The sequence below is a fragment of the Ectopseudomonas guguanensis genome (assembly GCF_900104265.1).
In the GTDB taxonomy this organism is placed as follows: domain Bacteria; phylum Pseudomonadota; class Gammaproteobacteria; order Pseudomonadales; family Pseudomonadaceae; genus Aquipseudomonas; species Aquipseudomonas guguanensis.
In genome coordinates this window covers 112,594-167,591 of the sequence record NZ_FNJJ01000014.1, presented here as the reverse complement: position 1 = coordinate 167,591, position 54,998 = coordinate 112,594, and the positions used below count along the sequence as shown (strand labels likewise).

The following is a 54,998-nucleotide window of genomic DNA, read 5'->3' as shown; positions in this document are numbered from 1 at the left end:
GGGCGAAGGCATCGAAATGGGTGTTGATCGCCACCAGCTCGTCGCCGCCGCGAACCGGCAGATAGCTGACCAGCAACGCGCGCTTGAGCTGGAACTGGCGGCTCAGCAGATCGGCTTCCAGCATGGGCAGCTGCAGGCGCTCGGCGCGGGCGATCCGGAAGCGGCTGAGGGTGCCCAGCTTCATGCCGACGCTGCCGAGGATGCGCGGGTGCGGAACGAACGCGGCCTTCCAGTAGAAGGCCTGGCTGCTGCACGGATAGAGATCGGCCAGGCGCTCCTGCAACAGCGCCAACTGGTCCTGATAGTCAGTGGCCCTGGCGCCGTCGTGCAGCTCCTGCAGCAGTACCAGATCCGGCTGCTCGTCGCGCAGCACGCGCACCACCTCATCCAGGGTCATGGCCAGGTCGGCGCTGCTCGGACGCTCGTCCGGGCCGTCGCCGCCGGGCAGGTCGTACCAGAACACATGGCGCTTGCCGGCCAGGTACTGCAGGTTCCAGGTCATCACCTTGAGCGCCTGCCCCGGTTGCAGCTGCGCCACCTGGCCCGTGCAGGTCACGGGCGCGTCTTCGCGCGGCTGTGGGCGCCAGGTCAGGCTGTAGATCAGCGTGATCGCCACGGCGGCAACAACCAGTGCAATGAGCAGTAACAGGCGAAGCGGACGCGGCAGGGACATGACGAAGCGGGCGGCTATGCTGGAAGGAGGCGAGGATACCCGACTGTGGCCCGTCGGCCCAGGCTGCGGGAACCTGCCGGGAGGTTGCGATGAACCAGCCGCTGATAGCCCAGCGCAGCTCCTTCGCGGTGGAGGTGGAGGCCGGGCGTGATTATTTCTGGTGCCGTTGCGGGCGCAGCGCCAGCCAGCCGTTCTGCGACGGCAGCCACAAGGACAGCGGGCTGACCCCGCTGCGTTATCATGCCGAGCGCACCGAACGGGTGTTTTTCTGTGGCTGCAAGCACACGGCCACACCGCCCTGTTGCGATGGCAGCCACAACAGGTTGTAGTGTCGGCAAGGCCAGGGCTGCGGGAGCAACGCATGTATCGCAAGGTGTTCGCCAACAAGGTGTTCGATCGCAAGGTGGTGCTGATCACGGGCGGTTGCGCCGGCATTGGCCGCGCGCTGGCCATGCGCCTGGCCCAGGCGGGCGCGCGCCTGGTGATTCTCGACCTGCAGCAGGCGGCGCTGGACAGCCTGGTGCAGCACCTGGCCGATCACCACAACGCCGAGGCCCTGGGGCTGGTCTGCGACGTCGCCGACGCCGAGGCGGTGCAGCGCGCCGTGGCCCTGGCGGTGGAGCGTTTCGGCGGTATCGACGTGCTGGTCAACAACGCCGGCATCACCCATCGCAGCACCTTCGCCGAAACCAGCCTGGAGGTGTTCCAGCGGGTCATGGCGGTCAACTATTTCGGTGCCCTGCACTGTACGCAGGCGGCGCTGCCCAGCCTGATCGCGCGGCGCGGCCAGGTCATAGTGCTCAGCTCGCTGTCGGGCATCGCCCCCTTGCTCTATCGCAGCGCCTACAACGCCAGCAAGCATGCCCTGCATGGTCTGTTCGAGACGCTGCGCTACGAGCTCAAGGGCTCGGGGGTGAACGTGATGCTGGTGTGCCCCGGCTTCACCGCCACCGACCTGCGCAAGAACGCCCTGGTCGGCGATGGCTCGGTGGCCGCCCAGCCGCCGCTGGCGATGGGCAAGGTGGCTTCGCCGCAGGATGTCGCCGAGGCCATCTACCGTGGTGCGCTCAAGCGTCGGCGGCTGCTGGTGCTGTCGAACGTCGACTGGCGCGCGCGGGTGCTGGCGCGCTTCTTCCCCAGGCTGTTCGAGCGCGTGCTGCTGCCGCGGCTGTCCGGCCTGCGGCCGCATGGTCCGGAGCGACGCTGATGCGCCTTTGGCTGCTTGCACTGCTGATGCTGACAACGCTGTGCCGCGCCGACGACGCCGAGCCCCTGCGGGTGATGACCGACCTCTGGCCACCCTTTCGCATGGAGGGCGAGAACGGCCGGTTGCAGGGGCTGGATATCGATCTGCTCGATGAGCTGTCGCGTCGTACCGGGCTGCGTTTCGAGGTGCAGCGGGCGCCCTGGGCGCGTGGCCTGGCGGCGCTGGAGCAGGGCAGTGCGGACCTGATGACCGGCCTGGCCAGGACGCCGGAGCGCGAACGCTACATTCGCTATCTGGACGCGCCGTACTACGCCTGCTCGCCGCGCTTCTACGCCAGCCCGGCCCTGGCCATGCGCCTGAACGACTACGCATCGCTGCGCGGGCTGCGCATCGGCTACGTGCTGGAGTCGGTGTACTTCCAGCCATTCGACGATGACCAGGCGCTGGACAAGGTCGGTGTGAGCAACGAGAGCCAGCTGCTGGAGATGCTCGTGCGTGGCCGTATCGACGCCCTGGTCGGTACCGATTGTCAGGTCGACTACGCCCTGCTCGCCCCCGACCTGGCCGGCCGCATCGTCAAGGCGGCGTTCCGCCCCGAGGCGCGCACCGCGCTGTATATCGGCTTCTCGCGCAAGCGTCTGGCGCGCATGCCGGCGCTGGCCGCTGCACTGGATCAGTTGTTGCGCGAAGGCTGGATCGCCAATGCCGCACTGCGCTATCAGCCGGTGGTGGCGCGCCAGTAGCCGGGCGGCACTTCAGCCGTGCGAGTGATGCGCCGCGCCGGCCAGCATCAGCTCCATGTCCCAGAAAGCGGCCTCGATCTTGTGGCCGTCGAGATCCCTGACGAAGCAGCCATAGTAGGGCTCGCCGTACTCCGGGCGCGGCCCGGGCCGGCCTTCGTCCTGGCCACCGGCGGCCAGCGCCGCCTCGTGAAAGGCATGCACAGATGCCTTGTCCGCGGCGACGAAGCCGAAGTGACTGCCGTTGCCGAGTGTCGCCGGCTGGCCATTGATCGGCGTTTGCACCCAGAACTCCGGGTACTCGCGACCGAAGGCCACGGCGCCGGGGTGGCGCATGATCTCCTTGCAGCCCAGGGTGGCCAGTACCTTGGCGTAGAAGGCACTGGCGGCGTCGAAATCGTTGGTGCCGATGGACACGTGGGACAGGATGCTGGGGTTGGTTTCGCTCATGGTGCTCTCCTTGCTCTGACCAAAGCTGCAAGCCTAGCAGGTAGTTTTCGACAGCCTGCTAATCACTGTTATCGCTATTTGCCGCCTGCTGTGGCTCGAGCAGCATGAACAGGCGGAACAGCACCACGATGGCGAACAGTTGCAGGAACCCATTGCCGGCCTGATGCAGCACCCACAGCAGGGTGTCGCTGTGGTTCGGCTGCGTCCACCAGTCGAGCAGCCACAGCGGCACCAGCACGTTGGCCAGGCAGGCGAACACCGGCCAGAAACGTCCCTCGGTCAGCGCGAAGCTGGCCTGCAGGGCGCGCAGCGGCGGCTCCTGGCGCAGCACCAGGATCAGTTCGGAGAAGGCCAGGCGCATCATGATCCAGATGCCCGGCACGATGAACAGCGACAGGCCGAGCATGATCGCCAGGGTGCTCAGCCCGGCCATCAGGGCGAAGCTCGGCCACAGCTGCAGGCCGGCGGCGAACAGCTGCGCATTGCCGGGCGTCTGGCCGATGCTGCGGGCATGCAGGAAGAGAATCAGCGGCGCGGCGTACAGCGGGTAGAAGAGAATGCCGAGCAGCACGCCATAGGCCGGATTGGCGTCTTCGCCGAGCTGGGCGGCGAGAAGCGTCTGCGCAATGGCCTCGAGCAGCAACAACGGCAGGGTTAGGCGGGCAATGGCGGCGAGGTTGTGGCTGGAGAAGAACCAGGCGTCGCGCAAAACGGAAAGTGGGCTCATCGACAGGTTACCAGGTGTCAGGCACCAGCACTGTGGCTGGTTGCCGGGATGGGATCAAGGGTACTCCAGCTGCACATTGGGCAGCGCGGCGAGCAGGCGCGGCAGTTCGGCGCCGGGCACTTCCAGGGTCAGCTGCGGCGGGCCGGGCGAATACAGCAGAAAGTCGCAGGCCAGCACTGCACGGTCGATGAGCAGGGTGATGGCGGCGTCGTGACCGAAGGGGCAGGCGCACATCGGCACGCAGCCGGTGTGCTCGATCAGCTCTTCATCGCTGGCGACGCGCGGGCGCTGGCCGAGCAGCGCTTTGAGCCCGGCCCAGTCGGCGCGAGCGCCTTCGAGGCTGACCAGCATGGCGTAGCGCTGCGCATCGACGCGCAGGAACAGGCTCTTGCTTTCCACGCCGCGCAGGCCGAAACGCTGGCGCACGGCGTGGGCGGTGGGGTAGTCGAGCACCGGTTCGTGCTCGACCAGGCGATGGCTGATGTGCAGGTGCTGGAGCAGGTCGAGGTTGCGCTGGCAGAGGCGTTCTAGAGGCGTCATGGCGGCTAGGATAGGGGCTGCGCCGCGCCCCGGCCAGCCCCGGACACGGGATGCCGGCTCTGGCATACTGGCGCCTTCGTCACCCCCGAGGACTCCCGGTGAAGAAGATCGCCGTATTCGCCGATGTGCAGAACCTCTACTACACGGTGCGCCAGGTGCATGGCTGCCATTTCGACTACAGCGTGCTGTGGGCCGAGGTCAGTCGCCGTGGCGTGATCGTCGAGGCCTACGCCTACGCCATCGACCGTGGTGACGCCAGGCAGCAGCAGTTCCAGCAGATCCTGCGCAAGCTGGGTTTCACCGTGAAGCTCAAACCCTATATCCAGCGTGCCGACGGTTCGGCCAAGGGCGACTGGGACGTGGGCATCACCATCGACGTGCTCGACGCCACCGAGCGCGTCGACGAGATCGTCCTGGCCTCGGGCGATGGTGATTTCGACCTGTTGCTCGAACGCGTGCGCAGTCGTGGCCTGGAGGCCATCGCCTTCGGTGTGCCTGGGCTCACCGCGCAGTCGCTGATCCGCGCCGCCAGCCTGTACGTGCCCATCGAGGGCGAGTTGTTGCTGAGAAATCACTGAGAACTTCGTATTGCGCTCGGCATCGCGCGCTTCGGCGCTGCTCTCATTCAATGCATTCCGCTTGCCGTAGGCAGGCTCAACGCGACCGGCCATCGCTCGCGACGACATCTTCAAGCTCCGAGGTTTTACGTGGAATCCATCGCTGTCATCGACTTCGAAACCACCGGCGTGTCGCCGACCAAGGCGCGTGCCACCGAGATCGGCGTGGCGATCATCGAGGACGGGCGCATCGTCGACCGCTACCAGAGTCTGATGAACAGTGGCGCCTGGGTGCCGCCGTTCATCGAGCAGCTGACCGGCATCAGCAACGCCATGCTGCGCAAGGCGCCGCCGTCGGAACAGGTGATGAACGAGGTGGCCGAATTCATCGGCGAGCGGCCGCTGCTGGCGCATAACGCGTCCTTCGACCAGAAGTTCTGGGACGCCGAGCTGGCGCGGGTGCGCCGGCGTCGCGTGCAGCCGTTCGCCTGTTCCCTGCTGCTGTCGCGGCGTTTGCTGCCGGAGGCGCCGAGCCACAAGCTGGGCAATCTCAACACCTGGGCCGGCCTGCCGGATACCGGCCGTGCCCACCGCGCCCTGGCCGATGCCGAGATGGCCGCGAACCTGACCCTGCATCTGTTCGGCCTGCTGCGCGAACGCCATGGCCGGCACCAGGCTGATCATGCCTTTCTCTGCCAGTTGCAGAATCTGTCGGCGGCCAAGGTGCGGGCGTTGCTGGCCACTGCCAGCTGAGATGGCCCCGTCCTTGTAGGAGCGGCTTCAGCCGCGAGTTTTAATCGCGGCTAAAGCCCCTCCCATGGTTTTTCTTGCGCGTCCGGGATCGCTACGGCTGAAGCTGCTGCGGGTTGGTAGCCCGGATGCAATCCGCGGAGAGTGGCGCATGTTCCCGGATTGCATCCGGGCTACAACGTCTTTCGTCTCTGTGGGAGGGGCTTTAGCGGCGAGCTTTTGTCGCGGTTAAAGCGCAATGCCGCCCAGTCGCTCCTACGGCGGTTTGCCGAGGATTTTCGCGGCTGAAGCCGCTCCTACCTATAGGGACAGGTTAAACTGCGCACCTGTTTCCTTTCCGATCCGGTTGCCCCATGACCTTCGCCTCCCTCGGTTTGATCGAGCCGCTGCTGCGCACTCTCGCCGAACTCGACTACCAGACCCCGACCCCGGTGCAGAGCCAGGCCATCCCCGCCGTGCTCAAGGGCCGCGACCTGATGGCCGCGGCGCAGACCGGCACCGGCAAGACCGCGGGTTTCGCCCTGCCGCTGCTGCAGCGCCTGACTCTGGAAGGCCCGCAGGTGGCCAGCAACTCGGTGCGTGCGCTGGTGCTGACGCCGACTCGCGAACTGGCCGAGCAGGTGCTTCAGAGCTTCCAGGCCTACGGCCAGCACCTGCCCCTGACCAGCTATGCGGTATACGGCGGGGTCAGCATCAACCCGCAGATGATGAAGCTGCGCAAGGGCGTCGACGTGCTGGTGGCCACGCCGGGCCGGCTGCTCGACCTGTATCGGCAGAACGCAGTGAAATTCGCCCAGTTGCAGACCCTGATCCTCGACGAAGCCGACCGCATGCTCGACCTGGGCTTCGCCCGCGAACTGGACGAGCTGTTCAGCGCACTGCCGAAGAAGCGCCAGACCTTGCTGTTCTCCGCCACCTTTTCCGATGCCATCCGGCAGATGGCCGGCGAGCTGCTGCGCGACCCGCTGTCGGTGCAAGTCAGCCCGCGCAACGCGGCGGCCAAGACCGTCAGGCAATGGCTGATTCCGGTGGACAAGAAGCGCAAGAGCGAGCTGTTCCTGCACCTGCTGCAGGAAAAACGCTGGGGCCAGGTGCTGGTGTTCGCCAAGACCCGCAAGGGTGTCGATCAGCTCGAACAGGAGCTGCTGGCCATGGGCGTCTCAGCGGATTCGATTCACGGCGACAAGCCACAGCCGAGCCGCCTGCGCGCGCTGGAGCGCTTCAAGGCCGGCGAGGTGCAGATCCTGGTGGCCACCGATGTGGCTGCGCGTGGCCTGGATATCGATGACCTGCCGCTGGTGGTCAACCTCGACCTGCCGATCAACGCCGAAGATTACGTGCATCGCATCGGCCGTACCGGCCGCGCCGGCAGTACGGGCGAGGCGATCTCCCTGGTCTGCGCCGACGAAGTGGATCAACTGGCAGCGATCGAGAACCTGACCCAGCAGTTGATCAGGCGTATCGACGAACCGGATTTCATTCCCGATCACCGCGTACCGCTGACGGCGGTCGGCGGCCAGGTGCTGAAGAAACCGAAGAAGCCCAAGCAGAAACTGATCCCCGGTGCGGGCAAGGCCGCTGGCAAAGGCAATATTCACCTCGGCCGCTGGTTCGAGGAAGAAGACGCCAAGCCCAAGGTCAAGGCGGTACGCAAGGTGCCGAGCTTCGGCAGCAAGCCCAAGGGCGGCAAGAAGTCGTAGGTTGCGCCGTGTGCACCGGACATGGACGCGGTCTCGGCGGGTTTCACCCGCCCTACGAGGCTGCGGTCGTATTGTAGGGCGGGGATACCCTGCCATTGCGGTCTCGGCGGGTTTCACCCGCCCTACGGGGCTGCGGTCGTATCGTAGGGCGGGGCACCCCGCCATGGATTTCACCCGTTTGCCTGCGCCGCCACGGCCGCCGCCGTCATGTCATAGATCACCAGGCACACGTGCTCAACCGGCTGGCCGGCCAGCGGCAGCAGGGTGACGTTCTGGTACATGAAGTCGGCCTGGCCGGTGATCGGTTGGTAGCTCTTGAAGCGCATCAGGTAGGGTCGCTGCTGCCACAGGCTGAAGGCGCGGGTGCCCAGTTGCACCACGCTTTCCACCTTGCGCTCCAGCCAGGGGCGGTCGATGTCCGGGAACAGCTCGAACAGCGAGCGACCCTGTACCTGGTCCGGCCCCAGCCCGGAGTGGTTCTCCATGAAGGCGTTCCACACCTCGACGCGGTACTGGCGGTCGAGCACCACCACACCGACGTCGATGCACTGCACGATGTCGAGTAGCCAGTGGACTTCCTTGATATCGATCTGCGCGGGCATGGCCTCACTCCATCAGGTAGCCGATCTTGGCGGTCAGGCGCTTGATCGAGTCTTCGGTGAACAACAGCAGCAGGTCGAAATGGATGGCGTGGCCCTCCAGGCTGTAGCTGATCTCCACCGCCAGGGTCTTGCGCCAGCGCTGGCGGTTGATCTGGATCAGCTGGTCGAGGCTGGCATGCTGGCCGAGCAGTTGCGGGTGCCCCTGGGAGAAGCGCAGGTCGAGCTGCTCGGCGATGCCGGCCAGGCAGGCACCGGTGAGGATGCTGGCCAGGTCCAGCAGCATCTCCGAGGTCTGCGCCTCGTCCTTGGGCTGCCAACCGAGCAGGCGCGCCATGTCGCTCACTTCCGAGTCGTGGAACAGCAGCAGCGCCTCGCCGGCGATGGCCTCGCCGATAAAGCCCTGGCAGATGGCGCTGAAGCGCTCGCCGCGCTGGGCATCGAGCAGGGTCATGTGCAGTTCGCTGACCTCGAAGATGTTCACCTGAGGCACCGGCAACTGCACGAACACCCCAAGCACCTTGGCCAGCAGCGCGGCGGCGCGGCCCATGGCGACGTTGCTCACCTCGCGCAGGGCATCGCGGAAGCTGACCTTGAGCTCCGACAATGCCGCGGCCTGGGCCTGCGCCGCCGGTGTGCCCTGAGGGTCGAACAGCTTCAGCTCGATCAGCGTCTGGCGCAGGATATCCGGGTCGGCGGGTTTCTTGATGAAGGCCAGGGCGCCCAGTTCGCGCACGCGGCGTACGGCTTCGTCCTGTACGTCGCCGGAAACCACGATCACCTGGGTGCTCAGCCCTTCGGCGCGCAGCGCAGCCAGGGTCTGGTAGCCGTCGAGCACCGGCATGGTCAGGTCGAGCAGCATGACCTGGCCAAGGCCCTGGCGAATCAGGGCCAGCGCCTCCTCGCCGTTGCTCGCCTGGCTGAGGGAAACCGGCCATTCAGCCGGCAAGGCGCGGATCAGTTGCTTGCGCGCCATATTGGAGTCGTCGCAGACCAGCAGAGGGATCACGGCGGGGGATTACCTGTGTGGGGGTGCGCTGAAACTGAGCATAGACGCAGCCCGTGCGGCGTCACAGTGGTTTCAGCGGTTTTTCAGGCGTAGGGTGGGTGAAACCCGCCAACCGGAGATGGCGGGTTGCACCCGCCCCACGGTCTTAACCAGTCCGTAGGGTGGGCTTCAGCCCACCGACAGCGGCCAGCCTTGGTGGGCTGAAACGGAGCGCCGCCCGGCCCACCCTACAACTACACGGCATGCAACCAGTCGAGTACGCCCTGCGCCGCGATCCGGCCACTGGCGAAACACGCAGTGAGCAGATAGCCGCCGGTGGGCGCTTCCCAATCGAGCATTTCGCCGGCGCAGAACACGCCGGGCAGGGCCTTGAGCATCAAGCCGTCGTCCAATGCCTCGAAGGGCACGCCGCCGGCGCTGCTGATGGCCTCATCCAGCGGGCGGGTGCGCAGCAGGGTGATGGGCAGTGCCTTGATCCACGGAGCAAGCGCGGCCGGATCAGTGAAGGCCTCGGCGGGGGCGAGCTCGCGCAGCAGGGCGGCTTTAACGCCGTCGAGGCCGGCCTGGCGATGCAGGTGCTTGGCCATGGAATGCTTGCCGCGCGGCTTGCCCAGCGCCTGCTGCAGTTTGGCCAGCGGCATCTGTGGCAGCAGGTCGAGGTGGGTCAGGGCCTGGCCATCGGCCTCGATGGCGCGGCGGATATCGGCGGAAAAGGCGTACACCAGGCTGCCTTCGATGCCGCCTGCGGTCAGCACGAATTCACCGATGCGAGGCACCTGGCCGGGCATGCTCAAGGCGACGTTCTTCAGTGGCGCCCCGGCGAATTTCTCCCTGAGATATTCACTCCAGCCAGCCACTTCGAAGCCGCAGTTGCTCGGCTTCAGCGCTGTCACCTCGATGCCGCGCGCCTGCAAAAGCGGCACCCAGGCGCCGTCGGAGCCCAGTCGTGCCCAGCTGCCGCCGCCCAATGCCAGCAGGCAGGCGTCGGCGGCCAGTGCGCGTTCACCGTCCGTGCCGGCGATACGCAGGCTGCCGTCATCGTTCCAGCCCAGCCAGCGAATGCGGGTATGGATGGTTACGCCCAGTTCGCGCAGGCGGCGCAGCCAGGCGCGCAGCAGCGGCGCAGCCTTCATGTCGCTGGGGAACACGCGGCCGGAGGTGCCGACGAAGGTGTCGATGCCCAGGCCATGAATCCAGGCGCGCAGGGCATCGGCATCGAACTCGCGCAGCAGCCTTGCGACCTCGGCCTGGCGTTCGCCATAACGGCCGATAAAGGCGTCCTTGGGCTCGGAATGGGTGATGTTCATGCCGCCAACGCCGGCCAGCAGGAACTTGCGCCCCACCGAGGGCATGGCGTCGAACAGCTCCACGCGCACGCCACCCTGCGCAAGCACCTCGGCAGCCATCAGCCCGGCCGGGCCGCCGCCGATGACGGCGACGTGATGAGCATTGGGTGAAGTGCTTGTGGTCATGGCGGCAGAACGGTCTGAGAAAGGCTGCGCATTCTACCCGAGTGTTCCCCGGCCTTGTCATTTGCCCGGGGTTGGGGCAGGTTCAGCTCGAACCTTTTCGGCTGGAGCCCGCTATGTCCCAGATCTGCCCCGACATCGATCCCGATGGCCTGCTCGAATATTCGGTGGTTTACACCGACCGCTCGCTGAACCATATGTCGCAGTCGTTCCAGGGCGTGATGCGCGATATTTCCGCCACCCTGAAGCAGGTCTACAACGCCCATGCCGTGGCGGTGGTGCCGGGCAGCGGCACCTATGGCATGGAGGCGGTGGCGCGGCAGTTGGCGACCGACCAGAAGTGCCTGGTGCTGCGCAACGGCTGGTTCAGCTACCGCTGGACGCAGATCTTCGACATGGGCCGCATTCCCGCCGAGGCCCAAGTGCTCAAGGCGCGCCCGGTCGCCGAAGGCCATCAGGCCGCCTTCGCGCCGGCGCCGCTGGACGAGGTGCTGGCCACCATCGCCGAGCAGAAGCCGCAGGTGGTATTCGCCCCGCACGTGGAAACCTCGTCGGGCATGATCCTGCCGGACGATTACCTGCGCACGGTGAGCGATGCGGTGCATGCGGTCGGCGGCCTGTTCGTGCTCGATTGCATCGCCTCCGGCACCCTCTGGGTGGACATGCAGGCCTGTGGCGTCGACGTGCTGATCAGCGCTCCGCAGAAGGGCTGGAGCGCCTCGCCCTGCTGCGCCCTGGTGATGCTCAGCGAAGCGGCGCAGGCGCGCGTCGAGGCGACCCAGAGCAGCAGCTTCGCCTGTGACCTGAAGAAGTGGCTGCAGATCATGCAGGCCTACGAGCAGGGCGGCCACGCCTACCACGCCACCATGCCCAGCGATGCCCTGGCGCGTTTTCGCGACGCCATGTTCGAGGCCAAGGCCATCGGCTTTGCCAAGGTGCGTGAGCAGCAGCAGGAACTCGGCGACCGGGTGCGTGCGCTGCTGGCGGCGCGCGGCTTCAGAAGCGTCGCCGCCAAGGGCTTCGAGGCGCCTGGCGTGGTCGTCTGCTACACCGACGATGCGCAGATCAAGACCGGCGCCAAGTTCGCCGCCGTCGGCCTGCAGATCGCTGCCGGCGTGCCGCTGCAGTGCGACGAGCCGGCGGACTTCCAGACCTTCCGCCTCGGGCTGTTCGGGCTGGACAAGCTGGGCAACGTCGAGCGCACGGTGAAGACGCTGGAGCAGGCGTTGGACAGGGTGCAGGCTGGCTGATCGTCAGGATCACGTAGGGCGGGTGCAACCCGCCACCGGCGAATTGGCGGGTTTCACCCGCCCTACGAGGGGCTAACCCAACCCACGCGCCGCCCACACCTTTGCGGCGCTGTGATGCAGGATGCCGTGGCGGCGGGCGAGGGCGGCGTGATCCTTCGAGTAACCGCCGCCGATCACCCCCAACACCGGTATGTCACGGCCCAGGCAGTGCTGCAGCACGGCTTCGTCGCGGGCGGCCAGGCCGGCGTCGGTGAGTTGCAGGTAGCCCAGGGCATCGTCCTTGTGCACGTCGACGCCGGCGTCGTAGAGCACCAGGTCCGGCTGGTAGAGCGGCAGCAGGTAGTTCAGCGTGTCGTCCACCACCTTCAGATAATCGGCGTCGCCCATGCCGCGTGGCAGGGGAATGTCCCAGTCGCTTTCGGCCTTGCGAGCCGGGAAGTTCTGCTCGCAGTGCAGCGACACGGTGACGGCGTCCGGTTCGTCTTCCAGCAGCCGCGCCGTGCCGTCGCCCTGGTGCACGTCGCAGTCGAAGATCAGCACGCGATGCACGCGGCCGGCTTCCAGCAGGTAGCGGGCGATCACCGCCAGGTCGTTGAAGATGCAGAAGCCGGAAGGGAAGTCGTAGTGCGCATGGTGCGTGCCGCCGGCCAGGTGGCAGGCCAGGCCGTGGCGCAGGGCCAGTTCGGCAGTCAGCAGCGAGCCGCCCACGGCACGCACCGTGCGCCGCGCCAGCGCTTCGCTCCAGGGCAGGCCGAGGCGGCGCTGGTCCTCGTATGACAGCTCGCCGGCCATGTAGCGGGCGATGTAGTCCGGGCAGTGAACCAGGGCGAGAATCTCCGCTGGACATAGCTCCGGGCGTTGCAGCTCGGCATCGCTGGTCAGGCCGCTATCGACCAGGTGATCGCGCAGCAGGCGGAATTTCTCCATGGGGAAGCGATGCCCGGCCGGGAAGGGCGGGCTGTAATCCTCGTGGTAGACCAGCGGTAGCGGCATACAATGACGACTCAAGCGAATTGACGGCTTATGGTCGCAGCCAATCGAGACAACTGCCATGCCCCTGATCGAAACCTCCACCGAACGCCTGCTGCTGCGCGCCTGGCGCGACAGCGATCTGCCGGCGCTGGTCGCGCTGAATGCCGATGCCGAGGTGATGCGCCATTTCCCCGCGCCGCTGGATGCCGAGCAGAGTGCACAGCTGCTGGCGCGCTTGCGTGCACATCATGAGCAACATGGTTTCACCTTCTGGGCACTGCAGCGGCGCGACAGCGGCGAGCTGATCGGTTTCACCGGCCTGGCGCAGGTCGGCTTCGAGGCGCCTTTCGTGCCGGCCGTGGAAATCGGCTGGCGTCTGGCGCGGGCGCACTGGCGCCAGGGCTATGCCGGCGAGGCAGCGCGCGCCGCGCTCGCCGTGGCCTTCGAGCAGCTTGGGCTGGACGAAGTGGTGAGCTTTACCGTGCCGGCCAATCTGCCGTCGCAGGCAGTGATGCGCAGCATTGGCATGCAGCGCGACGAGGCCGGCGATTTTCTCCACCCGCGACTGCCGGAAGGTCATCCGCTGCAACTGCATGTGCTCCATCGCATTCGTCGCGAGCAGTGGGAGGCCGGACGATGAAGGATGTGCTCGCCTATCACCAGCTCAGCAAGCACGCGCCGCAACGCTTCGCGCCGGGGCCGGGGCAGCTGGACTGGGCAACCCAGCCGGCGCCGTTTCGCCGCTACGCCGGGGCCCGCCTGATCGAGCTGGACCACCGCCCGCTGGAAGAGGGGCCGGGCTACGACACGGCATTCGCCGGGCCGCAGACGCCGTCTGCGCCCCTGAATCGCGCCAGTATCTCGCAACTGCTGTACGACAGCCTGGCCATTTCCGCCTGGAAGGAAGCCGGCGGCAATCGCTGGGCGCTGCGGGTCAACCCGTCATCCGGCAACCTGCACCCGACCGAGGCCTATCTGCTGTTGCCGCCGGGTGTCGTGGATGAGGTCGCTGTGCTGGCCCACTATGCCCCGGATGTGCACGGGCTGGAGGTACGCAGCGAACTGCCCGCGCCGCTTGGCTGGCAGCTGGCGAGCAGCCTGCCGCCCGGTGGTTTCCTCCTGGGGCTTAGCAGCATCGCCTGGCGCGAGGCCTGGAAGTACGGCGAGCGCGCCTACCGCTACTGCCAGCACGACCTGGGGCACGCCCTGGCGGCGTTGGCCATCGCCGCCAGCGTGCAGGGTTGGCAGGTGCGCATGCTGCACGGTGTGGCCGAAGCGCGTCTGGACGGCCTGCTGGGACTGGATGGAGACGACTTTCATGAGACCGAACACGGCGATTGCCTGCTGTGGATCGGCCCGGCGCAAGCGATGGAGTTCGCGCTGCCCGAAGCCCTGCTGAACGGGTTGGCGCAGCTAGAGCGGGTCGGGGCGCCCAATCGTCTGTCGCGCGAATATCGCCACTGGCCGGAGCTGCAGCGGGTGCATGGGCTGTGCAGCGCGCCGGCACGTCCTCGCGCCGTCTGGAACCTGGATGCGGCCGACGCACGGGCCGACAACCCCGGCCTGCCACTGCGGCCGATCCTGCATCGCCGCCGCAGTGCGCAGGCCATGGACGGCCGCAGCGGCATTCAGGCGTCACTGCTGCTGGCCTGGCTGCGCCGCCTGATGCCGCAGCAGTCGCCGGTGCCCTTCGCCGTGAGCTGTGAGCCGAGCGAGATCGACCTGCTGCTGTTCGTCCACCGCGTGCAGGGCCTGGCGCCGGGGCTGTACTGGCTGGATCGCACAGGCAGCGGCGTGCAGCCACTGCGCGAGGATTACCAATGGCTACGGGTCGATGACGAGCTGCCGCTATACCGTCTGCTCGAAGGCGACGCCCGTGGCCTGGCGGGCTTTCTCAGTTGCGGCCAGGACATCGCCGCCGATGGCTGCTTGGCCTTGGCCATGCTGGCGCGGGTGGAGCGCGCCCTGGCGGGTGGCGCCTGGCGCTATCCCAGGCTCTACTGGGAGTGTGGCCAGATCGGTCAGTTGCTCTATCTGGAAGCCGAAGCGGCGGGGCTTTCCGGTACGGGCATCGGTTGCTACTTCGACGACGCCTTGCGCGAGTTGCTCGGCGATGCCGACAGCGGGCTGCAAAGTCTTTACCATTTCACCCTTGGCCGCGCCGTTTGGGATGAACGCCTGACATCGCTGCCGGCCTACCCGCAACTGCGTATACCCCCGTGCAAGGAGACGATACCCCATGACTCAGGTTCTCGATGATCTGGTGGCGCTGCTCAGCCTGGAGCAGATCGAGGAAAACCTGTTCCGTGGCCGCAGCCAGGATCTCGGTTTTCGCCAGCTGTTCGGCGGCCAGGTGCTTGGCCAGTGCATCTCCGCCGCCAGCCAGACGGTCGAGGAGGCGCGTCACGTGCACTCCATGCACGGCTACTTCCTGCGCCCGGGCGATGCCAGCCTGCCGGTGGTCTATCAGGTCGAGCGCACCCGCGACGGCGGCAGCTTCAGCACCCGCCGCGTGGTGGCGGTGCAGAAGGGCAAGCCGATCTTCTTCTGCAGTGCCTCGTTCCAGTACGACGAGGAAGGCTTTCACCATCAGAGCGAGATGCCGGATGTCCCCGGCCCCGAGAACCTGAAATCGGAAACCGAGCTGGCGCGCATGGTGGCGCCGATGATTCCCGAGCGCATGCGCGAGCGTGCGATCAGCGACAAGCCCATCGAGATCCGCCCGGTCACCCTGATCAACCCCTTCGCCCCGCAACCCTGCGAGCCGGTCAAGTACGTGTGGTTTCGCGCCGCCGGCGAGCTGCCGGACGACCCGCAGCTGCACAAGTACCTGCTGGCCTACGCCAGCGACTTCAACCTGCTGACCACCTCGATGCAGCCGCACGGCGTGTCGGTGTTCCAGAAGTTCATGCAGGTGGCCAGCCTCGACCACTCGCTGTGGTTCCACCGCAACCTGCGCATGGACGACTGGCTGCTGTACGCCATGGACAGCCCCTGGGCCGGCAATGCCCGCGGTTTCTCCCGCGCCAGCATCTACAACCGCCAGGGCGAACTGGTGGCCTCCGCCGCCCAGGAGGGCCTGACCCGCGTGCGTGAGGACTGGAAGTGAGAGCACTGCGCGAGGCGCGCCACTGGGTGTTCGACATGGACGGCACCCTGACTCTGGCGGTGCATGATTTCCCTGCAATCAAGCGGGCGCTGGGCATTCCTGAAGAAGACGACATCCTCCATCACCTGGCGGCGCTGCCGGCAGAGGAGGCCGCGGCCAAGCATGCCTGGCTGCTGGAGCACGAGCGCGAACTGGCCGTGGCCTCACGCCCGGCGCCGGGCGCCATCGAACTGGTGCGCGCCCTGTGCGAGCGCGGCTGCCAGCTCGGCATCCTGACCCGCAATGCCCATCCTTTGGCCCTGCTGACCCTGCAGGCCATCGGCCTGGATGACTGCTTCGCCAGGGCGGACATCCTTGGCCGCGACGAGGCGCCGCCCAAGCCGCATCCGGGCGGGCTGCTGCACCTGGCCGAGCGCTGGGCGGTCAAGCCGCAGGAGCTGGTGATGGTCGGTGACTACCGCTTCGACCTGGAATGCGCCCAGGCTGCGGGCGCGCGCAGCGTGCTGGTCAACCTGCCGGACAACCCCTGGCCGGAGCTGACCGAGCTGCATGCGCAGGATTGCGCGCAACTGCTGGCTGCGTTGGGCTGAGTGGCGGCACGGCGCATTTAGGGCGAAATCGGGGCGAGCGGATCGCGAATGAATTCGCTCCTACAAAGAGGGCACTGCGCGCCAGCTCGCCTTCAACGTTCTCAGGAGGCCTCGGGTGCCTGCCACTGAAACAGGCGGCTTCAGGTTTCTGTAGGAGCGAATTCATTCGCGAAAGCGAACTTCAGGCTGCGTCCGAATCGCCGCCCTCCAGCTATCGCCAAGCCTCTGGGTCCCGGATTTTTCGGGCTACGGTGCGGCGTAGTCCATCAGAACTCGCACAAAAAAACGCCCCCGCAAAGACTGCGGGGGCGGCGCGTGGGGTAAGGTCGTCCTTGAAGCGGGTTACGCGCGGTCAACCTTATGGGGCGTTGCTCCCCGTATCGCTCCAGCCACCACCCAGGGCCTTGTACAGCTCCACTTCGCTGCTGAGCTGGGCCAGGCGGTCGGTGATCAGCTGCTGGCGCACGCTGAACAGCTGGCGCTGGGCATCGAGCAGGGTCAGGTAGCTGTCCACGCCGGTGCGGTAGCGGCGCTCGGCCAGGTCGTAGTAGGTCTCGGTGGTTTCCAGCAGGGCGCGCTGGGCGTCCAGTTGCTGACGGTAGGTGGTGCGCGCGGCGAGGCGGTCGGCGACTTCCTGGAACGCTACCTGGATGGCTTTCTCGTACTCGGCGACGCGGATATCGCTCTGCAGCTCGGCATAGTCGAGGTTGGCGCGCAGACGCCCGGCGTTGAAGATCGGCAGGCTGATCTGCGGCTGGAACAGCCAGGTGCCCGAGCCACTATCGAACAGGCCGGACAGCTGGCTGCTGGCGGTGCCGGCATTGGCGGTCAGGCTGATGCTGGGAAAGAACGCCGCACGCGCCGCGCCGATATTGGCGTTGGCCGCCTTGAGCTGGTACTCGGCCTGCAGCAGGTCGGGGCGACGCTGCAGCAGGTCGGCGGGCAGGCCGGCCGGAACCTGTTCCAGCAGCTCGGCATTGAGCTTCAGCCCTTGCGGCAGGTCGGCCGGTAGGCCGGTGCCGAGCAACTGGGTCAGGGCGTTGCGGTCCTGGGCGACCAGACGCTGATATTGCGCCAGGCTGACGCGTGCACTGTCCACCGAGCTGCGTGCCTGGCTCAGGGCCAGAGCGTCGGCGACGCCGACGTCGAAGCTGCGCTGGGTCAGCTGATAGCTTTCCTCGAAAGTCTTCAGGGTGTCCTGGGTCAGCTGTAGCAGCGCCAGGTCGGCCTGCCACTGCAGGTAGGCGTTGGCGACGCTGGCCACCAGGCTGATCTGCGTGCTGCGCTGTGCCTGTTCGGTGGCCAGGTACTGCTGCAGGGCCTGCTCGCTGAGGCTGCGCAGGCGACCGAAGAAGTCCAGCTCCCAGGCGTTGACGCCCAGGGTCGCGCTGTACTGGCCACTGGTGCGGGCTTCGCCGGTCTGGTTCAGATCGGCCGGCAGGCGCTGGCGGGTGCCGGCGCCATCGGCGGAAACCGAGGGCAGCAGGTCGGCGCGCTGGATGCGATACAGCGCGCGGTAGGCCTCGACATTCAGCGCGGCGACGCGCAGGTCACGGTTGTTCTCCAGTGCCACCTGCACCAGTTGCTGCAGCGCCTGGTCACGGAAGAACTCGCGCCATTGCAGGTCGGCGGCGGCGCGGCTGCCTTCGCTGGCGGCGCTGCCATAGGCCTCGCCCTGCGGCCAGTCGGCGGCCACCGGGGCGTCCGGGCGCTGATAGTCGGGAATCAGGCTGCAGCCGCTGAGCAGAGCGGCGGCCACGGCCAGGGACAACAGGGACTGCCTCATTGCAGTACCTCCTTCTCGTTTTCAACGGCCGGCTCGGTTCTCTTCTTCTCGAACAGCGAGCAGACCACCACGTAGAACAGCGGAATCCAGAAGATCGCCAGCACCAGGGCGCTGAGCATGCCGCCGATCACCCCGGTGCCGATGGCGTGCTTGCTGCCGGCGCCGGCACCACTGGCGATGGCCAGCGGCAGACAGCCGAGGATGAACGCCAGCGAGGTCATGACGATGGGGCGCAGACGCATGCGGCAGGCCTCGATGGCGGCTTCGGCCAGGCCCATGCCCTGTTCGTACTGCGCCTTGGCGAACTCGACGATAAGGATCGCGTTACGCGCCGATAGACCGATGGTGGTGAGCAGGCCGACCTTGAAGAACACGTCGTTGGACAGCCCGCGCAGTTCGGTGAACAGCAGTGCACCGATGATCCCCAGCGGTACCACCAGCATCACCGAGAACGGGATCGACCAGCTCTCGTACAGCGCTGCCAGGCAGAGGAACACCACGATGGCGGAGATCACGAACAGTGCGGTGGTCTGCGAACCGGCCAGGCGCTCCTCGTAGGACAGACCGGTCCAGGAGTAGCCGACGCCCTGCGGCAGCTGCGAGGCGATTTCCTCCACCGCGGCCATGGCATCACCGGTGCTGTAGCCGGGGGCTGGCGCACCGAGGATTTCCACCGCCGAGACGCCGTTGTAACGCGCCAGCTTGGGCGCGCCGTAGGTCCACTCGCCGCTGGCGAAGGCGCTGAACGGCACCATGCGGCCCTGGTCGTTGCGCACGTACCACTTGTTCAGGTCCTCCGGGCTCATGCGCGATTGCGCCGTGCCCTGCAGATACACCTTCTTCACCCGGCCGCGGTCGATGAAGTCGTTGACGTAGCTGGCGCCCCAGGCGATCGACAGGGTGCTGTTGATGTCCGCCAGCGACAGGCCGAGGGCGCGGGCGCGTTCGTCGTCGATCAGCAGCTGATACTGCGCTTCGTCGCGCAGGCCGTTGGCGCGCACGCTGTCGAGCACCGGATGCTGGTTGGCCAGCTGCAGGAACTTGTCGCGTGCCTCGTTCATCACCTGATGGCCGACGCCGGCCTGGTCCTGCAGGAAGAAGTTGAAGCCGGTGGCGTTACCCATCTCCATCACCGCCGGCGGAGCGAAGGCGAACACCATGGCATCGCGGAAGCTGAAGAAATGTCGCTGCGCACGTTGCGCCAGCGCCGCCACGCCATTCTCCTCACCCGGACGTTCGCCCCAGGGCTTGAGCATGATGAAGGCCATGCCGGAGCTCTGGCCGCGGCCGGCGAAGTTGAAGCCGGTGACGGTGAACACCGACTTGACCGTGCTCGCTTCTTCTTCCAGCAGGTACTGGCGCATCTCGTCGACCACCACCTGGGTACGCTCGGCACTGGAGCCGGACGGCGTCTGCACCTGGGCGAACAGCACGCCCTGGTCTTCCTCGGGGAGGAAGGCGGTGGGGATGCGGCTGAACATGAATGCCATGATCGCCACGATCACCAGGTACAGCAGCAGGTACGGCGCCTTGCGCTTGAGCATGCCGGCCACACCGCGCTGGTAGGCATTGCTGGTGCGGTCGAAGGAGCGGTTGAACCAGCCGAAGAAGCCGCGCTTGGCTTCGTGATGTTCGCCGTCGATGGGCTTGAGCAGGGTGGCGCACAGCGCCGGGGTGAAGATCAGCGCCACCAGCACCGACAGGGCCATGGCCGAGACGATGGTGATGGAGAACTGCCGGTAGATCACCCCTGTGGAGCCGCCGAAGAAGGCCATCGGCAGGAACACCGCCGACAGCACCAGGGCGATGCCGATCAGCGCGCCCTGGATCTGGCCCATGGACTTGCGCGTCGCTTCCTTGGGCGACAGGCCGTCCTCGCGCATCACCCGCTCGACGTTCTCCACCACCACGATGGCGTCGTCCACCAGCAGGCCGATGGCCAGAACCATGGCGAACATGGTCAGGGTATTGATGGAGAAGCCGAACGCGGCGAGCACGCCGAAGGTGCCGAGCAGCACCACCGGCACCGCCATGGTCGGGATGATGGTGGCGCGCAGGTTCTGCAGGAACAGGAACATCACCAGAAACACCAGCACGATGGCTTCGAACAGGGTGTGCACCACCCCTTCGATGGAGGCCGAGATCACCGGCGTGGTGTCGTAGGGGAAGACCACTTCCATACCCGCCGGGAAGAACGGCTCCAGGGTGGCGATGGTTTCGCGCACCGCCTTGGCGGTGTCCAGGGCGTTGGCGCCGGTGGCCAGGCGAATCGCCAGGCCCGAGGCGGGCAGGCCGTTGAACTGCGCGTTGATGGCGTAGTTCTCGCCACCCAGCTCCACCTTGGCCACGTCGTCCAGGCGCACCTGGGAACCGTCGGCCTGCACCTTGAGCAGGATCTTGCGGAATTCTTCCGGGCTCTGCAGGCGGGTCTTGCCGATGATGGTGGCGTTGAGCTGGTTGCCCGGCGCGGCCGGCAGGCCGCCGAACTGGCCGGAGGAGATCTGCACGTTCTGCGCCTGGATGGCGCTGCGCACGTCCACCGGCGTCAGCTGGAAGGCATTGAGCTTGGCCGGGTCGAGCCAGATGCGCATGGCGTACTGCGCGCCGAACACCTGGAAGTCGCCGACACCCTTGGTCCGCGAGATCGGGTCCTGCAGGTTGGAGACGATGTAGTCCGACAGGTCCTCACGGGTCATGCTGCCGTCTTTCGACACCACGCCGATGACCATGAGGAAGTTGCGCACCGACTTGGTCACGCGGATGCCCTGTTGCTGCACTTCCTGCGGCAGCAGCGGGGTGGCCAGCTGCAGCTTGTTCTGCACCTGGACCTGGGCGATATCCGGGTTAACCCCCTGCTCGAAGGTCACGATGATTTCCATGCTGCCGTCGGAGTTGCTCGACGAGCTGACATAGCGCAAGCCATCGAGGCCGTTGAGCTGCTGTTCGATCACCTGCACCACGGTGTCCTGCACCGTCTGCGCCGAGGCGCCCGGGTAGCTGACCTGGATGGCGACGGCGGGTGGCGCGATGCTCGGGTACTGGTTGATCGGCAGTTTGAGGATGGACAGGCCGCCGGCCAGCATGATCACCAGGGCGATCACCCAGGCGAAGATAGGCCGGTCGATAAAGAATCTGGACATTCAGTAGCTCTCCTTCAGAGGGCGTTTACAAATTATTGCGCTCGGCCATGCTGCGTTGAAATCAGCCTCAAAATGCTCATGTACTACTCGTACACTCCGCTTTTTCGGCTGGTTTCGCCTTGCCTGACCATCGCTCGCTACTTTTGTAAACACCCTCTTATCCCTTGCCGTTGTTCTTGGCGGCGTCCTGCGCCACCTCGCCGGCTTTCACGTTGCGTGCCGGCACGGCCTTGACCTCGGTGCCGGGCTGGACGAACTGCAGGCCTTCGGTGATCAGGCGATCACCTTCCTGCAGGCCGTCCTCCACCAGCCAGGTGTTGCCGGCGGTGCGGTCGGCCTTGAGCACGCGCAGTTCGACCTTGTCGTCGGCGCCCACCACCATCGCCGTCGGTTCGCCGCGCTGGTTGCGGGTCACGCCCTGCTGCGGGGCGAGGATGGCGTTCTCCTTGACCCCGGAGAGCAGCTCGGCATGCACGAACATGCCCGGCAGCAGCAGGTGGTCGGGGTTGGGGAACACGGCGCGCAGGGTCACCGAACCGGTGCTTTCGTCCACCGCCACCTCGGAGAATTCCAGGGTGCCTTCGTGGGCGTAGCGGCTGCCGTCCTCCAGCTTCAGTGCGACCTTGGCGGCGCTGTCGCTGGCCTTCTGCAGACGCCCATCGGCCAGATCGCGGCGCAGGCGCAGCAGATCCTTGCTCGACTGGGTGACGTCGACGTAGATCGGGTCGAGTTGCTGGATGGTGGCCATAGCGTTGGCTTGACCGTTGCTGACCAGCGCCCCTTCGGTCACCGCGGAGCGGCCGATGCGACCGCTGATGGGCGCCATCACCTTGGTGTAGCGCAGGTCGATGCGCGCCTGCTCCAGCGCGGCGTCGGCCTGCAGGCCGGCGGCGCGCGCCTCGTCGTAAGCCTGTTGGCTGACCGCCTTGTCGGCCACCAGCAACTTGTAGCGGTCGGCCAGGGATTTGGCCGACAGCTGCGTGGCCTGGGCGCTCTTGAACGCGGCTTCGTAGGTAGCCGGGTCGATCTGGTACAGCTGCTGACCGGCCTTGACTTCGCTGCCTTCGGTGAACAGGCGCTTCTGGATGATGCCATTGACCTGCGGGCGCACCTCGGCGATGCGGTAGGCGCTGGTACGGCCGGGTACCTCGGTGGTGAGGGCAAAGGGCTGCGCCTGTAGCGTCACCACTCCGACTTCGGGGGCTTGCTGGGCCTGTGGGGCGCTGGCTTCCTTGCAGCCGCCAAGGCTGAGCAGAGCCACGGCGATGGCGGAAACCAAGGCGGCTACGGCTGGCTTCGTATGCATCTGAGAGAACCTCGTTTGTCGAATTCGCTGCCCGAAGGGGGCGGAGGAGGGGTAATTGAGAACCAATGGCGTCGAATATACTTACGTACGTGAATGTTTGTAAATGCCTAAAACTGCCTGCATACTCCAGACCGCTTCCGTCACGGAAGCGGTTCAGGCAGGCGACAGCAGGTAGGGCAATGGTCAGACGAACCAAAGAAGAAGCACAGGCGACGCGGGTGCAGATACTCGATGCCGCGGAGCAGGTGTTCCACGCCCAGGGCGTCTCACGTGCGTCACTGGCCGAGGTGGCCAAGGCGGCGGGCGTGACCCGTGGCGCCATCTACTGGCATTTCGAGAACAAGATCGATCTGTTCCAGGCCATGCTCGAACGCCTGCGCCTGCCGCTGGAGGAACTGGCGCGTGCCAGCGAGAGCGAGGAAGAGCCGGACCCACTGGGCTGCATGCGCGAGCTGCTGATCACGGCGCTGACGCGCCTGGCGAGCGAGCCGCAGACCCGGCGCGTGCATGACATCCTGCGTTACAAATGCGAATACACCGGCGAGCTGCTCGGCCTGCGCGAACGCATGCAGGCGCTGAGCCTGGAGTGTGATCAGCGCATCGCCAAGGCACTGGGCAACGCAGTCAACAAGGGTCAGTTGCCGAGCGATCTGGACTGCGCGCGCGGTGCTGTATGCCTGCACGCATATATCGAGGGCATCGAGTCCAACTGGCTGCTGGTGCCCAGCTTCGACCTGGCTGCCCAGGCCCCGGCGCTGGTCGACACCGTGCTGGACATGCTGCGCAGCCCGGCGCTGCGCCGGATGCCGATCGGTTAAGCGTAGGGTGTGCCATGCGCACCAAGGGCGAGCCCCGGTTCTTTCGGTGCGCACGGCGCACCCTACGACTGCGCAGCCCGGCGCTGCGCCTGAAGATCGCTTAGACGTAGGGTGCGCCGTGCGCACCAGGGGAGAGCCCGGCACTATCGGTGCGCACAGCGCACCCTACTACCCTCAGCCCGCCCGTCGCTGCTCGGGCAGGCTGTGTGGCGCCTGCAGGCGCGCTTGCAGCGTGGCGACGAAGACGCGGGCCTGCTCCTCGCTGCGAAAACTCACGCAATGCTGATCCAGCTGCACCTGCCATCGGCGTTCACCACCCTGATCGAGCGGCTGGACGAGAATCTTCATGCTGACCACCTCCTGAGCTGACCTTGAAATCGAAGCCGTTTGGAGAGTGGTCATCCTAGTCCGTGCCGGTGATCCTTTGCTGACCTGGATCAGGGTGCGAGGCGCCGTTTCGCTGCCCAGGCGACGAACGGCACGATGCCGAGGCCGCGACCCGCTCCACCCGTAGGGTGGGCTTCAGCCCACCACGCCGCCTCCCACCAAAGCTACCACTCCAGCCCTCGTCGCGTTCTTCAGAACCCCTCGAGCACGATCTTGCCCTTGGCCTTGCCACTTTCTAGCAGCGCATGGGCGCGGCGCAGGTTGGCGGCATTGATGCGTCCGAAATGCTCGCCGAGGGTGGTCCTGATCACGCCGCTGTCCACCAGCTCGGCCACGCGCTGCAGCAGGCGGTGCTGCTCGATCATGTCGGCGGTCTGGTACAGCGAGCGGGTGAACATCAGCTCCCAGTGCAGCGACAGGCTCTTGCGCTTGAGCTGCATGACGTCCAGCGGTTGCAGCGGGTCGTCGATCAGCGCCAGGCGCCCTTGCGGCTGCAGGCACTCGATCAGCTGGGCATAGTGCTGGTCGGTCTGGGTCAGGCTGGCGACATGGCTGACCTGGCCGATGCCGATACGCGCGAGCTCCTCGCTCAGCGGCTTGCCGTGGTCGATCACGTGATGCGCACCCAGCTCGCGGACCCAGGCCTGGGTTTCCGGGCGCGAGGCGGTGCCGATCACGGTCAGGCCGGTCAGGCGGCGCGCCAGCTGGGTGAGGATCGAACCAACGCCGCCGGCCGCGCCGACGATCAGCAGGCTCTGGCCCTGATCGGTCGAGCCTTCGGCGACCTGCAGGCGTTCGAACAGCAGTTCCCAGGCGGTGATGGCGGTCAGCGGCAGGGCTGCCGCCTCGGCGAACGACAGGCTTTGCGGCATTTTGCCGACGATGCGCTGATCCACCAGATGCAACTCGCTGTTGGCCCCGGCGCGGTCGATGGCACCGGCATAGAACACCCGGTCGCCGGGCTGGAACAGGGTGACCTCGCTGCCCACGGCCTGGACCACGCCAGAGGCGTCCCAGCCCAGTACCTTGGCTGCGCCGTTTTCGGGGGCGACGCCCAGGCGGATCTTGGTATCGACCGGGTTGACCGAGATGGCGCGCACCTCCACCAGCAGATCGTGTGGGCCGGGAGAGGGGGCATCCAGTTGTACGTCCTGCAGGGCTTCGGGGTGCTCGGCAGGCAGGGATTGGTAGTAGGCAACGGCTTTCATGCTAGGGCTCCGGTTGTCGGGTTCAGGCGATGGTGCTGATAGTCATCCGTTCTGCTGGTTGAAAAAAGCGCCTGCGGATAGAGTCTCTTTCATCATTATTTTGAAAGTAGGACGCCATGCTGCGTTTCGATGACCTGCAACTCTTCGTGCGTACCGCTGAAACCGGCAGCCTGTCGGCCGCGGCGCGGCTGCTGAATGTCTCGCCGGCGGTGGCCAGTGCCGCGCTCAAGCGCCTGGAGCAGCAACTGCAGGTGCGTCTGCTGGCGCGCTCGACGCGCAGCCTGCGCCTGACGCCCGAGGGCGAGCTGTATCTGGTGCACGCGCGCCTGGCCTTGCAGAGCCTGGAGGAGGGACGCCAGCAACTGGCCGGCAGCCAGGACGGCATTCGCGGAATGCTGCAGCTTTCGGCGCCTTCGGATCTGGGGCGCAACACGCTGCTGCCCTGGCTCGATGCATTCCAGGCCGAGCATCCGCAACTGCATCTGCGCCTGCTGCTGGCCGATCGGGTGGCCGATCTGTTCCGCGAGCCGGTGGATATCGCCCTGCGCTACGGCGCCCCGGAAGACTCCAGCCTGGTGGCATTGCCGGTGGCGCCGGACAATCGCCGCGTGCTCTGCGCCGCGCCGGCCTATCTCGCCCGGCATGGAGCGCCGCAGAGCGTGGATGATCTACGCCAGCACAACTGCCTGCTGTACATGCTGCACGGGCGCGTGCATGACCGCTGGCGCTTCCAGAGCGGCAAGCGCGAGATGCTGCTGACGGTGGCCGGCAATCGCGTCAGCGACGATGCCGATGTCACCCGGCGCTGGGCCGTGGCCGGGCAGGGCGTGGTGTACAAGTCCTGGCTGGACGTGGCCGACGATGTGCGCGAAGGCCGGCTGCAGGTGCTGCTGCCGGACTGGCAGGGCGAGCCGACACCGCTGTATCTGGTCTGCGCCCATCGCGCCCAGCTGAGCAAGGCGGTGCATCTGCTGCGCGAGTTCCTGCAACGGCGTTGCCAACGTCTGCTGGAGGCCGCGCCGTGGCGTTAGCCGCGCGCGCGATAAAGCTGCGAACGCCTGCTAGACTCCCGTACCAAACGACTGCGGCAACGCACCGCAGTGTCGCGTCGCCATCCTCTGTTTAGAGTCGCGCCCCATGAAACTGGCCCGCAAAGACCGCTCGCTGATCGCCTGGTTGCTGTACTTCAGCATCCTGTTCGGTGCGTTCGCCTGCGCCATCAGCCATGGTCAGATGGCCGGCCTGCAGCTCAGCGGGCTGAGCAGCCAGTACTGCTCGTTCGAGGGCAACTTCGGTGCCGGTGCCGATCTCGACGGCTCCGGCGTGGTGGCGCCCAATCCGGCCACCGGCAGCGGCTGCGCCCTGGGCAGCCTGTTCAGCGCCATCATCCTGGCCGCCTTCTTCGGCTTGCTGGGCTTGCTGGCAGCCGCTCGCAGGCCTGCTGCGACCTGGCTGTTCGTCCCGCATCCGCTTCGCTATCTCTGGCCCTCGGCCAATCCCCGCGCTTCTCCCGCGCTGATCTGAGTCGTTCCTGGCGGCCGCACCTAGGGCCGCGTTGGTTACCTGCGATCAGATAAGAACTGCGCTTGTCGGTGCCTGCAAACCTGCATCCGGGCGGCACCCGACCAGCCGACGTTGGGGGAAATCCATGCGTCAGATGTCCGTATTCAGCCTGCTGGCCGCCAGTGCCAGCCTGGCCACCTGCGCTCATGCCGCGCATATCGAGCTGGAAGACAGCACCGTGGTGGCGCGCGAGCAGCGCGATGCCACCGCACCGAGCATCGCCGAGAAGCGCGCCGAGTTCGCGCGCATTCCCGGCGGTGCCGGCATCGTCGATGCCGACACCTACAAGACCGGGCGTGCGAGCTCGCCGCAGGACGCCCTCGGGCACGCCACCGGGGTCTACATCCAGTCGCGCTCCGGCGCCGAGGAGTCGCGCCTGTCGATTCGCGGCTCGGGTTTGCAGCGCACCTTCCACCAGCGCGGCATCCTGCTGATGCAGGATGGTGCGCCGCTGAACCTGGCCGATGGCAGTGGCGATTTCCAGAGCATCGAGCCGATCGCCCTGGACCACATCGAGGTGATGCGTGGCGCCAATGCCTGGCGCTACGGCGCGGCCAACCTGGGCGGGGCGATCAACTTCGTCACGCCCACCGGCAAGAGCGCGCCCAAGGCGCAGCTGCGCACCGAGGCGGGGAGTTTCGACTACCGCCGCGTCTTCGGCGCCGTCGCCCAGGAGTTCGGCGACTGGGACGCCTACCTGAGCGTTTCCGACTATGCCCAGGACGGTTTCCGCGATCACGCCCGTCAGGACAATCAGCGCTACTTCGCCAATATCGGCGGGCGCATCAACGAGAGACTGGCCACGCGCTTCTACATCAGCCACGTGGAAACCGACTCGGAAATTCCCGGCAGCCTGACCAAGGCGCAATTGCGGCGTAACCCCGAGCAGGCCGCGTCGAGCACGGTGACGGGCGACAACAAGCGCGACTTCACGCTCAACCGGTTCGGCAACATCACCACCCTGCAACTCGATGGCGGCCATAGCCTGGAGCTGTCGAGCTTCTACAGCGAAAAGTCGCTTTGGCACCCGATCTTCCAGGTGCTGGAGGTCGACAGCGAGGATATCGGCGTACGCCTGACGCACAAGTGGCACAACGCCGAGGGTTGGCGCTGGAGCGCCGGTGTCGAGGCGCTGCAGGGGCGCAACCAGACGAAGAATTACGTCAACGTATCTGGTCGGCGTGGCAATCTGGTCGACCGTCAGCTGCAGACCGCGCGCAGCCTCAACGCCTTCAGCGAGCTGGAAGTGCCGCTGGCCGAGGACTGGGCGCTGATCGGCGGCCTGACCTGGCTGCACAGCGAGCGCGATATCGACGACAAGCTCAAGAGCAGCTTCAACTTCGCCGGCTTGCCCAGCGGTTTTCGCGATGACTCCTTCACCAAAAGCTACAGCGCGCGGATTGGCCGGATCGGCCTGCGCCACGAACTGGCCGAAGGCGTGCAACTGTTCGGCAACCTCAGCCAGAGCTTCGAGCCGCCCACCTTCAGCGAGCTGACCGGTGGCGCCATCGTCACCGAGAACGACGCGCAGAAGGCCACCATGCTGGAAGCCGGCATGCGCATCAGCCGCGGCCACCTGGATCTGGACCTGGCGGTGTACCGCAGCGAGGTTCGCGATGAACTGCTCGGTTACACCAACCCGCTCAACCCCACCCAGGTGATCACCACCAATGCCGATCGCACCGTGCATCAGGGCATCGAGCTGGGCGCCGCCTGGCAGCTGGGCAATCTGCTCCTGCGCGGGCAATACCTGCTCAACGACTTCCGCTTCGACGACGATCCCGCCTATGGCAACAACCGCATCGCCGGCGTGCCGAGCCAGTTCCTCAAGGGCGAGTTGCTCTGGCAGCAGGATGGCTGGTATGTCGGCCCGACCCTGGAGTGGGTGCCGGTGCACTACGCGGCCGACCATGCCGAGTCGCTGTATGCCGAGGCCTACGCCATCTGGGGGATGAAGGGCGGCTACCGTTCGCGCGAGGGCCTGGGTTTCTTCGTCGAGGGGCGCAACCTTGCCGACAAGACCTACATCGCCACCACCGGCGTGGTGGCCAACGCCAATGGCCAGGATGCCGCGCTGTTCATGCCCGGCGATGGCCGCAGCCTGTACGTCGGCCTGGAGTGGAAGCTGTGACGGCGGCCCTGCAGACGCTGCCGCGCGCGACCTGGCGTCAGCGCCTGTTGCGGCTGATGCCCTGGCACCGGCGCCTGGCAGTGCTGGCTTGCCTCGGGGTGTTCTGCTGGGCCGCCAGCGGCATGCTGCATCCGCTGATGGGCTACCTGCAGCCCCGGGCGCAGACCATGGCCGCGCCGCAGCAGGTGGTGCCGCTGGACGACCTGCGCAGCCCCGCGCAGGTGCTCTCCGCTGCGGCCATCGAGCGGGTGCAGGCGCTGCGCCTGCTGGTGCTGGCCGGCGAGCCCTACTATCAGGCGCGTCTGCCCGGCGAACTGCAGCCACGCTACTGGCATGCGCGCAGTGGCGAGGCCGTGGACCTGACCGCGGCGCATGCCGAAAGCCTGGCCCGGCATTACCTCGGCAGCGAGGAAAGCCTGACCTACGGCGGCAGCCTCGGGCACTTCAGCAGCGAATATGCCTTCATCAACCGCCTGCTGCCGGTGGCGCGGGTCGACACCCGGCGCGAGGACGGCCTGAGGCTGTACGTCGATCTGTTCCATGACCGCCTCGGCACCCTGGTGGATCAGCGCAAGGCCTGGTTCAGCGCCTTCTTCCAGACCCTGCACAGCTTTCGCTGGCTGGATGCGGCCGGGCCGCTGCGGCCGTTGCTGATGGCCCTGCTGCTGGCCTCGATCCTGAGCGCGACGCTGTTCGGCATCGCGCTGTTCGTGGCGCGGCGCCGCGCCCGCAGTTTCAGTCGCCGCCTGCATGGCTGGTGGGGGCTGGGCCTGGCTGCGGCGACCCTGAGCTTCGCCAGCAGCGGCGCCTGGCACCTGCTGCACAAGCAGACGGCAGAACCCTGGCCTGCCGCCTACGCGGCGAGTTTCGAGGTGGCGCTGCTGGATCAGGCGCCCAGCGCCGATTGGCTGCTGCGTGGCGAGCAGCTGTTCGGCCTGAGCCTGCTGGAGCTGGACGGCAAGCCGGTCTGGCGCGCCCAGGGCCAGCAGTTCGGCATGATGCCGACCCTGCACTACCTGGATGCCGCTGGCCGGGAGCTGGATAGCGACAGCGCGCGCCGCCATGCTCGCCAGCGTCTCGAGCATTACGCCGCCGCGCTCGGCCTGGGCGAGATGCAGAGCCTTGAGCTGCAGGCGCAGTTCGATCACGAGTACGGCTTCGTCTTCAAGCGCCTGCCGGTGTTCAAGGCCACTTACGCCGATGCGAAAAACACCGCCCTGTACATCGATCCGCTGGACGGCGCGCTGGCCAGCCGCGTGCAGGACGTCGACCGCCGCGAGGGCTGGGCGTTCGCCTACCTGCACAAGTGGGAGTTTCTCGCCGGTCTGGGCAATGGCTACAAACATCTGATGCTGGGCCTGGTGGCGTTGTCGCATGTACTGCTGGCGCTGGTCGGCCTGAGCCTGCTGCGCCGGAGTGCGCGCTGATGCCTTGGCTGCCGACGCGCTGCGTCCACCCCTCTGCCTGGAGATGGCAATGAACAATGTCTCGTTCTACAACCTGGCCTGGCGCTGGCATTTCTACGCCGGGCTGTTCGTCATCCCGTTCATGATCCTGCTGTCGGTCACCGGGATCATCTACCTGTTCAAACCGCAGCTCGATACCTGGCTGTACCCGCACCTGATGCTGGCGCCGGCGACCGAGCAGCGCGTCAGCGCCGACCAGCAGCTGGCACTGGTCGAACGGCTGTATCCCGATGCCACGCTGAGCAAGTACCTGCCTCCGGTTGGCGAAGGTCGCAGCGCGCATTTCGTCATCGAGCGCGACGGGCGCCCGCTCAACCTGTTCGTCGATCCCTATCGCGGCACGCTGCTCGGCGAGCAGGACGGGCAATGGAACCTGCAGGCCGTGGCGCGCACCCTGCACGGCGATCTGATGATCGGCACCCTCGGTGACCGGCTGATCGAACTGGCCGCGGGCTGGGGCATCGTGCTGGTGGTTTCCGGTCTGTACCTGTGGTGGCCACGCGGCAACAACCCGGCCGGCGTGCTCTGGCCGCGCCTGCATGCACGAGGGCGCCTGCTGTGGCGCGACCTGCATGCGGTGACCGGGTTCTGGGGCTCGCTGCTGCTGTTGTTCATGCTGCTCACCGGCATGACCTGGACCGGCTTTTGGGGGGCGCAATTCGCCGGCGCCTGGAACCAGTTTCCCGCGGCGATGTGGGATGAGGTACCGAAGTCCGGGCAACTCGCCGGTAGCCTCAACAGCAGCCGCGAGCAGACCGTGTCCTGGGCGGCGGAGGTGACGCCGCTGCCGGCCTCCGACCCACATGCGGCGCATCGCGGCCATGCCGGCCACGACCAGGGCCCGGCTGCGCCGCGCATCAGCCTGCAGCAGGTGGTCGACACCGCCGACGCACGCGGCGTGCAGCGCGGCTACAGCATCAGCTTCCCGCAGGGCGCCACTGGCGTGTACAGCGTCGCACTGTTCGCCGATGACCCGCGCAACGACGCCACCCTGCACCTGGACCAGTACAGCGGCGCGGTGCTGGCCGATGTGCGCTGGGCGGATTACGGCCTGGTGGCGCGGGCCGTAGAGAGTGGCGTGAAGCTGCACGAAGGCAAGATGTTCGGCCTGGCCAACCAGATCCTGATGGCACTGGTCTGCCTGCTGATCATCCTCAGCGCCGTCAGTGGCCTGGTGATCTGGTGGAAACGCCGCCCGGCCGGCCGCCTTGGCGTACCGCCGCTGCGCCATGACCTGCCGCGCTGGAAGAGCGCCATCGGCGTGATGATCGTGCTCGGCGTGCTGTTCCCTCTGGTGGGCGCCTCGCTGTTGCTGATCTGGGCGCTCGACCGCTGCCTGGGCCTGCTGCTCAGAGCCCCCCTGGCCAACCGAGACGTGCCATGATTTTCCTAGACCTCAACCCGGAGACAACCCGCATGAACCTGCGCAAAACCCTGCTAGGCCTCGCTTTGATCCTGCCTGCGATGCTGGCCCAGGCCCACGAGTATGAAGTCGGCCAGTTGCATATCGACCACCCCTGGTCGCGCGAGATGCCGCCTGTGGCGCCGACGGCCGCGGCTTATTTCGTCATTCACAACAAGGGCGGCGAAGCCGATCGCCTGCTTGGCGCCAGCACGCCGGTGGCGGGCAAGGCCGAGCTGCACGAGCACGTGCACGCAGATGGCGTGATGAAGATGCAGCAGGTGCAGGACGTCGCCATCCCCGCCGGTGGCGAGGTGAAGTTCGAGCCCATGGGCTATCACGTCATGCTGTTCGACCTGAAGCAGCAGGCCAGCGACGGCGAGCGTTTCCCGCTGACCCTGACCTTCGAGAAAGCCGGCGAGATCGAGGTGCAGGTTGCCGTGCAGAAGGATGCCCCGGCCGGCCATGAGCATGCCGCCGGCCACGACGCGGGCAAGCACCAGCACTGAAGTTCGCGGTATGCATGCCCGGCACGCAGCCGGGCGGCGTATCTGCATGCGCTAATACGGCCTTAAGGTTGAGCGGCGAGAGTGAGGCTGCAGACCCACTCTCCCTGCACCGACGAGGATTCGATCATGCGCACACTGCTTCTGCTGTCCCTGGCTCTGGCCAGCCCGCTGACCTTGGCCGCCACGCAGTGCACCACTGCCGACATGTCGCAGTGGCAGGATCAGGACAAGTTCCAGTCCGGCCTCAAGGCCCAGGGCTACCAGATCAGCAAGTTCAAGGTCACCAAAGGCAACTGCTACGAAATCTACGGCTTCGACAAGGACGGCAAGAAGGTCGAGATCTACTTCGATCCGGTCAGCGGTGATGCCGTCAAGAGCAACGTGGAACGCTGATGGGCGCCGCAACCGTACGCTTGTGGGACCCGGTGGTGCGCCTGTTCCACTGGTCCCTGGCCGGCGCCTTTCTGGCCAACTACTTCTTTACCGAAGAAGGCGAAAGCTGGCATCGCTGGTTCGGCTACTACGCCGTGGCCTGGCTGGCGATTCGTCTGCTCTGGGGTTTCGTCGGCACGCCGGCGGCGCGCTGGGCCGATTTCTGGCCGACCCCGGCACGTCTCGGCGCGCACCTGCGCGCGCTGATTGGCGGGCAGCCGTATCACCGTCTCGGGCACTCGCCGCTGGGCGCGCTGGTGATGATCCTGATGATGGCGCTGATGCTGGGCCTGGGCGTAACCGGCTTTCTGATGGAGGAGGTCGATTATTTCTGGGGCGCGGATCTGCCGCTGGAGATCCACGAGTTCTGTGCCAACGCGCTGATGGCGCTGGTGGGCCTGCATATCGCCGCCGCCCTGTTCGAGAGCTACCGGCTGCGTGAGAACCTGCCGCTGTCGATGGTCACCGGCAAGCGGCGCAAGCTGTCGGAACACTGATACTACAAGTCGCGGCTGAAGCCCCTCCCACTGTGGGAGGCGCTTCAGCGGCGATGCTCTTGCTCAGGCCAGGCGTGCGTCCAGGCTGTTCTGCGCCAGGCGTCTGGCCTGCGCTTCGGTCATGCCCAGGTGTTCGTGCAGGGCAGCGAAGTTCTCGCCGACGTAGCCGCCGAAGTAGGCCGGGTCGTCCGAGTTCACCGTCACCTTCACGCCGCGCTCGAGCATCTCGAGGATGTTGTGCTGGCCCATGTGCTCGAACACGCACAGCTTGATGTTGGACAACGGGCAGACGGTCAGCGGAATCTGCTCGTCGATGATGCGCTGCATCAGCCGCTCGTCTTCGATGGCGCGTACGCCGTGGTCGATTCGCTTGACCTTGAGCAGGTCCAGCGCTTCCCAGATGTATTCGGGCGGGCCTTCCTCGCCGGCGTGCGCCACCGCGTGCAGGCCTTCGCTACGCGCCTTGGCGAACACCCGCTCGAACAGCCGCGGCGGGAAGCCCTTCTCCGAACTGTCGAGGCCGACGCCGATAAAGGCATCGCGAAACGGCATGGCCTGCTCCAGCGTCTTGAAGGCTTCTTCCTCGGGCAGATGACGCAGGAAGCTGAGGATCAGGCCGTGGCTGATGCCCAGCTGCTGCTCGCCGTCGCGCAGCGCCTGCTGGATGCCGCGCAGTACCACTTCGAAGGGAATACCGCGGTCGGTATGGGTCTGCGGGTCGAAGAAGGGCTCGACGTGGATGACGTTCTGCGCCTTGCAACGCTGCAGGTAGGCCCAGGTCAGGTCGTAGAAATCCTGCTCGGTGCGCAGCACGTTGGCGCCGGCGTAATACAGGTCGAGGAACTCCTGCAGGTTGTTGAAGGCGTAGGCCGCGCGCAGGGTCTCGACATCGGCCCAGGGCAGGGCGATCTGGTTGCGTTCGGCCAGGGCGAACAGCAGCTCGGGCTCCAGCGAGCCCTCCAGGTGCAGGTGCAGTTCGGCCTTGGGCAGGGCGTTGAGCCATTCGGGCATGGTGGGGTTCTCGTTATCAGGCTTGGGTAACGGCAAAGTTTAACGGGTGGGACAGGATCGTGCTGCGCCGCCTGGCCCGTTGCGTAGGGTGGACATCGCTTTTCATGTCCACCGATATGGATGTGCCGGTGCCGAAGCGGTGGATGAAAAGAGCGTCATCCACCCTACGATGCTTTACGGTAGGCGCGGATTCATCCGCGAATTTCGCGACTGAAGTCGCTCCTACAGTTGGCGGCATTCAGCTCTATGCCTCCTCGCGCCGATAGGCATAGGTGTCGGCGAAGCGCGACAGCAGGTACTCGGCGCTGGTTACCGGCCTGTACTTGGCCGGGTTATCCGCGCTGGAACAGTTGGGCAGGCAGTCGATCAGGGTGTCCGGGTGCGGTTCGGCGAAGAACGGCATGGAGTAGCGATCCACCCCCAGCGGGCTGATCACCCGATGCGGCGTCGAGGTGTAACGGTCGTTGCTCCAGCGCGCCATCATGTCGCCGATGTTGACCACGAAGCTGCCGGCAATCGGTGGCGCGTCGATCCACTCGCCGTTACGCGCGCGCACCTGCAGGCCGCCGGCGTCATCCTGGTAGAGCAGGGTGACGCAGCCGTAATCGGTGTGCGCGCCGGCGCCCTGTTGCTCGGCGCTGGTGGCGGTATGGCGCGGTGGATAGTGGATCATGCGCAGCACACTGATTGGTTCATGAAAGCGCGCGTCGAAGAAAGCGTGCTCGATGTCCAGCGCCATGGCCATGGCGCGCAGCAGGGTCTTGGCCAGGTCCTGCATGTCGGCGTAATGCTGTTCCATCAGCTCGTTCCATCCGGGCAGATCCGGGTGGCGATTCGGCCCGCGCAGCGGTTTGCCCGCCAGCACCTCGGGGTGATCGGCGGGCATGTGGAAACCCATGTCGAAGGTTTCCTTGAGGTCGCTCGGCTTGCTCGGGTCCAACTGCTCGGTGGCAATCGCCCCGTAGCCACGGTGGTGGGTGGTCCGGGTGATATCGATCCTGAGTTTCTCTTCGGCGGGCAGGGCGAAGAAGCGTTTCGCCGCACCGAGCAGGGCGTCGATGCGCTCGGCACTGATCGGGTGGCCGACGATGTAGAAGAAGCCCCAGTCGCGGCAGGCGCGGTCGATCTGCTCGGCCACGGCAGGCCAGGCCGAAGCGTCGTCGGCGTAGAGAGGGGCGATGTCGATGATGGGTAATGCGTTCATGTTCAGCCTCGGGTGGGCGGTGCTGCGAGTCTTCTCGTACCCAGGGCAGCGATGCGTGACACCAAAGGCCGGCGCCACGGTGATGCGGTTCTGCTGAGATAAGCAGGGACGGCATCGGTGATTTCCAAATTATCGCGGCTGAAGCCGCTCCTACGGACGCAGGAGCGGCTGGGCGGCATTGCGCTTCAGCCGCGATGCTTTGCGTTGTTACTTCGGCAGCTCGGCCTTCACGTTTTCCACGTAGTAGTTCATCGCGGCCAGCTCGGCGTTGGTCGCTGCGACGCCAGCCGGGATCTTCTCGACGCCGCTCTGGTCCTTGATCGGGCCGGTGAAGGGGTGGAACTTGCCGCTACGAATGTCGGCGATGATCTGCTCGGCCTCGCTCTTCACGTCGGCCGGCACCAGGTCGCTGATCGGCAGTTCGATTGTGTCTTCGGCCAGGCCGCCCCAGAAGTCCTGCGGCTGCCAGGTGCCGTCGAGCACCGCCTGGGTGGACTTGATGTAGTGCGGGCCCCAGTCGTTGACGATGGAGGTGAGCACGGCCTTCGGCCCGAAGTGGGCCATGTCCGAGGCGTAGCCGACGGCGTAGATGCCGCGGCGCTCGGCGGTCTGGATCGGCGCCGGACTGTCGGTGTGCTGGAACATCACGTCCACGCCCTGGTCGATCAGCGCGTTGGCGGCGTCGGATTCCTTGCCCGGATCGAACCAGGTGTTGACCCACACCACCTTGATCTCGGTGCCCGGGTTGTACTTGTCCAGCGCCAGCTGGATGGCATTGATGTCGCGGATCACCTCGGGGATCGGGAAGGACGCGATGTAGCCGACCTTCTTGGTCTTGGTCATCTTCGCCGCGAGGAAGCCGCCGACATAGCGGCCTTCATAGGAGCGCGACAGGTAGGTGCCGACGTTCTTGTCCTGCTTGTAGCCGGTGGCGTGCTCGAAGGTGACCTTGGGGAATTGCTTGGCCACCTTGATCGTCGGATTCATGTAGCCGAAGGAGGTGGTGAAGATCAGGTCGAAACCGCCCTTGGCCATGTTGCGGATCACCCGCTCGGCGTCGGCGCCTTCCGGCACGTTCTCGACGAAGCTGGTGGTGACCTTGTCGCCCATTTCCTTGATCAGCATCTGCCGGCCCTGCTCATGCTGGTAAGTCCAGCCGTGGTCGCCGATGGGGCCGATATAGACAAAGCCGACCTTCAGCGGATCGGCTGCCGAGGCGCTGAGCATGGCGCCAAGGCCCAGGGCGGCGACGAGGGTGCGCAGCAGCGGTTTCTTGCTCTTCTTGTGCATGGTGGGTACAGCTCCAGTCTTGGTATTGGGATGGCCGTTGGTTGGCTGAGCCCATGACTGCAAAAAGCTGACCAACAAGACAGATAGCGGGGCTGGCGGCGCTCTGCCTGTGCGCCTGGCTGGTAGTGGGAGCGGTATTGGTGCGCAGCAGCCTTATATGTCGTGTTGTGGTGCGTCGTTCCTGTCCCGGCACCGACGAAACGGCGGTCGCGGCTGAAGCCCCTCCCACAGGTTGGCGTTGTTCTTGCGGGAGACGCTTTAACTCGTAGGGTGCGCCGTGCGCACCGGCAGTTTTTCGGTGCGCACGGCGCCCCATACGGTTCGGGATCAGGCGTTGACCAACTGCTTCGCCGCCTGCCGGTGATCGGCGATCAGCTGCGCCACGTCGAGCCCTTCGATCTGCCCGTCGATGACGCGCCAGGTGCCGCCGATCATCATTCGGTCGGCGCGGTCGGCGCCGCATAGCAGCAGTGCCGCGATGGGGTCGTGGCTGCCGGAAAAACGCAGCTCATCGAGCTTGAATAGCGCCAGGTCGGCCTGCTTGCCGACTGCCAGCTCGCCGATATCGCTTCGCCCGAGCAGGCGCGCCGAACCACGCGTGGCCCAGCCGAGCACGCGCTGCGGGGTTATCTGCTCGGTACCGTAGCGCAGGCGCTGGATATACAGCGCCTGGCGCGCTTCGAGGATCAGGTTCGACGCATCGTTGGAGGCCGAACCGTCGACGCCCAGGCCCAGCGGGGCGCCAGCGGCTTCCAGCTCGACACTGGGGCAGATGCCCGAAGCCAGGCGCATGTTGGAGCTGGGGCAATGGCAGATGCCGGTGCCGGCAGCGCCCAGACGGGCGATCTCCTCGGGGTTGAAGTGGATGCCGTGGGCCAGCCAGGTGCGCGGGCCGAGCCAGCCAACGCTATCCAGGTAATCCACGGTGCGCAGGCCGAAGCGCTGCAGGCAGAAATCCTCCTCGTCGAGGGTTTCGGCGAGGTGGGTGTGCAGGCGTACGTCCAGCTGCGCGGCCACTTCGGCGCTCTGGCGCATGATTTCCTGGGTCACCGAGAAGGGCGAGCAGGGGGCGAGGGCGATCTGGATCTGCGCGCCATCGCCGCGCTCATGGTACTGGCCGATCAGGCGCTGGCTGTCGGCCAGGATCACTTCGCCCTGCTGCACCGTCTGCTGCGGCGGCAGGCCGCCGTCGGCTTCGCCCAGGCTCATCGAACCGCGGGTGAGCATGGCGCGCATGCCCAGTTCGCGGACTGCCTCGACCTGCACATCGATGGCGTTTTCCAGACCGCCGGGGAACAGGTAGTGATGATCGGCGGCGGTGCTGCAGCCGGACAGCAGCAGCTCGGCCAGCGCCACCTTGCTGGCCAGGGCCAGTTTCTCGGGGGTGAGGCGTGCCCACACCGGGTAGAGCGTCTTCAGCCAGGGAAACAGCGGCTGGTTGACCACCGGCGCCCAGGCGCGGGTAAGGGTCTGGTAGAAGTGATGGTGGGTGTTGATCAGGCCCGGCAGCAGCACGTGCTCGCGGGCGTCGAAGGTTTGCTCGCAGGGTGTTGAAGGCTGCTGGCCTTTGCTGAGCACTTCCGCGATGCGGCCATTCTCGATCACCAGGCCGCCGGAAGCGTCCAGGTCGTTGGCGGTGAAGATGGCGAGAGGGTTCTTGATCCAGATGCGGGTGGCTGCCATGAGCAGGCTCCTCTGAGGTTGATGTCAGGTAAGCCAGCTCAGTGTTGACCCTGTCTGCTGATCCAGGTGCGTCGGAGTAGACGTGCGGGGGAAGATAGCTGACTCTGGAGTCAGGGGCAACAACCCAGATCGCGGCTGAAGCCGCTCCCACGGATCAGTGCTGTTCTTGTGGGAGGGGCTTCAGCCGCGACTCTCAAAAGGTCAGAGCCATACCGAATCCCACAATGGATAATCGCCCACCCGGCTGACCAAACCAGCCCTCAGGGGATTGGCGACGATGTACCGTGCGGCGGGCAGAACATCTTCTTCGCGGCGCAACGCTCGATCATGAAAACCATCCTGCCAGAGCTTCCCCTGTCTACCGTACAAGGCGTTGACCCGCTTGGCACTGCGTCCTTTGATGCGGCGCATCAGTCCGCTCAGTGAGCCTTGCTGCAGGGCGATGAGCCAGTGCAGATGATCGGGCATGAGCACCCAGGCCAGTGATTCAACCAGGCCTTCCTGCTGCGCAGCTTTCAGTTCCGCGACGACGAGTCGACCAACAGTGAAATCCGAAAAAAGCGTTTCGCGGCTTTCGGTCGTGGCGGTGAGTAGATAGATGCGCTGTGCCTCCGAAAACCGGCCGGCACGCAAGCGAGCTGAGTGGGGCATTCCTTTGCCTCTCGATCAGGGTGTGACACAGGTATAGCCGAAAACCTCTTGTCGCGGCTAAAGCCCCTCCCACAAAAGCTGTCCGTAGGTTGCTCTGTTGCTGTGGGAGGGGCTTTAGCCGCGACTAATAACTGTCGAGCCTCAATGCCCCGGCTGCCAAGGCTGGCCCAGCGACACCGGCGCATACAGCCGGGTCTTGATCGCATCGCGCGAGAGCAGCACCAGCACGACGATGGTGGCCACATAAGGCAGCATCGCCAGCAGGTTCGACGGGATCGACAGGCCGATGCCCTGCGCCACCAGATGGAGGATGCTGGCCAGGCCGAACAGGTAGGCGCCGAGCAGCACACGCAGCACCCGCCAACTGGCGAACACCACCAGCGCCAGGGCGATCCAGCCACGGCCGGCGGTCATGTTTTCCGCCCACATCGGCGTATAGGCCAGCGACAGGTAGCCGCCCGCCAATCCGGCCATGGCGCCACCGAAGAGCACCGCCAGGGTGCGCACGCGCAGTACCGGCAGGCCCATGGCGCTGGCGGCGTCCGGGTTCTCGCCGACGGCCTGGATGATCAGGCCGGTACGGCTTTTCAGCAGCACCCAGGCCACCAGCGCGAACAGGGCGAAGGACAGGTAGATCAGCACGTCCTGAGCGAACAGCATGCGCCCGATCAGCGGGATGTCCGCCAGCAGCGGAATGACGATGGGCTCGAAGCCGCTCAGCGGCTTGCCGACCCAGGCGGCGCCGACGAAGGTAGAAAGACCGACGCCGAAGATGGTCAGGGCCAGCCCGGTGGCCACCTGGTTGGCGTTGAAGCCCAGCGCCACGGCGGCGAACAGCAGCGACAGCAGCATGCCGGCGGCCATTGCCAGCAACACACCGAGCCACAGGCTGCCGGTGCTGAAGGCGACGATAAAGCCGATCACCGCGCCGAACAGCATCATGCCTTCCTGGCCGAGGTTGAGCACGCCGCTCTTCTCGCACACCAGCTCGCCCAGAGCCACCAGCAGCAGTGGCGTGCCGGTGCGCACCATGGCGTAGAAGATATTGGTCAACAGATCGAGATCCATGGGGATTCCTTTGCATTCATGCTCTTTGTGGGAGGCGCTTCAGCGGCGAGCTTTTGTCGCGGCTAAAGCCACTCCCACCGTCAGGTGGTCGCTTCAGCGAGGCGCTCGTGTTTCGCCCATTTCCACTTCAGCCGTGGCCGATAGAGGATCAGCACGTCGCAGGCCAGCAGGTAGAACAGCATCATTCCCTGGAACAATTGGGTGATCGCCTGCGGCAGGTTGAGACTCATCTGCGCGTTCTCGCCGCCCAGGTACAGCAGCGCCATCAGCAGGCTGGCGACGACGATGCCGAGCGGGTTGAGGCGGCCGAGAAAGGCCACGGTGATCGCCGCATAGCCGTAGCCCGGCGAGACCTGCGGCACCAGTTGGCCAATCGGCCCGGCCACTTCGCCCACACCCGCCATACCGGCCAGCGCGCCGCTGACCAGCAGGGCGAACCACACCAGGCGCTTCTCGCGAAAGCCGACGAAGCCGGCGGCGCGCTTGTCCAGGCCCAGCACCTTGATCTGAAAACCCAGAAAGCTCTTGTGCAGCAGCACCCATACCGCCACCAGGGCCAGCAGCGCCAGGTACAGGCCGCCATGCAGGCGACCGTCCTCGCTGACCAGCGGCAGGCGGCTAGCATCGCCGAACATCGCCGATTCGGGGAAGTTGAAACCGGCCGGGTCCTTCAGCGGGCCATGCACGAAGAACAGCAACAGGTTCAGCGCGATGTAGTTGAGCATGATGCTGGTGAGGATTTCGTTGGCATTGAACTGCGTGCGCAGCCAGGCAGTGAGCCCTGCCCAGGCCGCGCCCGCGCAGGTGCCGGCCAGCACTACCCAGGCCAGCGCCCAGCGGCTTTCCCAGTCGATCAGTTGCAGGGCCATGGCGCTGCCGGCCAGGGCGCCGATCAACAGTTGGCCTTCGGCGCCGATGTTCCAGATGCGCGCCTGGTAGGCCACTGCCAGGCCGAGGGCGCAAAGCAGGATCGGCAGCGCCTTGACCAGCAGTTCGGACACGCCGTACCAGTCGCTGACCGGGGCGATGAGCAGGGTATGCAAGGTTTCCAGCGGGTCATGGCCGAGCAGGGTGAACAGCAGCATGCCGCTCACCAGCGTCAGTACGGCGGCGAGCAGCGGCGACAGCCAGAGCATGGGGCGCGACTCCTGGCCGCGCGGTTCCAGGGATAACAGCATGACGGGCTCCGTCAGCAGGCCGCAGCGGCGGCGGGTTGATCGAATTCACCGGCCATCCAGCGGCCGACTTCCACGGTGGATACCTGCGCCGTCTCGGCCAGCGGCGACAGGCGCCCGCTGCACAGCGCGCCGATGCGGTCGCTGATCTGGAACAGCTCGTCGAGGTCTTCGGAGATCACCAGGATTGCCGCGCCGGCATCGCGCAGGGCGATCAGCGCGCGGTGGATGGCCGCTGCCGCACCGACATCCACGCCCCAGGTTGGATGCGCAGCCACCAGCAGTTTCGGGTTTTGCAGAATCTCGCGGCCGAGGATGAATTTCTGCAGATTGCCGCCGGACAGGCTGCGTGCAGCGGTGTCGGCATCCGGCGTCTTCACCGCGAAGCGCTGGATGATCTGCTCGGCCAGCGCGCGCACCTTGCTGCGCTGTATCAGGCCGGCCTTGACCAGGCCCTGACCGAAGGCGGTGAGCAGGGCGTTGTCCAGCAGGCTCATTTCCGGCACGGCGCCGTGGCCGAGACGTTCGGCGGGTACGAAGGCCAGACCCAGCTGGCGCCGCGCATCGGGATGCAGATTGGCCACCGGCGCGGCATCGATGCTGACCCGCTCGCGTTCGCCACGCGGCAGGCGGGTTTCGCCGCTGAGCAGGGCGAGAAGCTCGTCCTGACCATTGCCGGCTACCCCGGCGATACCGACGATCTCGCCGCTGCGCACCTCCAGGCGAAGGCGTTCGAGCGAGCAGCCGAACGGATCGGGGTTGTGCCAACTGAGGTCATCGACACGCAGCCGTGGCAGGCCGCCGCTGACTTTCGGGTAACTGCTTTCCAGCCCCTCGGCGTCGCCGACCATCAGCCGCGCCAGTTCCAGATCGCTGCATTCGGCCGGCACGCAATGGCCGGACACCCGCCCGCCGCGCAGCACCGTGGCGCTCTGGCACAGCGCGCGCACCTCGCCGAGCTTGTGGCTGATAAAGAGAATGCTGCAGCCCTCATCGGCCAGGCGGCGCAGGGTGACGAACAGCTCGTCGGCCTCCTGCGGGGTGAGCACCGAGGTGGGCTCGTCGAGGATCAGCAGTTGGATGTCCTGCATCAGGCAACGCACGATCTCCACCCGCTGGCGCTCGCCGATGGACAGGCTGTGCACCAGGCGCGTCGGCTCCAGCGCCATGCCGTAGCGCTGCGACACCTCACGAATCTTCGGCTCCAGTTGCTTCGGTGTACCGGCCTGCGCGCCCATGGCCAGGGCGATGTTCTCGGCCACGGTCAGCGTCTCGAACAGCGAGAAATGCTGGAACACCATGCCGATGCCCAGGCCGCGCGCCATGGCCGGATCGCGCATCGTCAGCCGCTCGCCCTGCCAGCGAATCTCGCCGCTGCTGGGCTGGGTGACGCCGTAGATGATCTTCATCAGCGTGCTCTTGCCGGCGCCGTTCTCGCCGAGCAGGGCGCGGATCTCGCCGGGGGCGATGGCCAGATCGATACGGTCATTGGCCAGGCAGCCGGGGTATTGCTTGCTGATGGCGGTCAGCTGCAGGCGTGGGTAATCGGGTGGGGCGGACATGGGGCACGCTCATAAAAAGAACTGAGCGGGGCTAAAGCAAAAACTTGGCCATGGGGTCAGAAAAGCTGGCGGCGGGCGTTTGCTTCTGCCACCAGTCCTGGTTCATGCGCAGGATTGGTGCGACTCCGCCCCCAGGGTGCGTCGTGCGCACTGCATTCGAGCGCGCTGAAGTGGCGAGATGCAAGCCGGGAGAAGAGGCGTTATGTACTGAAGCGAGTGCACCCCATGAACGTTGGATGAAAAGCTTCATCACCTGCGGGCTGTCATGACCTCGCCAGTTGGCGCCGCATTTCAATGAGCTGATGTTCACCCACGATCTCAACTTCCTTGATGAACTCGAAGCCAAACTTCTCGTAATAGCCTTTAAGGTGGCTGTGGGCATGGAGTTCAATGGAAGTGACGCCTATGTTCTGCGCGTGTTGCAGCAATGCCTGGACAACGGCCGAGGCGACGCCCGCGCCCCGGTAGACCTCACTGACCGCCACCCTGGCCATGGTCGAAGAACCGTCCTCTTTTACCGTTAGGCGCGCCGTGGCAATTGGCTCGCCCTGTTCAGTGGCCAGCGCATGGAAGGACGCCTCATCCAATCCATCTAGGTCCAACTCCGCAGGAATCCGTTGTTCACGGGTAAAAACCTGATGACGGATACCTTGCGCCAGACGGATCAACTCCGGGTCATTACCGATATGTACTTCCATCGTTTTTTCTCCAACACAATGGCATGGCCCCTATGACACGGGCCGCTATCTGGCAATAAGGGGCTCACCAGGGCAGCGGATTGCCCTGGTAGTCGAGGTAGCGCAGGCCGGCTTCGCCAACGGCGGCGCTGACCTGTTGGACCATGCCCTTGCAACTGCTGTCGATATCCAGCGGGGCGTCGTCGCCGCCCATGTCGGTGCGCACCCAGCCCGGGTGCATCAGCAGCACGCCGAGGTGCGGCTTGTCCTGAGTGCGCACGAAACATTGCACGAGGTGGTTGAGCGCGGCCTTGCTGGCGCCATACAGCGGCATGCCCAGGCCGGCACCGGCCTCGATGCTGCCGAGGATCGAGCTCATGAACACGATCAGCCCGTGTTCGCTGGCCAGGTTCGGCAGCAGGCGCTCGGCCACGCGCAACGGGGCGACGGCATTGGTGAGGAACAGCTGACCCATTTCCTCGGCGCTGGCCTGGGCGGTGCTGTGGTGGCTGGGGCCGGCTACCCCGGCATTGACGAAGATGACGTCGAACCGCTGACCGCTCAGACGGCCGGCGAGCTGTTCGAGGCTGACCGGGTCGGTCATTTCCAGCTGTTCGACCTGCACGCCGAGCCCTTGCAGAGGGGCTTGTTGCGCGGCGCTACGCACGGTGGCAGTCACGGCCCAGCCCTGGGCGGCGAATTCACCGGCCAGGCCCAGGCCGAGGCCGCGTGAGGCACCGATGATCAGAATGGATCGGGAGGCAGTCATGTCAGGCTCCATGGCGGATGAGAAGACGATCAGCATAGCGAATGCCGATCCGATAATCCCGGCGCGGCAAGCCCCTGCAGGAGCCCGCCCCGGGGCGGAGCTTTTCGAGTGCGCCCCAGCCACGATTCGCGGCGGGGCGCCGCTCCTACCTCTTGCGCTGTCATTCCGTCAGCCAGGCGCCCTGGCTACGGCCGTGGCCGGTTTCGCGGTCATAACGGCGTTCATGTTCGGCATGCCGTTGCAGGATGGCGTTGGCGCGCTGGTTGGCCTGCCGTTGCAGCTCGGCACAGCTGGGGTATTCGGCGAGCTGCCGCAGTGCGGCGTCGATCTCGGCGGCTGCGGCCTGACCGATACGGTAATGGCCCAGCTCATGCTCGCGCAGTGCACCCAGGTACTGCTCGAAACGCTGGCGCTGCTGCGTGTCGCTGCCGCCGAGACGGGGCAGGGTGATGGTGGCATGCAGCTGGGTACGGGTGAGGTCGATCTGGCAGCGGCCGTCGCGTTGCTCGCGCCACCAGAAATTCCATTGCACCTGCCAGCGTGTGTAGGCGTGGTAGATCTGCCCGTTCTGGCGAATCGGCGAGGCCTGGTCGATGGCGCGGCTGAGGGACTCGCCGGAAGCCACCTGCAGATCGTAGTACTGCTCCTGCAGATGCTCCTGCACATCGGCCAGGGCCGGCAGGGCCAGCCACAGCAGCGAGGCAATCATCGCTCGTCTCATGGCGGGCACAGGCTCTCGCGGCCACGGCTGATATCGCCCAGCAACCGCTCCAGCATGTCACGCTCGGCCGGTGCCACGGCCAGGTGCAGGCGCGCGCCGCTGGCGTCGTAATCCTCGCGCTCGATCAGGCTGTCCAGCTCGTTCAGGCGTGCCTTGAACAGCGGCAGTTCGGCGAACTGTAAATGGCAGGTGAAGGCCTGACGCAGCACCAGTTCGCGGCGCTCGCCGGCCTGCAGGCATTTCGCCGCGCTGCCGCCGTAGGCGCGGGCCAGACCTCCGGTGCCGAGCTGGATGCCACCGTACCAGCGGATCACCAGCACCACCACCTGGTCGCAGTCCTGGCCTTCGATGGCGGCGAGTATCGGCCGGCCGGCGGTGCCGCCCGGTTCGCCGTCGTCGTTGAAGCGATACTGGTTGCCGACCTTCCATGCCCAGCAGTTGTGCGAGGCGGCCAGGTCACTGTGGCGCTCGATGAAGGCCTGTGCGTCCGCCGCGCTGGCAACCGGCGCGGCAAGGGCGAGAAAGCGGCTCTTGCGAATCTCCTCGCGGTACTCGCAAGGCCCTGACAGGGTGAAGGCCATCAGGCTTTGGCGGCGGGTTTCAGGCCGCAGCCCTTGAGGATGATCTGCACCAGCTGGTCGGCGGCTTGCTCGAAGTCCTGCTTGGTCAGGCGCGAGCACTGCTTCACCCGGCAGATCTGCGAGGCGAAGTCGGCGTAGTGCTGGGTGCTGCTCCACAGCAGGAAAATCAGGTGGATCGGGTCGACCGGGTCCATCTTGCCGGCGGCGATCCAGCCTTCGAATACCGCGGCGCGGCCACGGAACCAGTCCAGGTAGTTCTGGTTGAAGTATTGCGACAGGCAGTCGCCGCCGCTGATCACCTCCATGGCGAAGATGCGCGAGGCCTTCGGCTGGCGCCGGGAGAACTCCATCTTGGCGCGGATGTAGCGCTCCAGTGCCTCGGCCGGGTCGTCGTCCACGGTGAGGGTGTTGAAGGTGCTGTCCCACAATTCGAGGATGTTGCTCAGCACCGCCAGGTACAGCCCCAGCTTGTTGCTGAAGTAGTAATGCAGGTTGGCCTTGGGCAGGCCGACGTTCTGCGCGATGGTGTTCATGCTGGTGCCCTTGAAGCCATGGCGGGCGAACTCTTCCTCGGCCGCCTTGATGATGGCTTCTTCGTTCTTCTGGCGGATGCGCCCGGCGGGCTTGCCGTTGCTGCTATGGGCGGGGACTTCGAAGGTCATGGGGTGATTCCGGACTGATCAGGGAGCCGAGCGATTGCACAGATACCCCAGCCATGGCTGGGTGACAAGCGTCAGGCGCGCAAAAATGCCGGGAAATGCCCGGTTGGCCGGGCTTTGCACCCTGCTGGTGCGTTGTCGCTGCCGGTGCACCCTCAGGACTGCGCCAGCGCCTCGAGAAAGCTCTCCAGCACCAGATGCGCGCGACGGCCCTTGCGCGTGACCGCCGCCAGGTTGATGTCGTAGTAGCGATGGCTTGCCTTGAGCGCCCGCAGGCGGCCCTGCTGGACCCAGGCCTGGGCATAGTGGTCGGGCAGGTAGCCGATGTAGCGCCCGGTGAGGATGAGAAAGGCCATGCCTTCGCGATCCGAAGCGCTGGCAGTGCAGTTGAGCGCCTGATAGTGGTGCTGCACCTCGGGCGGCACGCGGAAGGTCGGCGCGATGGCCTCCTGGGCGTTGAGGCGTTCGTCTTCCAGCAATTGGTCATCGACGTAGAACAGCGGATGGCCGACCGCGCAGTAGAGCAGCGAGCGTTCGTCGTACAGCGTCTGGTACTCAAGGCCGGACAGCGCGCCGACCTGCGGCACCACGCCGACGTGCAGGCGGCCATCGAGCACGCCCTGTTCCACCTCCGACGGTGGCGTCATGCGGATGTGGATGCGCACGTCCGGCCCCTGTGCCTTGAGCCGCGCCAGGGCGTTGGTGATGCGCATATGCGGAATGGTCACCAGGTTGTCGGTCAGGCCGATGTTCAGTTCGCCGCGCAAGTGGCGATGCAGGCCGTTGACCTCGGTGCGAAAGCTCTCCAGCGCCGCCAGCAGCTGCAGGGTGCTCTGGTACACCTCGCGGCCTTCCTCGGTCAGGGCGAAACCGGCGCGGCCGCGCTGGCACAGGCGCAGGCCGAGGCGTTGTTCCAGATCGCTCATCTGCTGGCTGATGGCCGAGCGGCCGATGCCCAGCGCGCTTTCCGCGGCGGAGAAACCGCCGCACTCCACCACGCTGCGAAACAGCTTGAGCAGGCGGATTTCAAAGTCGCTGACCTGGGCCAGCGGATCGGGGCGGCGGCTGCTCATTTGTTTAGTCGGCCTTGAACTGAAGATAAGAAGAGTATTGTTTTACTGACTCTATGCTCATGGCACCTTTGCTGGCAACTGACGCTGTATCTGTGGGAGGCGCTTCAGCGGCGACACTCGCGGCTAAAGCCCCTCCCACATTGCTCCCGATCACGCTGCCATTGCCGAGGCTACCCCGATGAACATGCCGCAGACCGCAACTCCGTCCCTGGCCAGCCAGCTCAAGCTGGATGCGCACTGGATGCCGTTCTCCGCCAACCGCGCCTTCCAGCGCGACCCACGGCTGATCGTGGCCGCCGAAGGCAACTGGCTCACCGACGATACCGGGCGCAAGGTCTATGACAGCCTGTCCGGTCTGTGGACCTGTGGTGCCGGCCACTCGCGCAAGGAAATCCAGGAGGCCGTGGCCAAGCAGCTCGGCACCCTCGACTATTCGCCGGGCTTTCAGCATGGCCATCCGCTGTCGTTCAAACTGGCCGAGCAGATCGCCGACCTGATGCCGGGCGAGCTCAATCACGTGTTCTTCACCGGCTCCGGCTCCGAGTGCGCCGACACCGCGGTGAAGATGGCCAAGGCCTACTGGCGCCTGAAAGGCCAGCCGGCCAAGACCAAGTTCATCGGTCGCGCCCGTGGCTACCACGGCGTCAACATCGCCGGCACCTCGCTCGGCGGCATCGGCGGCAACCGCAAGATGTACGGCCAGTTCATGGACGCCGACCACCTGCCGCATACCCTGCAGCCGCACCTGGCCTTCACCAGGGGCATGGCCGAAACCGGTGGCGTGGAGCTGGCCAACGAACTGCTCAAGCTGATCGAGCTGCACGACGCTTCCAACATCGCCGCGGTGATCGTCGAGCCGATGTCCGGCTCGGCCGGTGCCATCGTGCCGCCGGTGGGCTACCTGCAGCGCCTGCGCGAAATCTGCACGCAGCACAACATCCTGCTGATCTTCGACGAGGTGATCACCGGCTTCGGCCGCCTGGGCAAGTGGAGCGGCGCGGAATTCTTCGGCGTCACCCCGGACCTGATGAACGTGGCCAAGCAGATCACCAACGGCGCCATCCCGCTGGGCGCGGTGATCGCCAGCAGCGAGATCTACAACACCTTCATGCAGCAGCCGTCGCCGGAGCACATGATCGAGTTCACCCACGGCTACACCTACTCGGCCCACCCGGTGGCCTGCGCTGCCGGCCTGGCGACGCTGGAGCTGCTCAAGCGCGAGAACCTGATCCAGCAATCCGCCGAGCTGGCGCCGAAGTTCGAGGCCGCCCTGCATGGCCTGAAAGGCACCAAGCACGTGGTCGACATCCGCAACTGCGGCCTGGCCGGCGCCCTGCAGATCGCGCCACGTGACGGCGATGCCGTGGTGCGCCCCTACGAGGCCGGCGTGGCCCTGTGGAAGGCCGGTTTCTACGTGCGCTTCGGTGGCGACACCATCCAGTTCGGGCCGACCTTCAACGCCAGGATGGAAGACCTCGACCGTGTGTTCAACGCCGTCGGCGACGTGCTGAACAAGCTGGATTGAGCCGTAGGGTGGATGACGCTTTACCCATCCACCAATCATCGAATCCCCAAGGTGGATGAAAAGAGCGTCATCCACCCTACGCCTCTGGAGAACCCCATGAGCCATATCCCGCACCTGATCAACGGCGAACGCGTTGCCGGCAATGGTCGCAGCGCCCCGGTGTACAACCCGTCCACCGGCGACTCCACCACGGCCGTCGGCCTGGCCGACCGCGCCACCATGCAACTGGCCATCGACGCCGCCAAGGCCGCCTTCCCGGCCTGGCGCAACACCCCGCCGGCCAAGCGCGCGCAGATCATGTTCCGCTTCAAGCAGCTGCTGGAGCAGAACGAGAACGAAATCGCCGCGCTGATCAGCGCCGAGCATGGCAAGACCATCGAGGACGCCATCGGCGAACTCAAGCGCGGTATCGAGAACGTCGAGTTCGCCTGCGCCGCCCCGGAAATCCTCAAGGGCGAGTACAGCCGCAACGTCGGCCCGAACATCGACGCCTGGACCGACCTGCAGCCTATTGGTGTCGTGGCAGGGATTACCCCGTTCAACTTCCCGGCCATGGTGCCGCTGTGGATGTACCCGCTGGCCATCGTTTGCGGCAACTGCTTCATCCTGAAGCCGTCCGAGCGCGATCCCAGTTCCACCCTCTTCATCGCCGAGCTGGCGCACCAGGCCGGCCTGCCCAAGGGCGTGCTGAACGTGGTCAACGGTGACAAGGACGCGGTCGATGCGCTGATCGAGGCGCCCGAGGTCAAGGCCCTGAGCTTCGTCGGCTCGACGCCGATCGCCGAGTACATCTACAGCGAAGGCACCAAGCGCGGCAAGCGCGTGCAGGCCCTGGGCGGCGCCAAGAACCACGCCGTGCTGATGCCCGATGCCGACCTGAACAACGCCGTCAGCGCACTGATGGGCGCGGCCTACGGGTCCTGCGGCGAGCGCTGCATGGCCATCTCCGTGGCCGTGTGCGTGGGCGACCAGATCGCCGACGCGCTGGTGGAGAAGATCGTCCCGCAGATCCAGGCACTGAAGATCGGTGCCGGCACTTCCTGCGGCCTGGACATGGGTCCGCTGGTCACCGCCGCTGCGCGTGACAAGGTCAAGGGCTACATCGACGCCGGTGTGGCGCAAGGCGCCAAGCTGGTGGTCGACGGCCGCGGCCTGGTGGTGCCAGGTAACGAGAACGGCTTCTTCGTCGGCGGCACTCTGTTCGACCGGGTAACCCCGGACATGACCATCTACACCGACGAAATCTTCGGCCCGGTGCTGTGCATCGTTCGCGTCGGCAGCCTGGAAGAAGCCATGCAACTGATCAACGATCACGAGTACGGCAACGGCACCTGCATCTTCACCCGTGACGGTGAAGCCGCGCGCCTGTTCTGCGACGAGATCGAAGTGGGCATGGTCGGCGTCAACGTGCCGCTGCCGGTGCCGGTGGCCTACCACAGCTTCGGCGGCTGGAAGCGCTCGCTGTTCGGCGACCTGCACGCCTACGGCCCGGATGGCGTGCGCTTCTACACCCGCAAGAAGGCGATCACCCAGCGCTGGCCGGCGCGCAAGAGCCACGAGGCGGCGCAGTTCGCCTTCCCCAGCAATGGCTGAGTGAGCTGCAGCTTTGAATGAAAAGGTCGGTCGCAGGACCGGCCCTTTCCGTTAGTGGCGCGTTATGTCGAGGCAGACACCGAGACACTTGTAGGAGCGGCTTCAGCCGCGAAGATCCGGCAGCCTCTTGGGAGTTTGCGTGATCGCTCCCACGCTCTGCGCAGGAGCCTGTAGCCTCGGCCGCTACGGTGGATGACGCGCAGCGTCACGGTCAGCATGCCCATGCGCAGCGTATGGCCGGACGTGCTATCGCCCCAATAGATATCTCCCGTCTGCCCGCTCTGGTACAACAGCCGGCAGGTTGAAAGGGGAGAAGCACCATGACCGACGCATTCCAGCTGGATCTGCAAACATATCTCCGGCGTCTGGGTTACGCCTCGGCGCCGCCAGCGACCCTCGACACCCTGCGCGAACTGCAGGCGCGGCACACCGCCGAATTTCCCTTCGAAACCCTGGCCAGCATGCTGCGCGTGCCGGTGGAGGTCGAACCCGCCGCGATCCAGGACAAGCTGCTGCGCCAGGGCCGTGGCGGTTACTGCTTCGAACTCAACCGCCTGTACCTCCTGCTGTTGCAGGCACTGGGCTTCGATGCGCGCGGGCTGACCGGCCGCGTCGTCATGGGCGGCCTGGAAGATGCCCTGCCGGCGCGCACCCATATGCTGGTGCTGGTGACCATCGATGGCGTGCGCTACATCAGCGATGTCGGCTTCGGCGGCATGGTGCCGACCGGCCCGCTGCTGCTCGACAGCGAGACGGAGCAGAGCACACCGCACGAGCCCTATCGCCTGACGCTGGTGGATGGCACCTACACCCTGCGCGCATTGGTGGCGGGTAGCTGGCGAGCCATGTACCTGTTCGATCTGCAGCAAGTGGCGGATATCGATTACGTGGTGGGTAACTGGTACGTGTGCACCCACCCGGACTCACCCTTCCTCGGCCAGATGATCGCCGCGCGCACCGGGCCAGAGCTGCGCAAGACGCTGAGCAACGGCAGCTTCGCCATCCACCGCCTGGGGCAGGCGAGTGAGCGGGTGCAGTTGCAGAGTGTCGACGAGGTGCTGAGGGTGTTGCGCGAGGAATTTGGCATTCAGGTGCCAGAGCATCCTGAGTTGCGGCAAATCATCGAGCGGCTGATCGCGGCGGCGTGAAGGCAAGACGGCTGCTATCGCCACGCTCTCGTGGGAGGGGGCTTCAGCCGCGACCCGAAGCGACCCAAACCCTGTAGGAGCGGCTTCAGCCGCGAAGATCTCGGGGTTTCGACGGCCCGCTGAGATTGCTGAAGGACCGCGATCAGTTCCCCTCTCCCGCTTGCGGAAGAGGGGGCAGGGGAGAGGGCACTCTTGGCTTTTGTACTCCAGTGTCGCTTCGCCTTGCGGCGACTCACTTTCCAAACGCCGGATGGCCTGCCCCGCAAGAAAACAAGCAGATACGCTGCGTCCCACCATCCGGGGCTCCGGCGCTCAACATCTGACGAGTCGAGCGCGAGCCGGGGTGCTCAGTGCTCGCCCTTCATCGCGCCGCTGAGGCCGAACATCAGCACCAGCAGGTTGGCATCCGGCTTCACGGCGGGCTGCACCTGTTTGCGCAAAGGCGCAGTGGGGCAGGATTGCGCAGTGCTGCAGTCGCGTGCCTGCACCACACGGGGGCCGGGTTCCTGCCAGGCTGCGGCGGCGATTGCCGTTACGCTGAGGGCGAGGCCGAGGAACAAACCTCGTGCTATTTCTAATTTCATTTTGCTAACCCCTTGAAAGCGCTGCCAAACGCTGTTCGCTAAACCTAGATCACCCATTGCGATACTGCCGCCTTGTGCGACGAACGGTCCTGGCAGGTGATGGGCACCCAGCCGGGGCTGTACTGGGACACGGGCCTTGGCGGTTGGTTCAGCAAGGATGCGGGTAACGCCTTAACGTCACCTTAGGTGCCGCTTGCGGCCCCTCTGTAACAGCCGGCCCTGGCAACTGCAAAGCCTGCAGCCAATCTCCCAGCCCGGCGCAAAGGCGCGAGTTAGAGCCACTTCCTGGTGGGGATGAAACGAATGAAGCGAGGTACTGCGAATGTCGCGCTGCCGGCAGTGAACCGGCAGTCCATGGCTCAGGCAAGAGATGTGCCGAGACCTTTGGCTCCATCAGCGAAAATCTGGCGATAGCCGTGCAGCAGTTGCTGCCAGTCGGCATCTGACCAGGGGCTGTGGCGCCGTAGTTGAGGCAGGTCATGCTGAGCGGCCTGGGCTCGCGTGAGGCGGCGCCGGCTCTTTTCCAGATCCAGCAGGGCGACCTGCGGCGTCTCGCCGTCGATACGAACGAAAATATGCTTGGCATAGAGGCAGCCATGCTGCCAGCGCCCGAGGTGCATGCGCGCGAGGGTCTGGCCGACGTGTTGCAGCAGTTTGGCATGCAGCGCCTCGCCGCACGCTTCACGGCCGCCCTGGGCATACCAGAGTTCGATGTTTTCGAAGCCTTCCAGCGCCTCGGTCACCAGCAGACCGCGCCAGCCCTGCCGCTGGTCATAGTCGATACCGCAGTAGATCAGCCGCGGGACCATGACCCCGAGAGAAGGCAGTGCCTGCAAGGCGTTGCGCTCGCGCAGCACGGTAGGGCGCCCTTTGGGATGCAGCAGGCTGCGATAGATATGGCCGATCTGCTTCTTGGCGTACAGCACGCCGGTTTCATCCAGCAGGCGCTGCACGCCACTTTCGCCACCACGGCGGACATTGGGTGCTTCGACCCAGTCGCCCTGCTGTTGCCACCAATGCTGGAATGCCTGCTGTGAAAAATCGCTCGCGGTGCTCAAGGGCATGTTTTGTTCTTCTTATGTCTGTTCTGAGGGATGCGCCAAACGCTCACCTGCTGAAATGGCTTCAGGCCGTTCAGGGTTGTAACAAAACATAAGCAAACAGGGTGCCGGAGTCTACCCTCGATCTCTTCGGCCAACCGGGCGGCGCCGAACGGTAGCCCGCTATGGCCTCATTAACGGCCGCGCATAAAAAACCCCGCGACTCGCGCGGGGTTCTTTTTACTGCGTGGGAGCCGGTCGGCTTACATCATGCCGCCCATGCCACCCATACCGCCCATGCCACCCATGTCAGGCATGGCCGGCGCCTTGTCGTCAGCCGCTTCGGCAACCATGGCCTCGGTGGTGATCATCAGGCCGCCGATGGAAGCAGCAGCTTGCAGCGCGGAACGGGTGACCTTGGCCGGGTCGAGGATACCCATCTCGATCATGTCGCCGTAGGTGTCGGTAGCGGCGTTGAAGCCGAAGTTGCCCGAACCCTGCTTGACCTTGTCGACCACTACGCTCGGCTCGCCGCCGGCGTTGGCAACGATCTGACGCAGCGGCGCTTCGACAGCGCGACGCAGCAGGGCGATACCGACGTTCTGGTCCTCGTTGTCGCCTTTCAGGTCTGCGATGGCCTGCAGAGCGCGCACCAGAGCCACGCCACCGCCAGGTACCACGCCTTCTTCCACGGCAGCGCGGGTGGCGTGCAGGGCGTCTTCAACGCGGGCTTTCTTCTCTTTCATCTCGACTTCGGTGGCAGCGCCAACCTTGATCACGGCAACACCGCCGGCCAGCTTGGCCAGGCGCTCTTGCAGCTTCTCCTTGTCGTAGTCGGAAGAGGTTTCCTCGACCTGCTTGCGGATCTGCGCAACGCGGGCTTCGATGTCGGCCTGGGCACCAGCACCATCGATGATGGTGGTGTTGTCCTTGTTCAGCACGACGCGCTTGGCGTTACCCAGGTGCTCCAGAGTGGCGCTTTCCAGGGACAGGCCAACTTCTTCGGAGATCACGGTACCGCCGGTGAGGATGGCGATGTCCTGCAGCATGGCCTTGCGGCGGTCGCCGAAGCCCGGAGCCTTGACGGCAGCGACCTTGACGATGCCGCGCATGTTGTTGACGACCAGGGTAGCCAGGGCTTCGCCTTCGACGTCTTCAGCCACGATCAGCAGCGGACGGCCAGCCTTGGCAACGGCTTCCAGTACCGGCAGCAGTTCGCGGATGTTGCTGATCTTCTTGTCGACCAGCAGCAGCAGCGGGCCTTCCAGCTCGGCCACCATGGTGTCCGGCTTGTTGATGAAGTACGGCGACAGGTAGCCGCGGTCGAACTGCATGCCTTCTACGACGGACAGTTCGTTTTCCAGGCCCGAGCCTTCTTCAACGGTGATCACGCCTTCCTTGCCGACCTTGTCCATGGCTTCGGCGATGATGTCACCGATGGAGTTGTCGGAGTTGGCGGAGATGGTGCCGACCTGAGCGATGGCCTTGGAGTCGGTGCACGGCTTGGCCAGGTCTTTGAGCTGAGCGACGATGGCCGCGGTGGCCTTGTCGATGCCGCGCTTCAGGTCCATCGGGTTCATGCCGGCAGCAACGGACTTCAGGCCCTCGTTGACGATGGCTTGAGCCAGAACGGTCGCGGTGGTGGTGCCGTCACCGGCAGCGTCGTTGGCCTTGGACGCGACGTCCTTGACCAGCTGGGCGCCCATGTTTTCGAAGGCGTCTTTGAGTTCGATTTCCTTGGCAACCGAAACACCGTCTTTGGTGATGGTCGGGGCGCCGAAGGATTTGGCCAGCACCACGTTACGGCCTTTCGGGCCGAGGGTGGCTTTGACGGCGTCGGCCAGTACGTTGACGCCAACGAGCATTTTCTTGCGGGCGGAATCGCCAAACTTGACTTCTTTAGCAGCCATTTTGATCAGTCCTCAAATTCTTGAAGGTTTAAACGGAGATTCGTGGGAATCAGGCTTCGATGACAGCGAGGATCTCGTTCTCGCCCA

General features: G+C 65.8%; 54 protein-coding genes (2 of these 54 only partly in view). 23 read left to right on the top strand and 31 right to left on the bottom strand.

All coding sequences use genetic code 11. The features are described 5' to 3' along the window. A protein-coding gene (locus BLS61_RS19730) for an endonuclease/exonuclease/phosphatase family protein (RefSeq protein WP_090433719.1) crosses the window boundary here: on the bottom strand, positions 1–673 show its 5' portion. The gene continues 419 nt to the left of window position 1, outside the view; only the first 673 of its 1,092 coding nucleotides appear in the window; the start codon lies at positions 671–673; the stop codon falls past the left edge of the window. A gap of 89 nt (positions 674–762) precedes the next feature. Here BLS61_RS19730 and BLS61_RS19725 point away from each other — a divergent pair, with 89 nt between their 5' ends. The 3 genes from BLS61_RS19725 to BLS61_RS19715 are packed head-to-tail and all read left to right on the top strand — an operon-like array spanning position 763 to position 2,623. Continuing rightward, positions 763–1,002: a CDGSH iron-sulfur domain-containing protein gene (locus tag BLS61_RS19725; protein ID WP_090433717.1), complete on the top strand. Its 240-nt coding sequence runs from the start codon at positions 763–765 to the stop codon at positions 1,000–1,002. Between the two features lie 32 nt (positions 1,003–1,034). Further along, complete coding sequence (locus BLS61_RS19720; RefSeq protein ID WP_090433716.1) at positions 1,035–1,880, top strand: SDR family oxidoreductase; 846 nt, start codon at positions 1,035–1,037, stop codon at positions 1,878–1,880. Continuing rightward, entirely contained in the window at positions 1,880–2,623 is a 744-nt protein-coding gene (locus tag BLS61_RS19715) for a substrate-binding periplasmic protein (protein ID WP_090433714.1), read from the top strand. Before BLS61_RS19720 ends, BLS61_RS19715 begins: the two co-directional genes overlap by 1 nt. A 12-nt stretch (positions 2,624–2,635) precedes the next feature. On the opposite strand, the gene BLS61_RS19710 is transcribed toward BLS61_RS19715, so the two are convergent. From BLS61_RS19710 to BLS61_RS19700, 3 genes are read right to left on the bottom strand one after another with little or no spacing between them, the layout of a single operon-like run. Further along, positions 2,636–3,070, bottom strand: a complete 435-nt coding sequence (locus BLS61_RS19710; RefSeq protein WP_090433712.1) for a VOC family protein — start codon at positions 3,068–3,070, stop codon at positions 2,636–2,638. 58 nt (positions 3,071–3,128) lie between these two features. Further along, positions 3,129–3,797 carry a YciC family protein gene (locus BLS61_RS19705; RefSeq protein ID WP_090433710.1) on the bottom strand — a complete coding sequence of 223 codons (669 nt, stop codon included), beginning with the start codon at positions 3,795–3,797 and terminating at the stop codon, positions 3,129–3,131. Positions 3,798–3,851: 54 nt separating this feature from the next. Further along, positions 3,852–4,337: a YbaK/EbsC family protein gene (locus tag BLS61_RS19700; RefSeq protein WP_208598826.1), complete on the bottom strand. Its 486-nt coding sequence runs from the start codon at positions 4,335–4,337 to the stop codon at positions 3,852–3,854. Between the two features lie 98 nt (positions 4,338–4,435). Here BLS61_RS19700 and BLS61_RS19695 point away from each other — a divergent pair, with 98 nt between their 5' ends. The 3 genes from BLS61_RS19695 (at position 4,436) to rhlE1 (ending at position 7,344) form a co-directional block, all read left to right on the top strand. After that, a complete protein-coding gene (locus tag BLS61_RS19695; RefSeq protein WP_090433706.1) occupies positions 4,436–4,915 on the top strand; it encodes a LabA-like NYN domain-containing protein in 480 nt (159 codons plus the stop codon). Positions 4,916–5,044: 129 nt separating this feature from the next. After that, positions 5,045–5,647, top strand: a complete 603-nt coding sequence (locus tag BLS61_RS19690) for a 3'-5' exonuclease (RefSeq protein ID WP_090433704.1) — start codon at positions 5,045–5,047, stop codon at positions 5,645–5,647. A 350-nt stretch (positions 5,648–5,997) separates the two neighbouring features. After that, the gene (gene rhlE1, locus BLS61_RS19685; protein ID WP_090433702.1) at positions 5,998–7,344 is read left to right on the top strand and encodes an RNA helicase RhlE1; all 1,347 of its coding nucleotides are present in this window, start codon (positions 5,998–6,000) and stop codon (positions 7,342–7,344) included. Positions 7,345–7,514: 170 nt separating this feature from the next. Here the strand turns inward: rhlE1 and BLS61_RS19680 are convergent, their stop codons facing one another. The 3 genes from BLS61_RS19680 to BLS61_RS19670 form a co-directional block, all read right to left on the bottom strand. Continuing rightward, the gene (locus BLS61_RS19680; RefSeq protein ID WP_090433700.1) at positions 7,515–7,946 is read right to left on the bottom strand and encodes a PAS domain-containing protein; all 432 of its coding nucleotides are present in this window, start codon (positions 7,944–7,946) and stop codon (positions 7,515–7,517) included. Positions 7,947–7,950: 4 nt separating this feature from the next. Continuing rightward, positions 7,951–8,952, bottom strand: coding sequence for a response regulator (locus BLS61_RS19675; protein ID WP_090433698.1), 1,002 nt, complete (start codon positions 8,950–8,952; stop codon positions 7,951–7,953). Positions 8,953–9,185: 233 nt separating this feature from the next. Further along, positions 9,186–10,424 carry a TIGR03862 family flavoprotein gene (locus tag BLS61_RS19670; RefSeq protein ID WP_090433696.1) on the bottom strand — a complete coding sequence of 413 codons (1,239 nt, stop codon included), beginning with the start codon at positions 10,422–10,424 and terminating at the stop codon, positions 9,186–9,188. Positions 10,425–10,537: 113 nt separating this feature from the next. Between BLS61_RS19670 and BLS61_RS19665 the strand changes: the two genes are divergently transcribed. Beyond that, a complete protein-coding gene (locus BLS61_RS19665) occupies positions 10,538–11,671 on the top strand; it encodes an aminotransferase class V-fold PLP-dependent enzyme (protein ID WP_090433694.1) in 1,134 nt (377 codons plus the stop codon). A gap of 72 nt (positions 11,672–11,743) precedes the next feature. On the opposite strand, the gene BLS61_RS19660 is transcribed toward BLS61_RS19665, so the two are convergent. Beyond that, positions 11,744–12,664 (bottom strand): histone deacetylase family protein, encoded by a 921-nt coding sequence (locus BLS61_RS19660; protein ID WP_090433692.1) that lies wholly within the window; start codon positions 12,662–12,664, stop codon positions 11,744–11,746. Between the two features lie 58 nt (positions 12,665–12,722). On the opposite strand from BLS61_RS19660, the gene BLS61_RS19655 reads away from it, so the two are divergent. Genes BLS61_RS19655 through BLS61_RS19640 form a run of 4 tightly spaced genes read left to right on the top strand, consistent with a single transcriptional unit; the run spans position 12,723 to position 16,342 of the window. Then, the gene (locus tag BLS61_RS19655; protein WP_090433689.1) at positions 12,723–13,283 is read left to right on the top strand and encodes a GNAT family N-acetyltransferase; all 561 of its coding nucleotides are present in this window, start codon (positions 12,723–12,725) and stop codon (positions 13,281–13,283) included. Further along, positions 13,280–14,902 (top strand): SagB/ThcOx family dehydrogenase, encoded by a 1,623-nt coding sequence (locus BLS61_RS19650; RefSeq protein WP_090433687.1) that lies wholly within the window; start codon positions 13,280–13,282, stop codon positions 14,900–14,902. The genes BLS61_RS19655 and BLS61_RS19650 overlap by 4 nt, the downstream gene beginning before the upstream one ends. Then, positions 14,883–15,752: an acyl-CoA thioesterase II gene (gene tesB / locus BLS61_RS19645; RefSeq protein WP_003240349.1), complete on the top strand. Its 870-nt coding sequence runs from the start codon at positions 14,883–14,885 to the stop codon at positions 15,750–15,752. Before BLS61_RS19650 ends, tesB begins: the two co-directional genes overlap by 20 nt. Then, a complete protein-coding gene (locus BLS61_RS19640; RefSeq protein WP_090433685.1) occupies positions 15,749–16,342 on the top strand; it encodes an HAD family hydrolase in 594 nt (197 codons plus the stop codon). Before tesB ends, BLS61_RS19640 begins: the two co-directional genes overlap by 4 nt. Before the next feature lie 358 nt (positions 16,343–16,700). Here the strand turns inward: BLS61_RS19640 and adeC are convergent, their stop codons facing one another. The 3 genes from adeC to BLS61_RS19625 form a co-directional block, all read right to left on the bottom strand. After that, on the bottom strand, positions 16,701–18,128 hold the full coding sequence (adeC, locus tag BLS61_RS19635; RefSeq protein ID WP_090433683.1) for an AdeC/AdeK/OprM family multidrug efflux complex outer membrane factor: 1,428 nt from the start codon (positions 18,126–18,128) through the stop codon (positions 16,701–16,703). Further along, positions 18,125–21,268 (bottom strand): efflux RND transporter permease subunit, encoded by a 3,144-nt coding sequence (locus BLS61_RS19630; protein ID WP_090433681.1) that lies wholly within the window; start codon positions 21,266–21,268, stop codon positions 18,125–18,127. Before BLS61_RS19630 ends, adeC begins: the two co-directional genes overlap by 4 nt. A gap of 157 nt (positions 21,269–21,425) precedes the next feature. After that, positions 21,426–22,574, bottom strand: coding sequence for an efflux RND transporter periplasmic adaptor subunit (locus BLS61_RS19625; protein ID WP_090433679.1), 1,149 nt, complete (start codon positions 22,572–22,574; stop codon positions 21,426–21,428). Between the two features lie 179 nt (positions 22,575–22,753). On the opposite strand from BLS61_RS19625, the gene BLS61_RS19620 reads away from it, so the two are divergent. Continuing rightward, a complete protein-coding gene (locus tag BLS61_RS19620; RefSeq protein WP_090433677.1) occupies positions 22,754–23,392 on the top strand; it encodes a TetR family transcriptional regulator in 639 nt (212 codons plus the stop codon). A 174-nt stretch (positions 23,393–23,566) separates the two neighbouring features. Here the strand turns inward: BLS61_RS19620 and BLS61_RS23700 are convergent, their stop codons facing one another. Beyond that, positions 23,567–23,740 carry a hypothetical protein gene (locus BLS61_RS23700; RefSeq protein ID WP_167358757.1) on the bottom strand — a complete coding sequence of 58 codons (174 nt, stop codon included), beginning with the start codon at positions 23,738–23,740 and terminating at the stop codon, positions 23,567–23,569. A 230-nt stretch (positions 23,741–23,970) separates the two neighbouring features. Further along, positions 23,971–24,987, bottom strand: coding sequence for a zinc-binding alcohol dehydrogenase family protein (locus BLS61_RS19615; RefSeq protein WP_090433675.1), 1,017 nt, complete (start codon positions 24,985–24,987; stop codon positions 23,971–23,973). A gap of 116 nt (positions 24,988–25,103) precedes the next feature. On the opposite strand from BLS61_RS19615, the gene BLS61_RS19610 reads away from it, so the two are divergent. From BLS61_RS19610 to BLS61_RS19575, 8 genes are all read left to right on the top strand, one after another. After that, complete coding sequence (locus tag BLS61_RS19610; RefSeq protein WP_090433673.1) at positions 25,104–26,018, top strand: LysR family transcriptional regulator; 915 nt, start codon at positions 25,104–25,106, stop codon at positions 26,016–26,018. A 106-nt stretch (positions 26,019–26,124) separates the two neighbouring features. Continuing rightward, positions 26,125–26,511 carry a DUF2946 domain-containing protein gene (locus BLS61_RS19605; protein WP_090433671.1) on the top strand — a complete coding sequence of 129 codons (387 nt, stop codon included), beginning with the start codon at positions 26,125–26,127 and terminating at the stop codon, positions 26,509–26,511. Between the two features lie 124 nt (positions 26,512–26,635). After that, the gene (locus BLS61_RS19600; RefSeq protein WP_090433669.1) at positions 26,636–28,681 is read left to right on the top strand and encodes a TonB-dependent receptor family protein; all 2,046 of its coding nucleotides are present in this window, start codon (positions 26,636–26,638) and stop codon (positions 28,679–28,681) included. After that, entirely contained in the window at positions 28,678–30,108 is a 1,431-nt protein-coding gene (locus tag BLS61_RS19595; RefSeq protein WP_090433667.1) for a hypothetical protein, read from the top strand. Before BLS61_RS19600 ends, BLS61_RS19595 begins: the two co-directional genes overlap by 4 nt. A gap of 43 nt (positions 30,109–30,151) precedes the next feature. Continuing rightward, the gene (locus BLS61_RS19590) at positions 30,152–31,531 is read left to right on the top strand and encodes a PepSY-associated TM helix domain-containing protein (protein WP_090433738.1); all 1,380 of its coding nucleotides are present in this window, start codon (positions 30,152–30,154) and stop codon (positions 31,529–31,531) included. Positions 31,532–31,563: 32 nt separating this feature from the next. Beyond that, positions 31,564–32,058, top strand: a complete 495-nt coding sequence (locus tag BLS61_RS19585; RefSeq protein ID WP_208598824.1) for a copper chaperone PCu(A)C — start codon at positions 31,564–31,566, stop codon at positions 32,056–32,058. A 126-nt stretch (positions 32,059–32,184) separates the two neighbouring features. After that, positions 32,185–32,451 (top strand): PepSY domain-containing protein, encoded by a 267-nt coding sequence (locus tag BLS61_RS19580; RefSeq protein ID WP_090433663.1) that lies wholly within the window; start codon positions 32,185–32,187, stop codon positions 32,449–32,451. Then, positions 32,451–32,987, top strand: a complete 537-nt coding sequence (locus BLS61_RS19575) for a cytochrome b/b6 domain-containing protein (protein WP_090433661.1) — start codon at positions 32,451–32,453, stop codon at positions 32,985–32,987. Before BLS61_RS19580 ends, BLS61_RS19575 begins: the two co-directional genes overlap by 1 nt. Positions 32,988–33,050: 63 nt before the next feature. Here BLS61_RS19575 and BLS61_RS19570 read toward each other — a convergent pair whose 3' ends face one another. The 14 genes from BLS61_RS19570 to BLS61_RS19505 form a co-directional block, all read right to left on the bottom strand. Beyond that, positions 33,051–33,998 (bottom strand): adenosine deaminase, encoded by a 948-nt coding sequence (locus BLS61_RS19570; protein WP_090433659.1) that lies wholly within the window; start codon positions 33,996–33,998, stop codon positions 33,051–33,053. Positions 33,999–34,242: 244 nt separating this feature from the next. Continuing rightward, entirely contained in the window at positions 34,243–35,202 is a 960-nt protein-coding gene (locus tag BLS61_RS19565) for a 2-oxoglutarate and iron-dependent oxygenase domain-containing protein (RefSeq protein WP_090433657.1), read from the bottom strand. 207 nt (positions 35,203–35,409) lie between these two features. Next, positions 35,410–36,492 carry a BMP family ABC transporter substrate-binding protein gene (locus BLS61_RS19560; RefSeq protein ID WP_090433655.1) on the bottom strand — a complete coding sequence of 361 codons (1,083 nt, stop codon included), beginning with the start codon at positions 36,490–36,492 and terminating at the stop codon, positions 35,410–35,412. 327 nt (positions 36,493–36,819) lie between these two features. Beyond that, on the bottom strand, positions 36,820–38,175 hold the full coding sequence (locus BLS61_RS19555; protein WP_090433653.1) for an 8-oxoguanine deaminase: 1,356 nt from the start codon (positions 38,173–38,175) through the stop codon (positions 36,820–36,822). Positions 38,176–38,376: 201 nt separating this feature from the next. Then, positions 38,377–38,826, bottom strand: coding sequence for an REP-associated tyrosine transposase (locus tag BLS61_RS19550; RefSeq protein WP_090433651.1), 450 nt, complete (start codon positions 38,824–38,826; stop codon positions 38,377–38,379). Positions 38,827–38,967: 141 nt separating this feature from the next. Then, positions 38,968–39,894 carry an ABC transporter permease gene (locus BLS61_RS19545; protein ID WP_090433649.1) on the bottom strand — a complete coding sequence of 309 codons (927 nt, stop codon included), beginning with the start codon at positions 39,892–39,894 and terminating at the stop codon, positions 38,968–38,970. A gap of 80 nt (positions 39,895–39,974) precedes the next feature. After that, entirely contained in the window at positions 39,975–41,072 is a 1,098-nt protein-coding gene (locus BLS61_RS19540) for an ABC transporter permease (protein ID WP_090433647.1), read from the bottom strand. An 11-nt stretch (positions 41,073–41,083) separates the two neighbouring features. Then, positions 41,084–42,631 carry an ABC transporter ATP-binding protein gene (locus BLS61_RS19535; RefSeq protein WP_090433645.1) on the bottom strand — a complete coding sequence of 516 codons (1,548 nt, stop codon included), beginning with the start codon at positions 42,629–42,631 and terminating at the stop codon, positions 41,084–41,086. Between the two features lie 263 nt (positions 42,632–42,894). Further along, positions 42,895–43,329 carry a GNAT family N-acetyltransferase gene (locus BLS61_RS19530; protein WP_090433643.1) on the bottom strand — a complete coding sequence of 145 codons (435 nt, stop codon included), beginning with the start codon at positions 43,327–43,329 and terminating at the stop codon, positions 42,895–42,897. A gap of 64 nt (positions 43,330–43,393) precedes the next feature. Then, positions 43,394–44,077 (bottom strand): SDR family oxidoreductase, encoded by a 684-nt coding sequence (locus BLS61_RS19525; RefSeq protein WP_090433642.1) that lies wholly within the window; start codon positions 44,075–44,077, stop codon positions 43,394–43,396. 160 nt (positions 44,078–44,237) lie between these two features. Further along, entirely contained in the window at positions 44,238–44,786 is a 549-nt protein-coding gene (locus tag BLS61_RS19520) for a DUF922 domain-containing protein (protein WP_244157981.1), read from the bottom strand. Between the two features lie 8 nt (positions 44,787–44,794). Continuing rightward, positions 44,795–45,379 carry an IMPACT family protein gene (locus tag BLS61_RS19515; RefSeq protein ID WP_090433638.1) on the bottom strand — a complete coding sequence of 195 codons (585 nt, stop codon included), beginning with the start codon at positions 45,377–45,379 and terminating at the stop codon, positions 44,795–44,797. After that, positions 45,379–46,041 carry a TetR/AcrR family transcriptional regulator gene (locus tag BLS61_RS19510; protein ID WP_090433636.1) on the bottom strand — a complete coding sequence of 221 codons (663 nt, stop codon included), beginning with the start codon at positions 46,039–46,041 and terminating at the stop codon, positions 45,379–45,381. The genes BLS61_RS19515 and BLS61_RS19510 overlap by 1 nt, the downstream gene beginning before the upstream one ends. Positions 46,042–46,193: 152 nt before the next feature. Beyond that, the gene (locus tag BLS61_RS19505) at positions 46,194–47,111 is read right to left on the bottom strand and encodes a LysR family transcriptional regulator (protein WP_090433634.1); all 918 of its coding nucleotides are present in this window, start codon (positions 47,109–47,111) and stop codon (positions 46,194–46,196) included. A gap of 178 nt (positions 47,112–47,289) precedes the next feature. On the opposite strand from BLS61_RS19505, the gene aptA reads away from it, so the two are divergent. The 3 genes from aptA to BLS61_RS19490 all read left to right on the top strand — a co-directional run bounded on the left by aptA (position 47,290) and on the right by BLS61_RS19490 (position 51,377). Further along, a complete protein-coding gene (gene aptA / locus BLS61_RS19500) occupies positions 47,290–48,636 on the top strand; it encodes an omega-aminotransferase AptA (protein ID WP_090433632.1) in 1,347 nt (448 codons plus the stop codon). Positions 48,637–48,732: 96 nt separating this feature from the next. Continuing rightward, positions 48,733–50,229 (top strand): CoA-acylating methylmalonate-semialdehyde dehydrogenase, encoded by a 1,497-nt coding sequence (locus BLS61_RS19495; protein WP_090433631.1) that lies wholly within the window; start codon positions 48,733–48,735, stop codon positions 50,227–50,229. Positions 50,230–50,549: 320 nt separating this feature from the next. Then, a complete protein-coding gene (locus tag BLS61_RS19490) occupies positions 50,550–51,377 on the top strand; it encodes an arylamine N-acetyltransferase family protein (protein ID WP_090433629.1) in 828 nt (275 codons plus the stop codon). 347 nt (positions 51,378–51,724) lie between these two features. Here BLS61_RS19490 and BLS61_RS19485 read toward each other — a convergent pair whose 3' ends face one another. The 4 genes from BLS61_RS19485 to BLS61_RS19470 all read right to left on the bottom strand — a co-directional run. Further along, entirely contained in the window at positions 51,725–51,961 is a 237-nt protein-coding gene (locus tag BLS61_RS19485; RefSeq protein WP_090433736.1) for a hypothetical protein, read from the bottom strand. A gap of 359 nt (positions 51,962–52,320) precedes the next feature. After that, positions 52,321–53,025, bottom strand: a complete 705-nt coding sequence (locus BLS61_RS19480) for a lipopolysaccharide kinase InaA family protein (protein WP_090433626.1) — start codon at positions 53,023–53,025, stop codon at positions 52,321–52,323. A 239-nt stretch (positions 53,026–53,264) separates the two neighbouring features. Further along, the gene (gene groL / locus BLS61_RS19475; protein WP_090433624.1) at positions 53,265–54,911 is read right to left on the bottom strand and encodes a chaperonin GroEL; all 1,647 of its coding nucleotides are present in this window, start codon (positions 54,909–54,911) and stop codon (positions 53,265–53,267) included. Between the two features lie 49 nt (positions 54,912–54,960). Further along, positions 54,961–54,998, bottom strand: the final stretch of a protein-coding gene (locus BLS61_RS19470) for a co-chaperone GroES (RefSeq protein WP_003240414.1). Its footprint extends 256 nt past the window's final position; 38 of the gene's 294 nt are visible here — the last part of the coding sequence; its start codon lies off the right edge, out of view; its stop codon occupies positions 54,961–54,963.

What these genes read in the sequence shown, in the direction of transcription:
- BLS61_RS19725 (WP_090433717.1), top strand. Translation starts at nt 763, where the DNA reads ATGAACCAGCCGCTGATAGCCCAGCGCAGCTCCTTCGCGGTGGAGGTG.
- BLS61_RS19720 (WP_090433716.1), top strand. Translation starts at nt 1,035, where the DNA reads ATGTATCGCAAGGTGTTCGCCAACAAGGTGTTCGATCGCAAGGTGGTG.
- BLS61_RS19715 (WP_090433714.1), top strand. Translation starts at nt 1,880, where the DNA reads ATGCGCCTTTGGCTGCTTGCACTGCTGATGCTGACAACGCTGTGCCGC.
- BLS61_RS19710 (WP_090433712.1), bottom strand. Translation starts at nt 3,070, where the DNA reads ATGAGCGAAACCAACCCCAGCATCCTGTCCCACGTGTCCATCGGCACC.
- BLS61_RS19705 (WP_090433710.1), bottom strand. Translation starts at nt 3,797, where the DNA reads ATGAGCCCACTTTCCGTTTTGCGCGACGCCTGGTTCTTCTCCAGCCAC.
- BLS61_RS19700 (WP_208598826.1), bottom strand. Translation starts at nt 4,337, where the DNA reads ATGACGCCTCTAGAACGCCTCTGCCAGCGCAACCTCGACCTGCTCCAG.
- rhlE1 (WP_090433702.1), top strand. Translation starts at nt 5,998, where the DNA reads ATGACCTTCGCCTCCCTCGGTTTGATCGAGCCGCTGCTGCGCACTCTC.
- BLS61_RS19680 (WP_090433700.1), bottom strand. Translation starts at nt 7,946, where the DNA reads ATGCCCGCGCAGATCGATATCAAGGAAGTCCACTGGCTACTCGACATC.
- BLS61_RS19670 (WP_090433696.1), bottom strand. Translation starts at nt 10,424, where the DNA reads ATGACCACAAGCACTTCACCCAATGCTCATCACGTCGCCGTCATCGGC.
- BLS61_RS19665 (WP_090433694.1), top strand. Translation starts at nt 10,538, where the DNA reads ATGTCCCAGATCTGCCCCGACATCGATCCCGATGGCCTGCTCGAATAT.
- BLS61_RS19660 (WP_090433692.1), bottom strand. Translation starts at nt 12,664, where the DNA reads ATGCCGCTACCGCTGGTCTACCACGAGGATTACAGCCCGCCCTTCCCG.
- BLS61_RS19655 (WP_090433689.1), top strand. Translation starts at nt 12,723, where the DNA reads ATGCCCCTGATCGAAACCTCCACCGAACGCCTGCTGCTGCGCGCCTGG.
- BLS61_RS19650 (WP_090433687.1), top strand. Translation starts at nt 13,280, where the DNA reads ATGAAGGATGTGCTCGCCTATCACCAGCTCAGCAAGCACGCGCCGCAA.
- tesB (WP_003240349.1), top strand. Translation starts at nt 14,883, where the DNA reads ATGACTCAGGTTCTCGATGATCTGGTGGCGCTGCTCAGCCTGGAGCAG.
- adeC (WP_090433683.1), bottom strand. Translation starts at nt 18,128, where the DNA reads ATGAGGCAGTCCCTGTTGTCCCTGGCCGTGGCCGCCGCTCTGCTCAGC.
- BLS61_RS19630 (WP_090433681.1), bottom strand. Translation starts at nt 21,268, where the DNA reads ATGTCCAGATTCTTTATCGACCGGCCTATCTTCGCCTGGGTGATCGCC.
- BLS61_RS19625 (WP_090433679.1), bottom strand. Translation starts at nt 22,574, where the DNA reads ATGCATACGAAGCCAGCCGTAGCCGCCTTGGTTTCCGCCATCGCCGTG.
- BLS61_RS19620 (WP_090433677.1), top strand. Translation starts at nt 22,754, where the DNA reads ATGGTCAGACGAACCAAAGAAGAAGCACAGGCGACGCGGGTGCAGATA.
- BLS61_RS23700 (WP_167358757.1), bottom strand. Translation starts at nt 23,740, where the DNA reads ATGAAGATTCTCGTCCAGCCGCTCGATCAGGGTGGTGAACGCCGATGG.
- BLS61_RS19615 (WP_090433675.1), bottom strand. Translation starts at nt 24,987, where the DNA reads ATGAAAGCCGTTGCCTACTACCAATCCCTGCCTGCCGAGCACCCCGAA.
- BLS61_RS19610 (WP_090433673.1), top strand. Translation starts at nt 25,104, where the DNA reads ATGCTGCGTTTCGATGACCTGCAACTCTTCGTGCGTACCGCTGAAACC.
- BLS61_RS19605 (WP_090433671.1), top strand. Translation starts at nt 26,125, where the DNA reads ATGAAACTGGCCCGCAAAGACCGCTCGCTGATCGCCTGGTTGCTGTAC.
- BLS61_RS19600 (WP_090433669.1), top strand. Translation starts at nt 26,636, where the DNA reads ATGCGTCAGATGTCCGTATTCAGCCTGCTGGCCGCCAGTGCCAGCCTG.
- BLS61_RS19590 (WP_090433738.1), top strand. Translation starts at nt 30,152, where the DNA reads ATGGCAATGAACAATGTCTCGTTCTACAACCTGGCCTGGCGCTGGCAT.
- BLS61_RS19585 (WP_208598824.1), top strand. Translation starts at nt 31,564, where the DNA reads ATGAACCTGCGCAAAACCCTGCTAGGCCTCGCTTTGATCCTGCCTGCG.
- BLS61_RS19580 (WP_090433663.1), top strand. Translation starts at nt 32,185, where the DNA reads ATGCGCACACTGCTTCTGCTGTCCCTGGCTCTGGCCAGCCCGCTGACC.
- BLS61_RS19575 (WP_090433661.1), top strand. Translation starts at nt 32,451, where the DNA reads ATGGGCGCCGCAACCGTACGCTTGTGGGACCCGGTGGTGCGCCTGTTC.
- BLS61_RS19570 (WP_090433659.1), bottom strand. Translation starts at nt 33,998, where the DNA reads ATGCCCGAATGGCTCAACGCCCTGCCCAAGGCCGAACTGCACCTGCAC.
- BLS61_RS19565 (WP_090433657.1), bottom strand. Translation starts at nt 35,202, where the DNA reads ATGAACGCATTACCCATCATCGACATCGCCCCTCTCTACGCCGACGAC.
- BLS61_RS19560 (WP_090433655.1), bottom strand. Translation starts at nt 36,492, where the DNA reads ATGCACAAGAAGAGCAAGAAACCGCTGCTGCGCACCCTCGTCGCCGCC.
- BLS61_RS19555 (WP_090433653.1), bottom strand. Translation starts at nt 38,175, where the DNA reads ATGGCAGCCACCCGCATCTGGATCAAGAACCCTCTCGCCATCTTCACC.
- BLS61_RS19550 (WP_090433651.1), bottom strand. Translation starts at nt 38,826, where the DNA reads ATGCCCCACTCAGCTCGCTTGCGTGCCGGCCGGTTTTCGGAGGCACAG.
- BLS61_RS19545 (WP_090433649.1), bottom strand. Translation starts at nt 39,894, where the DNA reads ATGGATCTCGATCTGTTGACCAATATCTTCTACGCCATGGTGCGCACC.
- BLS61_RS19540 (WP_090433647.1), bottom strand. Translation starts at nt 41,072, where the DNA reads ATGCTGTTATCCCTGGAACCGCGCGGCCAGGAGTCGCGCCCCATGCTC.
- BLS61_RS19535 (WP_090433645.1), bottom strand. Translation starts at nt 42,631, where the DNA reads ATGTCCGCCCCACCCGATTACCCACGCCTGCAGCTGACCGCCATCAGC.
- BLS61_RS19530 (WP_090433643.1), bottom strand. Translation starts at nt 43,329, where the DNA reads ATGGAAGTACATATCGGTAATGACCCGGAGTTGATCCGTCTGGCGCAA.
- BLS61_RS19525 (WP_090433642.1), bottom strand. Translation starts at nt 44,077, where the DNA reads ATGACTGCCTCCCGATCCATTCTGATCATCGGTGCCTCACGCGGCCTC.
- BLS61_RS19520 (WP_244157981.1), bottom strand. Translation starts at nt 44,786, where the DNA reads ATGATTGCCTCGCTGCTGTGGCTGGCCCTGCCGGCCCTGGCCGATGTG.
- BLS61_RS19515 (WP_090433638.1), bottom strand. Translation starts at nt 45,379, where the DNA reads ATGGCCTTCACCCTGTCAGGGCCTTGCGAGTACCGCGAGGAGATTCGC.
- BLS61_RS19510 (WP_090433636.1), bottom strand. Translation starts at nt 46,041, where the DNA reads ATGACCTTCGAAGTCCCCGCCCATAGCAGCAACGGCAAGCCCGCCGGG.
- BLS61_RS19505 (WP_090433634.1), bottom strand. Translation starts at nt 47,111, where the DNA reads ATGAGCAGCCGCCGCCCCGATCCGCTGGCCCAGGTCAGCGACTTTGAA.
- aptA (WP_090433632.1), top strand. Translation starts at nt 47,290, where the DNA reads ATGAACATGCCGCAGACCGCAACTCCGTCCCTGGCCAGCCAGCTCAAG.
- BLS61_RS19495 (WP_090433631.1), top strand. Translation starts at nt 48,733, where the DNA reads ATGAGCCATATCCCGCACCTGATCAACGGCGAACGCGTTGCCGGCAAT.
- BLS61_RS19490 (WP_090433629.1), top strand. Translation starts at nt 50,550, where the DNA reads ATGACCGACGCATTCCAGCTGGATCTGCAAACATATCTCCGGCGTCTG.
- BLS61_RS19485 (WP_090433736.1), bottom strand. Translation starts at nt 51,961, where the DNA reads ATGAAATTAGAAATAGCACGAGGTTTGTTCCTCGGCCTCGCCCTCAGC.
- BLS61_RS19480 (WP_090433626.1), bottom strand. Translation starts at nt 53,025, where the DNA reads ATGCCCTTGAGCACCGCGAGCGATTTTTCACAGCAGGCATTCCAGCAT.
- groL (WP_090433624.1), bottom strand. Translation starts at nt 54,911, where the DNA reads ATGGCTGCTAAAGAAGTCAAGTTTGGCGATTCCGCCCGCAAGAAAATG.